Source organism: Streptomyces griseochromogenes (assembly GCF_001542625.1).
GTDB classification, from domain to species: Bacteria; Actinomycetota; Actinomycetes; order Streptomycetales; family Streptomycetaceae; genus Streptomyces; species Streptomyces griseochromogenes.
Map to the genome: position 1 here is coordinate 7,542,985 of NZ_CP016279.1, position 57,671 is coordinate 7,600,655.

The window sequence follows — 57,671 nt, forward strand, 5'->3', positions numbered from 1 at the left end:
GGCCGTAGCGGTGGGTAAGCCCCTGACACCGCGGGCAGTATCCGACAGGGCACCCCGGCCATGTGGCCAATGTACGTCCGCGCGCTCGTCCTGGCAGGAAGAACGCTTACGCCAAGTCCGTACCCAGTTGGGTGTCCGGCCGACAGAACTGGCACGGCTCGATGGTGGGGTCCGTCAGCGCGGCCCGGGCCTCGTCGGCTCTGATCCGATGTCGCGTGCCGTCGATCATCGTGCAGTCGGCCAGGTGGATAACGGCGGGCTCGGGCCCGTGCGGGGTGCGCTTCTGTTGGACGACGTATCCGGTACTCGTGGGCGGCGGGGCAAAGCCGGGCAGGAGGCCGCTGCCCTTCTTTCGGCGCCGCGGCGGTTGCTGCTGGACGGGACGTTCGGCGCGGGCGAGGGCGTTCTGTACGGCGTCCCGCTGCAGGCGTAGGTAGATGCCGATCGTGTCGTTCTCCGCGATCTGCCGTTCGAGGTGTGTGAGGATCGCCCGAAGCCGGGGCTGATCAGGCGGCAGCGGCGGGTCAGCTGGTGGTTCGGACATGGCTTGCACCGTGCAGCGCCGCCCAGGCCTCAGACCGCCGGCCCTGCCAGTAGGGGTGGAACAGCACCTCTGCCGACAGGCGGATCAGTCGCCGCCGGAGCACGTTGCGCGGGCGCACAGCGAGTTGCCAGTAGGTGGCGTGCCACTCCTCGTGGGCTCGGGCGAGGTCGTTGGGAATCGGGCTCACAGCCGCATTCAATCAGGTGTTCGATTTTTGCCGCCAGCCGCCTGGCTGGCGTCCAGGTACATGCTGTTCGTGACGGCGAGGCTCAGCTCTGTGTGACCTGGAGCTTCCGCGCCGCCAGGAGCCAGGAGCCAGGAGCCAGCCAAGCGTCGTGGCAGCTGCGCCTGGGAGCGACTGTGGTCTGAGCCGAACGGCCTACTTGAGCTGGGCTCCCGTGTCGTATTCGGTGACGATCATTCTGATAGGCACGCCCGTTTGCGATGGCGCGCCTGTACGCCAGGCTCTGCCTTCGGCCGACAGCCATGCCTTCACTCATCAATACGGCCGAGAGCCTGCCAGTGGAGGAAGGAGATGCCTTGAACCACTTGGCTCGGATTCCGCTGGAGGACGGAGGCTGCGTGCTGATCGAGGCGTCGTCTGCAATGGATGGGCCAGTGAAGGCCGGCCGCATCAGTGAGGCTATCCATGACCTTCCGCAGGACCTTCAAGGGGCGTTGGAGCCGGTCACCAAAGCGGCACGTGCCACGCTCGAACAGCTGCGCAAGGCCGGTCCCCACGAGATTGCAGTCGAGTTCGGCGTTGACCTCGCGGTTGAGGCAGGAGCTGTCATCACCAAAACGGGTGCAAATGCTCACCTGCGCGTGACCGTCTTGTGGAAAGGGGGCGAGTCCCCGTCGCCCGACGGCGAGCGGGGATTGGACTGATCCGATGGATGTCTTGGGAACGGGCTGGGAGAGCGGGCATGCACGGGGGCTTCCCAGTGCCGTGGCACAGGTCCTCGACCGACAAGGCCAGGTGGCTGGGGCTGGCTTCCTGGTGGCGGAGTGCCTTCTGGTTACCTGCGCGCATGTCGTATACGCCGCAGGGTCCGGCCCGGGCGGGACCATACAACTGGTCTTCCCCCACGTGGAGGGCGCCCCTCGCGTGCAGGGGGCGGTGTTGGAGGGGCCGTGGCGTGCCCCGGACGGGGAAGACGTGGCCATAGTGCGCCTCAACAGCACATCACCTGGCATGACTGTCTTGTCCCTGGGCTCTGCCGAAGGCCGCCGAGGTCATCAAGTGCGCTCGTTCGGATTCCCCGCTCAGGCCCCGACCGGTGGGCACTTCGGCTTCGGCGTGTGCGGTGACTTGCTGGGTGCCGTCGGGGGCAGGGGCGTCCATCTGCAGTTGACCGCTGCCAACGACCTGACGACTGGGTTCAGCGGCGCGCCTGTCCTCGATGAGGTGACGGGCTTGGTCATCGGCATGGTTACTGAGATCACCACCCCCGACGCCTACGCGAGGGGGCAAGGTATTGCTTACGTCACCCCGACACAGGTGCTCCGCGAGGTCTGGCCAGAGCTTACTGAACAGGACGTATCTCCTTATCTGGGGCTGGAGTCGTTCGGCGCCGATCAGGCGCGATGGTTCAAGGGGCGGGAGGACGCGATACGCCAGGTGCTGGCAGGCCTGGCCCGCCGCCAGCGATTGACGCTCTTGCTGGGTCCCTCTGGTTCGGGCAAGACCTCGCTGATACAGGCCGGCGTTCTGCCCTCGGTGGCTGCGGGCGATCTGGCCGGCAGCGACAGTTGGCTTCCTCTGGTCGTACGGCCGAGGCAGGATCTGCTGACCGAACTGGAACGCGCGGGACTGCCTGGCGCCGACGGTGACGGGCTCTCCGCAGCCGTCGCCCGCAAGCTCGCGGCGCATCCCGCATGTGAGCGCCTCCTTCTCGTCATCGACCAGTTCGAAGAGTTGCTCACCCAACGGAGCATCGGCACACCAACTCGCCGCCGAATCGTCGCGGACCAGATCATCGAAGCCCTGGACGACCACAGCCGCCTCAGTGTGCTCCTCGTGATGCGCGACGACTTCTACCCACAGCTCGCCGCCCTGGCCCCCAGGCTGTTGGAAACCGCGATGCCGGGACTCCTCAATGTGCCGGCGGTGCTCAGCCGACATGACCTGCACGACATCATCACGCTGCCCGCCCGCGACGTGGGAGCGCACTTTGAGCCCGGTCTACCGGAGCACATCATCAGGGACGTGCTGGCCAGCGTCCCCGAAGGGGCGACCGCCGGCCAGGTAACTGCTACCGTGCTCCCGCTGGTGGAGGTAGCGTTGAGCCAGCTGTGGCAGAGGCGCCATGAAGGGTACCTCACCCACGAGGCCTACCAGCGCATTGGCGGAGTGACGGGCAGCCTTGCCACGTGGGCGGACACCGCCCTGGACCAGCTCCCCAGTAACCAACGACCCACCGCTCAACGCATATTGGCCTCGCTGGTGCGACCCGCTGATCCAATCCACCGCATTCCCGCAGTTCGCGCGCAGGTTCCCTTAGGAGAACTGCGCGACCTGGCCACCGACCCCGGCAATGAACCGGAGAGCGACGGCCCCTTCGACGAGGTCCTCGCTGTACTCACCGGTCACCGCATCATCACCACCCACACACCCGGCACGGCCCAGAACGCCCACGTCGCTGCGGGCCAGCCGGTGGCCGAACTGATCCACGATGCGCTCATCCGCGACTGGGGCACCCTGCGCGAGTGGGTCCGCCAGGACCACCACTTCCAGGGATGGCTTGAACACGCGCGCGCGAGGCGTGCCCGCTGGGCCGAAACGTCCGACCCCGGTGACCTGCTCACCGGAACGGCGCTCGCCGAAGGCCTCGACTGGTCCCAGAAGCGCCGTCTGCCGGGCGAGATCACCGCGTACCTCACCGCGAGCAAGCAGAGGCAACAGGCGGTCATCCGCCGCAGCAAACGCCTCAACGTGATCCTGGCTTCCGTGCTGGCCCTCGCGCTCGCCGCCACAGGCGGCGCGTTGTGGCAGTGGCGGACGGCCAGGGCCGAGCAACAGGCGGACCTCTCCCGGCAACTCGCCGCGAAGTCCGACAGTCTGGTCGAGACCAATCCCGATCTGGCATCGCTGCTGGCCGTCCAGGCATACCGCACGAGCCGTACCCCCGAGGCGGTCGCGAGTCTGCAGGACGCCGCGGCTCTCCCGCTCCACCGGTCTCTCGTGGGACACAGGCGGGAGGTGTACTCGGTGGCGTTCAGCCCGGACGGGCACACACTCGCCACCGGCAGCACCGACGGCAGGGCTCGCCTGTGGGACGTAACCACCGGCAGGACCCGTACCGTCCTCGACGGCCACGGAGGTGAAGTGTGGTCCGTGGCGTTCAGCCCGGACGGGCACACACTCGCCACCGGCAGCACCGACGGCAGGGCTCGCCTGTGGGACGTAACCACCGGTAAGACCCGTGGCACCCTCATCGGCCACACAGACCAGGTGAACTGGGTGGTGTTCAGCCCGGACGGACGCACCCTCGCCACCGGCAGCGCCGACAGCACCGCCAGGCTGTGGGACGTGGCCACCGGTAAGTTGCGTGGCACTTTCACCGGGCACAGTGAATGGATCTACTCGGTGGCGTTCAGTCCGGACGGACGCACGCTCGCCACCGGCAGCTTCGACAACACCGCCAAACTGTGGGACGTGGCCACCCGCAAGCCCCGTGCCACGCTCAAGGGCCACACGAAGGCGGTCTGGGCCGTGAAGTTCAGTCCGGACGGACGCACCCTCGCCACCGGCAGCGCCGACAACACCGCCAGGCTGTGGGACGTGGCCACCGGCAGGCCCCGTATCACCTTGACCGGCCACAGGGCCCCGGCATGGGCGTTGGCGTTCAGCCCGGACGGGCGCACGCTCGCCACCGGCAGCGAGGACGAAACTGTACGGCTCTGGGACGTAGCCACAGGCACCACCCGTACCGTCCTGCACGGTCACAGAGGTGCGGTGGAAGCCGTGGCGTTCAGCCCGGACGGACACACCCTCGCCACCGGCAGCGACGACAAGACCACCCGGCTGTGGAACTTGCACACCGGTGCAGCCCGCGAAATCCTCACCGGCCACACGGCGCCGGTCAGGTCCGCCGCCTTCAGCCCGGACGGGCGCGTCCTCGCCACCGGCAGCGAAGACGGGACCGTACGGCTGTGGGACGCGGCCACAGGCAAGGCCCGCGCCACGTACACCTCGAGCATGGGTACGGTGTGGTCGGTTGCGTTCAGCCCGGACGGACGCACCCTCGCCGCGGGCCATGACTACCAGAAAGTGCAGTTGTGGCACGTGGCCACAGGCAAGCGCGGCCGGACCTTCTCCGCTGACAACGGATCGGTGTGGTCAGTGGCATTCAGCCCGGACGGCCGCACGCTCGCCGCCGTGAGCGAATGGAACACGGCCCAACTGTGGGACCTGGCCACCGGAAAGGCACGCCCCACGATCGCCGTCACCGAAGGAGCGGGGTTTGCGGTCAAATCGGTAGGGTTCAGTCCCGACGGACGCACCCTCGCCACAGCCATCGCCGACACCACCGTGAGGCTCTGGGATGTGACAACGGGCAGGCGCCGCGCCACGCTTGCAGGCCACACGAACAAGGTGCAATCCGTGGCGTTCAGCCCCGACGGTCAGACCCTCGCCACCGGAAGCGACGACCAAACCGCCCGACTGTGGAGCGTGGCCACCGCCAAGAGCCGCGCCACTCTCACAGGCCACACCGGTCCGGTGTACTCGGTGGCATTCAGCCCGGACGGACACACCCTCGCCACCGGAAGCGACGACAAGAAGATGCGATTGTGGGACGTGCGCACCGGCAAGGCCCGCGCCACCTTCGCCGGCCACACGGGTGCGGTGTACTCCGTGGCGTTCAGCCCAGACGGCCGCACCCTCGCCACAACCAGCGACGACAGAACCGTACGGCTATGGGACGCGGTCCTACCCGAAACCGATGCCGCAATCCAAACCGTCTGCCGAAACGTCAACGAGGACCCGACTCAGGACCAACAGGTTTCCCTTCTGCTGGGAAGATCCGTTGGCCGCGTCTGCCCTTCAACCTGACCCCGCCGCATACCAGCGCCGCCTGGACGTTGAACCCGGCGACGAATTGCCGGCGTCACGACGATCTCCTCAAAAGAGATCGTTGCGCGCCGACCCTAGGAGAGGTGGGCATGCCATCCTCCAGGCTAAGGAATTCGATGGTCAACTCAGCTCATATGGTTAGCCGTTGTTAGTGGGTGCTGCTCCCTCGGGATGCGTATGTGACGGCGGCCTGGATGGCTTCGCACATTGCGGATTGGATTCGGCTGAAACGAGGAATGTATTCAGGGGAGTTCTTGCGTGCCGTTGAGACGTTGACGATGTTCCTGCATGGGAAATCAACGTGCTAGTCACCATCCGGACAGGGAGGCGCTTAGTCATCGGAGCGAGCGTGAACGACGAGCCAGCCAAGGCGGAGGGTCCATCGACAGACGCCATGAGCATTCCCGAAAATGGAAGACCGCGACTGGTCGTTAAGCATGTCGTACTAGATGGTGAGGACGCTTTGGCGCTAGCGGAGCGTCAGTGGACCGCGATCCGCGCAGTGCTGGAGTACCTACTCGACAGTCACAGCGCCCCACCAGAGCGTGGACGGCCGTAAGTAATCGGGAAAGGGACACTTGTATGCCCCGGATCTCAACAGGCCCGCGGTCATCATGGACGCCTTCCGCGTCCACTCGCCCATGGGCTGACGATGGCACCCTGGAGGCCTCAACGCTTCGAATGACCGTCCCGGTGGCTTGGCTCGGCCGGACCTCCAAGGAAGACGTCCAGGACCCCACACTGTCTCTACCTCGGCAGTTGCGTAACGCCAGAGCCGCGCTACCGCCCGGCTGGTTGATTGTCGCCCACTTCTACGACATCGAGTCCGGCCGCACGGGACTGCACGCACGAGGCAAGTCCCTGGCCTACCAGAATTTCAAGATCCCCATCCCCCGAGACGGCGGCCTCACCGACCTCCTTGAAGAAGCGCATCGCCCTGATCGCCGATTCGTAGCCGTTATCTGCGAGTCGATCGAGCGCGTCGCCCGCCGAACCTATTTCGGCATGAAGATCGAGCACGAACTGGAACAGGCCGGAGTCGCGCTGTGCGCCGCGGATGAACCGATCGACATCGGCCCGCGGGCAAAGCGGGCCACCCCGACCCTCACCCGTCGAGTGAAGCAGGCCATCTCCGAGTGGTATGTACTGCAGATGCTCGAGTTGTCCTGGGACGGCTTCATCGAGCACATCTGCCAGGGCTGGAATGTGGGCAAGCCACCCTATGGCTACATGGCGCAAAGGGTGCCCCATCCTGTCCCGGCTCGCCGAGCGGAGGGCCGCACCAAGCACCGGCTCGTCCCTGATTCGACCCGGGCCTCGGCGGTCACCTACATCTTCCAACTCCGTGGACTCGACAAGCTGGGGTACGACGCTATCGCCGACCGTCTGAACCTGGACCTTGTTGCCTACCCGCCTCCGGAGCCGACCCGCCCGGATGCTGCCCTGGGCCGCTGGAGCGGATCTGCCGTGCGCGAGATCCTACGCAATCCCAAGTACACGGGCTACCAGGTCTGGAACCGCCGCGCGACCAAGAAGGGCGGCCGCAATAACGACCCCGAGGACTGGGTGTGGTCACCTCGACCCACTCATGAGCCTCTTGTCACCAAGGAGTTGTTCGACACCGCCTCGACCGTGGGCCGCTTACGTCGGGGCTCCCGTACCGGTGACGGAGCCAACACTCATCCGGCCACCCAACGCTCTTACGTCTTGCGGTCCTACGTGTTCTGCGACATCTGTAACCGCCGAATGTTCGGCAAAACTCGCCATCAGATCCCGTACTACGCCTGCCAGCCCGACCCGAACGAGCATCGTGACCTGCCATGGTTTCCTGACCACCCGAAGAGTATCTGGATCCGCGAAGAGGTCCTGATCGCATCCATTTCCCGCTTCTTCGCCAGTACCATTTTTACCCCTGAGTTGCGGCGCCGCCACGGAGGCCGCGCGCTGGAAGTCACTCAGCACGCAAAAGAAACCGCGAGAGATTTCACTCTTGATCGAAAAGAATTGGAGGAAGACACCGTAGGCCCTGTCCCGTGGCAGACCGTTCTCTCGTCCCAGGAGCAGGAGTTCGCTGATGTGAACTACCGGGTACCCGCCACACTTTCTGAATCTCGCGAACAACGCATCAAACAGCTTGCTCACCCGCAAGCGCCGAACCCTGTGGTTCCTCCCATCGACAACCCGGCCCTGCCGGACTCCCTCTCACACCTCGATGTGAACCTTTCCCTGGTTCCCGAAGGAATCCAACGGCAACTCTACGCCGCATTCGGGCTAACGATCCGCTACAGCCGGACACGCGAAGAGCTCACCCTGCGGGTGATGAAGCCAAGCTTCCTACTGGATGGGCCAATGCCCGTCACTCAGCAACCGAGGGCGTAGAACATTAGCGAGCGATGCAGCCAGCAATTCGGATAGAACTCGCTTCGGGATATGGCAGCGAAGATCAGCCACACGACGAGAAGTGTCGGTGAACTATTGCCATGATGACCTGCGGGTCAACAGGGCCTCCAGTCCGTGAAAACGGAACGACTGGTGGGCGCGCAGGGAAGCTTCGCGAGCACCAAGGCACCTCCACTCACGGCCTGCACACGGTCTACTCGGGCTGGGGCCCGTTCTTCGCGCACCTAGTGTCGTAGTTATGAGCAGCACCGACGACGAGCACCGCCGTGTACGTATCGCGGCAGCCCCGAACGATGGGGCGGTCATCGAGATTGATGGTCACGACGTTGCCTCCGCTGTCGAGGCGTACCGGATCACTCAGACCGTCGACGAGGGCCCCGAGGTCACGCTGTACGTACAGCAGGGCTGGCGCGGCCTGGAATTCAACGGGTTGGCCGAGGTCGTGGTGGAGCCCGCCGACGTCCGGCAAGTTGTGATCGGATTCCTGGATGCCGTCGACTGGCGGAGACTCAACGAGGCCGTGCTGGATCGAGACGACCTCGACGGCAAGCCAGGGGAACTGACCCGCGGCATGCTCGCGCAGCTGAGGGAGTGGGCTGCGAGTGCTTGACCAGTCGGCGATCGCCCGGTTCGCAGAGCGTCATCTGATGCCGGACCGAGTCCAGGTCAGGCGTGGCAATAGCGAGGACATGCTGGACCCGGAGACCGGCGATCTGGTGCCGGCCCAGCCGTTGATCGTCTACGACGACAAGGGCGGCTTGTACGCACATCAGGAGCGGATCCGCGGCACGGGCTCGGGTCGGGACGGTGCATGGGTGGAGGAGGTTCGTGCCGGCTACCGTCTGCTGCTGCCTCTCGATGCTCCAGAGATGTGCCAGGACGACACGGTGCTGGTCATGGAGGCCCGTGACGGGCAGGCCGTTGGCCGCACGTACCGGGTGACCGCGCAAGGTGAAGTGTCGTCGTTTCCGGTGCTGCGCACGGTGTGGCTGGAGGAGCACAACCGGAGGCCGGGAGCGCAGTGAGTGGCGGCAGCTTCCAGCACCCGTCCCAGTTGGCGGCGGCTTTGGAACGGGGCGGGAAGGCGGCGGTGGCCGCGGCCGAGACAGCGATGCGGCACGGCGCGAAGGCTTTGGTGGTTCAGGTGCAGCGCAATGCGTCTGGGCGTCCTGGGCCGCGGGTGATCACCGGCCGGTATCGTGCGTCGTGGGAGTCCGATGTACGCCGGGCCGGACCGATGATCGTTGCCGAGGTCGGTACGAATGCGCCGCAGGGCCGCCGGTTGGAGTTCGGGTTCGTAGGTGTTGATTCCTTGGGCCGTCACTTTGCCCAGCGGCCGTTCCCTCATCTGGGACCCGCAGTCGCCGCCTTCGGTCCGCTGCTGGTGCGGGAGCTCGGGCGAGCGGTCTCGGAGGAGCTGTGACCGACATGAACACTGCGCTCGAGGACGCGTTGGCCGGTGTGCTCGCTGAGCACGAGCGTGGACTGCTCGCCCGGGCTGTCGTCGTGGCCGAGGTACTGGACGAGGACGGTGAGCGCAGTCTGTCGATCCTGACCACGCCGAGGGTGATGGAGTGGGATGCGCTCGGCCTGTGCCGGTACGGGGTGCTCAGTATCGAAGGCCCGGCGGCCGCCTATTTCGCAGGCGGAGACCTGTGATCGAGCGGGCCCGGGTGACCGCCGCAGTTCAGGTGATGCTGGCCACGGCGACGGGTAAGCCGTGTGGCCTTGGCCGTCTGCCGCTGGTGGAGGGTCGGCCCGCACCGTTGCCGTACATGGTGCTCTACCCCCAGGGCGGGCCTGTTGGTGGAGCGCCGTTGGCGGACCAGTCGGAGGAGGGGCGTCTCGTCTACCAGGTAACGATCGTGGCTGCTCGTACGGATCAGGCCGAGTGGCTCGCGGATCGGGCGCGGCAGGCGCTCCTGGGACGGACAGCCGCCGGCCGGTGGCAGCACGCGATCCAGATTCCGGACGTGGATGTGTGGGGGCGGGAACTGTTGGTCGACGACGGTGTGGATCTGTCCGATGCGGACGCTGGCGTCGTGACGGCAGTGCAGAGGTACACGCTGTCCGTGACGGCCTACTGATCGTCGTAGCCGAGGGTGAGCTGGTACCGGTCCTGCAGGTGTGTGCTGATCAAGGCGTCGAGCCTGTCGGCGAAGCGCGTGAACCAGCGGGCCAATCGAAGCTGGCGGATCCTGGAGCCCATAGGCTCCCGGCGGCCACACGCGCTGATCGACTGGGTGGTCAATCACCGTGCTGCATGACCTTGCAGTCCGGGCAAGGCAGTTCGGCGGTCAGACGACGGCCGGCTGAACCGTCAGGGTTCCTTCGGCAGTGTCGATCGCGGCCCGAGTGCCGAGCGGGAGGGTCGGAGGGTGCAGGCCGTGCCCGGCGGGGAGTCCACCGAGAACAGGAACACCCAGGCGACTCAGCCTGTCGCGCAGGACGTCGGCAATGCCCCATCCCCCCAGGGTCGGATCACCGGCATCCTGGTCGAAGCCGAGGAACTGGCCAAGGGCGACACCGCGCAGCCCGTTCAGGGCCCCGGTACGGGTCAGCTGGGTCAGTGCACGGTCGACCTCCCCCAGCCCTGTGCCTTTTTGGTGTTCGAGGAAGAGGATCGCCCCCTTGAGGTTCGGCAGGCCGGCTCCGGCCTGGGTGCGGATCGCGTCGAGGTTGCCGCCGACCAGGACGCCGGTCGCGGTGCCTTCCACGGTGACGGCTGCAGTGGCCTGGCTGGTGTCCCGGTGGATGATGACGGGGTCGGTGGTCATCAGCGCGCGGCGGAGGGCGTCGGCTGATGCGCGTCCGGACCATTCGTCGCTCCAGTTGGCGAAGGGGCCGTGCAGGCAGGCCAGGCGGCATCGGGCCCATAGGGCGAGGTGGAGGTGGGTGATGTCGCTGAAGCCGACCACGGGCTTCGGGTCGCGGCGCAGCGAGTCGGTATCGAGGTCGTCGACGATGCGGTAGGCGCCTTTGCCGCCCCGGGTGGCAATCACGGCGCGCACCCCCGGGTCACCGAACGCGGAATTCAGGTCGGAGACGCGGTCCTCGTCCCGACCAGCCATATAGCCCCATTGGTCAAAGACGTGCTCACCCAACTCGACCCGGAGCCCCCATGACGTCAGTAGCTCGACGCCGCGGGCGACTCCCTCGCGGCTGGGGGGACTGGCCGGAGAGACGATCCGTACCCGATCCCCGGGCCGTAACCGCGGCGACCGCACGGGCTGGAGACTGTCGAAGGTATCCATGCCGCGATGTTCCTACACACGCCGAGCCGAAGCTGGGCCCTTGCCGCAGCGCCTCCCGTGATCTTTGTACGACCCTCGGCGTCCGGGACGGCGACGTCGACGGCAGTATGGTGATCTACGTGCAGACCTGCAGCTCACTGTTACTGGCTGAGCTGGGATCTGCGTCCTCACCGCGGAGGCCCGCGCGGACGCCCAACCACCCTGTGGTGTGGGCCGGTTCCCCGACACATCGTCGAGGGACGGGGCCTCCCGAGTTGTGTGGCTGCCGTCCCGGAATCGGACAGCAGACCTTGCAGGTAAAGAAGTTTTCCCGGCGCGGTGTGACCCGCGTCCTGTGGCTCAAGATCGTCGCGGACGCGGGCCACGTCCCCACCCGTGCCGAGCTGACCGCCGGCACAGATCTGACTGACGCGATCGCGGCGATCGACGGCTGGACGCTGCAGAACCAGGCCATCGAAACCCCGGACCTGGGGTCGACGTTCGAGTCGAAGATCCCCGGCACAGACCAGGCCGACGATTCGTCGCTCGGCTTCTACGAGGATCGGGTGTCGGATGAGATCGAGCAGTTGCTGACGAAGGACGCCACTGGTTGGGTCGTCTTCCTGCGCAAGGGAGATGTCCCCGGCAGCCGCAGCATGGATGTCTTCCCCGTGCGGATCGGCTCGCGCTCGCCGAACTTCTCGACGGACAACGAGGCCGCGAAGTTCACCGTGAACTTCTCGATCACCGAAAAGCCGACGCAGGACGCCGTAATCCCGCCGGCTGCGACGAAGTCCGACAAGTAGCCCTGGTTCGGCCTCTTTGACTGCCCGGCCAGGTGTCTACGCGCAACGGGCGTTCCCTCCCTTTCCTCTGTTCCGGCACTCGTGCCGTTGCCCTGGCCGGGCCCCTCCTCGTTCCCCCCTTTCCCTGTTCTTCTGTTCGTGCTGTTGGAGTTGTGAGTGCCCACCGATACCCGCCCCGTTTCCGAACCTCCGGCCAAGGCTGTTGCGCGTGACGCCCACTGGGCAGCCAAGCTGGCTCGGCTGCGTGCCCGCCAGCTGCCCGAGTACACGCTGGTGATCTGCGACGACCAGGAGGCGAAGCGGCGCCTGGACAAGGCCGTGCTGGAGTTCGCGCGCTGCCAGATGGCCGATGCGGAGAACGGCCGCGAGCACAGTGAGGAGACGCAGCGCGCCGAGGAGGACGTCGAAGATGCTCAGGCTGACTTCGACGCCGTTTCGCTGGAGCTCACGTTCAAGGCGCTGCCCCGCCCGATCCTGGACGGGCTGATCAAGCGGTTCCCCCCGACCGAGGCCCAGGCCGAGGACGGCGACGCGTGGAACCCCGAGACGTTCCCTGCCGCGCTGATCGCCGCCGCGCACATCGAGCGCGACGACGAGGGCAACATCGTGGAAGGCATGAGCGAGCAGGACGCGCAGGACTTGCTCGACTCGTGGCCCGTGGCCGAGTCCAATGCGCTGTTCGCTGCGGCGTGGCAGGCCCAGCAGATCGTGCGTACCTCCACGGTGGAGCTGGGAAAAGACTGATCAGGGACGGGCAGCTTCGCGCCGAGCTTGAGCTGTGCGACCGCTGGGGCATCCCGCACTCGCAGTTCATCGGCGCGGGTGACGGCCGCTGGAGCGAACTAGACCGAATGAAGGCTCTCGCCTTCGCAGCCCACCAGCGAACGGTCTGTGATCAGTGCGGCACCCGGGCCGCGGAGTGGGACGAAGCCGCCGGCGGGGACCGGTTCGCGTACGTCACCACGACGGTGCGCTGCCCGGGCTGTGAGTTGATCGCGCACGAGCAGGACCAGGTGCCCGACGGGATGGACGGCTACGGGGTACGGATCGGTCTCGTGCCACGCACGTAGCAGCGGGCCTGGGGCGGGTTGAGGGAGGGGATACGGGAGGGGCGTGGGGAGTAAGGGCACCGGCAGGTGTCGTCCTACACGCTCAGCGTCCAGGCGCGAGCGGACTTCGCCCACCTCCTGTCGGAGATACGGCAGGCCTCCCGCGCGATGCGCGGGCTCGGCCGCGACACCGCCGCCCTTAACCGGCAGCTCAACCAGGTCGGCTCCGGAGCCCGTGGCTCCTCGTCCGGGCTTCGCGGTCTTGGCCGTGATGCTGACCGTGCCCGCGCGGGCTTGCGCCGTGTCGGTGCCGACGGGCACGCCTCGATGCGGCAGCTCCGCCACGGGCTGCTCGGCGCCCGCCAGGAAGCGCACCATCTGCGCAGCCTCCTGGTCGGCGGAGGCATCGTCGCCTCGCTTGCGGAGATCGCGAAGGAGGGCAACGAGTACCAGCGCGCCATCAACAAGTGGGGCGCGGTCACCGGCGCATCCGGCGTCGAGATGGTGCAGGCCGCGGCGAAGGCCCGCGAGCTCGGCTCCGACCTCAAGATCCCGGGCACCTCGGCGGCGAAGGCCGCGGACGCGATGCTGGAGCTGGCTAAGGCGGGCCAGACCTCCACCTCGAGCATCGCGAACGCCCGCGCGGCGATGCAGTTGGCGGCGGCCGACAACCTTACGGCTGCCGACGCCGCCCGGTATCTGGGCGACGTGATGGACCAGTTCGGTCTGTCATCGAACAACGCCGGCCGGGCCGCCGATGTGCTCGCCGCGTCGGCGAACGCCGCCTCCGGTGGCCTGCAGGACATCTACTACGCGATGTCCTACACCGGGCCCGTCGCCACCCAGTTGGGTATCTCGATCGAGGACACCTCGGCGGCGGTGGCGATGCTGGCCCGCTCCGGCATCCTCGGCTCCAAAGCAGGAACGTCCCTGCGCGGGATGCTGACGAACCTGTCGCGTCCCACCGCGCGGATGAAGCAGGGCCTGGCCGAACTCGGTGTCGAAGCGTGGGACGCACAGGGCAACTTCAAGGGCCTGCGCACGGTGATCGAGGGCTTCGAGAAGGCCCAGCACCGCATGTCCCAGAAGGACTTCCTCGGCTCCCTCGCTGACGTCGTCGGCAAGCCTGCCCTTGCCGGCGCGTCTGCGTTGGCGCATCAGGGTGTCGAGGCGTTCGACCAGATGCACACGGCGATCGCGCGCACCGGCGCGGCCCAGGAGATCGCCGCCTCCCAGACCAAGGGCCTGGCAGGTGCGGTCACGCAGCTCAAGACGCAGGCGTCAAACACCGGGCAGGCTCTCTACACCGCGGCGGCGCCCGGGTTGGAGAAGGTCACCCGGCTGCTGACCGCCGGGATGGCGGCGGCCACCCCGGGAATGGCCGCAGCCCTGGACTATGTACAGGACCTGTACACCCTGGCGGGGCCGTCGGCGTCGAAGGCCGTCTCAGCCGGTCTGGACGAGGTGGGCGATGCGCTCGACGGGCTGGGCGGGCCACTGCAGGACATCGCTTTCGACACCGCCGCCGCAGGGATCAACGTCCTCGTCAACGGCGGCCGCGCCCTCATCGAGATCCTGCGCAACGTAGGCTCCGCCGCGTCGCCAGTCGCCGACGCCATCGCGGATATGGCGGACGAGGCCGATGCCGGTGGTACGGCGCTCGACATCGTCGTCACCGCCCTCAACCTGGCCTCCTCGGCGGCTGGGGCCGTCTCCACCACGCTGATCCCGGTCGGGCATGTGGTCGCCGGGCTGGTGCGCGGGTTCGCGGCGCTGCCGGGGCCGGTGCAGACGGCGATCGTGGCGATGCTGCTCGCGCGCCGCGCCACCCCCATCCTCATGAACCTGGGCCGAACGGTGTCGGGCCCGGTCACAGGCGCTTACCGCTCGCTCGGCGATCAGATGCGCGTGCAGGAACGGCTCGCTGCCGCGAACGGCCAGTCGATCGGCCGTATCGGCCAGGCCCTCGCCGTGCTGGAGACCCGCGTGCCGGTGGTGGGGCGGATGGCTGCCGCATTCAGGTCCGCCAACGGCCCGGTGTCCGGGCTGACCCGTGCGATCGGTACGGGTCTGGGTGGAGCGGCGCGTGGGCTGATGGGGGCGCTCGGCGGCCCGTGGGGTGTCGCGATCGCCGCCGCGGGTGTGGGGCTGTCGATGCTCGCCGACCATCAGCAGAAGGCGGCGCAGGCTGCGTCCGAGCACCAGTCGCGGATCAGCAACCTCACGCAGGCGCTTCGCGACTCCAACGGGGCGGTCAACGACAGTGTCCGGGCTGCGGCCGCGCAGTCGATCATGGACACGAAGGTATTCGACGGGAAGAACCGGCTCGTCGACGTCATGTCGAAGGCCGGCGTCTCCGTCCGGCAACTCACCGACGCCTACCTCGGGCAGGACGGCGGGCTGAACGCCCTGCAGAAGCGGCTGAACGACACGGCCGAGGCCAACGTCGAGTGGATCGCTACCCAGGGTGGGGCGGCGAAGACGTACAACGATCAGGGCCTGGCCGCCGCCCGGGCGGCGGATGCGCTCGGCGCGGTCAAGGGCGAGATGTCGCAGGCCGTCAAGGACGCCAAGGACCTCGCCGACGCCACCGGCTCTGGCGGACGTACGGCTGCGGATGCGGTCGGCCCGTTCGGGAAGTTCTCCGACGCGATGCGCCGTCTGTCCGACACCACGGCGGACGCCGACTCCCGTGCGCGGGCCCTGCACGACGCGCTGAACATCCTCGCGGGCGGCTCGGTGAACCTGTCCGCGGCCGAAGCCCGCCTGAACCGGTCGGTGTCGGATGCGGCCGAGTCGTTGAAGGGCGGCGTCGACCACGCGCAGGGGTACGGCAAAGCACTGCTGAACGTGGACGGCTCGCTGTCCACGGCCACCCGCAACGGACAGAAGCTCTACGACCTGCTTCAGGGCCTGTCGACGAACTCTGCGGACGCCGCGCTCGCCGCCTACCAGTACGCGGAGGCGAACGGGAAGAGCGTGCCGGAGGCGTTGAAGGCCGCCCAGGCGCAGATGGCCACCGCCCGCGAGTCCGCGATCGCCACCGCCCAGGGCTACGGCCTCACCGCCGAGCAGGCCGCTAAGCTCGCCGACGCCGCCGGGCTGGTGCCCGAGCAGGTGTCGATCCTGCTGCAGACGGCCGGCATGGACGAGGCGATGGCCGAACTCATCGCCGTCCAACAGGCGCTGAAGGCCACCCCGGACAACAAGACCGTCACCATCGCCACCCTCTCCAACGAGGCGCGCAAGGACCTGGAGAAGCTCGGCTTCAAGATCAAGGATCTGAAGGACCGGCGGGTGCAGGTCACCTCGCCGACCGACATGGCACGCACGGATCTGGATGCGCTGATCGCGAAGATCGCCCAGACCCCGGGTAGCAAGCATGTCCAGGTCACCTCTGCCACGCAGGCGACCATCAGCAGCCTGGAAGCGGTCAAGCAGAAGATCGCCGGGGTCCCGGCAGGTAAGACGATCACGGTGTCGGCGCCGACGGCTGGGGCGCGCGCCCAACTCGAGGCCCTGGGCTTCAAGATCACCGAGGTCCCTGGCAGCAAGAACGTTCACATCTCCGCGCCGACCGGCACGCAGCGAGCAGGCGTCGATGCCCTGGCCCAAGCCATCAACAACCTGCGTAGCAAATCGGTGACCATCACCACCCACCACGTGAGCGTGCTGTCGTCGCTCGTCCGGCCGCCCTCCGACATAGCCGACGCGCTGCGCAAGCAGGCAGACGCCCAGCAAAGGCAAGCCAACCGGCACGCCGACGGCGGTGTTGTCGACTACTTCGGCGACGGCGGCGTGCGCCGTGAACAGCACGTCGCGCAGATCGCACCCGCTGGGGGCTGGAGAGTCTGGGCTGAGCCGGAGACGGGCGGGGAGAGCTACATTCCGCTCGCGCCGAGCAAGCGGATGCGCTCGCGGCGGATCGCGGAAGAGACCGTACGGCGCCTGGGCGGCGGGCCCATCACCTGGTACGCGGACGGTGGCCTGTCGAGTTGGTCGTACGAGCCGCTCGGCAGCAGCACCTTCACGGTGTCGGATGTCGTCTCGAAGTCGCAGCGCAAGGGCAAGGGCGGCAAGGAGCACTTTGACCTGCGTCTGTTCGAGAAGAACCTCCGCAGGTCCGTGAAGGCTGCCCAGGGCTGGCGTGGTGATCTGGCCATCGTGGCGCAGCGCGCCGGAACCGACGTGGCCAAGGCGCTGCAGGAGATGGGCGAGTACGGTGTCGCCCTGACGCGGAAGATGGCGCACGGCTCCAGCAAGTACGTGAAGGCCATGGCCGCGCAGCTCGCCAAGCTCGCCGGCACCGCCCGCGCCTCCCTCGGTGACTACACGGCCCAGTTGCAGAACGCGGTGAAGGACAACACCGCCTTCCAGAACAACCTGGTCAAGCTCGCTTCCAGCGGCTTCGGCGATCTCGCCACACGCCTGGCCGAGCAGAACGACGCGGACGCCGAGGCGCTCGCGGTCCAGGCGGTGAAGGACAAGAAGAAGGCGAAGAAGGCCAACACGGCGGCGAAGAACGCGTCCAAGGCCTTGGACGGGGAGCAGCTCACCGACCTGGTGCAGATCATCGGGGCGCTCGCGAAGACCCGGGGCATCCACGACGTGGCCGACGCGACCGGTCTCGACGAGGACCGGATCATCGCGATAGCCAACCGGGCCAAGCAGCAGATCAAAAAGACCGGGCGCGCCGACCGGTTCCTGACCGACCTGGTGAAGGCGAACGCCGGGAAGGCGTACGCGAACGGCGGGATCTGGGAGCCCGGCGTCTATTCCTCCGAGGGCGGGCTGATCAAGTTCGCGGAGAAGGAGACACGGGGCGAGTCGTACATCCCGCACGCCACGGCGAAGCGCGGCCGCGCCACCGCCGTCCTCGCGCAGACGGCCGACCGCTTCGGCTACGCGCTCACGCCCAGGGGGCTCGTCGACGCGCACGCGGGCCGCGCGCAGGTGGTCGTGGTGCATCAGGCACCGGCGATCGGCCAGCAGACCATCCATGTCACCCGGGCCGGGGCGGGCGCGGACGACATCGCCTCCGCCGTCTCGTACCAGATGCGCCGCGCCCGCCGTGGGGGTGTCCTGCGGTGAGCAGTGAACTCAAGGACTTCCAGTTGGAGTTCGGCGGTGTGCAGTTCGGCCACGGCACGCAGGTTCCGATCGCTGAGATCGAGGGTCTGGCACGCCCTGGGGTGCGTGGGGAGATGGTCGAGCAGCCCGGCGCGGACGGAGCCTGGCCCGCACCCGACTGGTATGCCGGCCGTACCCTGCGCATCGACTGCGCCATCAAAACGCCGGGGGATCCTGCCGCCGCCCGCCAGCTCCTGGCCGCCCTGCAGGAGGCGGCCGACGATCGGCAGGTGCGCACCGTGGGCGGCGCGGTGATGCCACTGCGCATCAAATGGCCCGGCTCCCCAGTCCGCGTCTTGTTCGGCCGCCTCGTGAAGCTGGAGGCGTCCTGGGAAAAGGCCGCTTTCGGCTGGATCCCGCTCGACGTGGAGTTCGTAGCCCCGGATCCGCGCTACTACGCCGATGTCCAGCAGCACGAGGAGCTGCGGCTGGGCTGGCTGTCCGGCGGCGGTTTCACCGCGCCCGTCCAGGCGCCGATCCGGGTCACCAGCGGCACCCCGACGGGGCAGAACCGGCCTGGCTGGGTCACCAACAGCGGCACCGCCGACGCGCACCCCGTGCTCACGGTGTACGGGCCGTGCGCCAACCCTGTGATCACGCACGTCGACACCGGTCGCCAGATCGAACTGTCCGTGACCCTGGCCGTCGGACAGTGGGCTCGCGTCGACACGCGGCCCGGCCGCCTGACCGCCCTGCGGGACACCGGCGGTCCCGTGGCCACCACGTCCCGCCTGGACACCTTCGTTCTTCCGCCCGGCCGTAGCGAGATCCGCTGGACCGCGACTGATCCGACCGCCACCGCCCGCCTCACGGTGGCGTGGCGCGACGCCTACATAGCCCTCTAAGGAGACCCGACCCGTTATGACCCTCGCGCAAGCACCGCTGCTCGTGGATGGCGCCAGCCACTCGGCGCAGACCTTCCGCATGATGATCAAGGACCTCTCCCGGGGTGCTGAGGGAGTCACCGAGGCCGCGGACCTGAGGGTCACGCCGCTGCCTGTTCCCGGAGGCGGCGTGCAGGTCGCCGACGGGTCTGCGGTGATCCGCGGGAAGGCGAACGCCTGGCAGGGCTCCTACACCGCCTACAACATCGGCTCCGCCACCGTGCCGATCGCACCTACCGGTGCGACACCGCGGTCGGATCTGGTCGTGCTGCGTGTCGCCGACCCGGAGTTCGAGGGCGGCCTGGATCCGGCGAAGGACGCGATCAACTACTTCGACGTCATTCCCAACGTCTCCCCCACGACGACCGGCGTCCCCAAGGGCGTGACGGGCATAGCGATCGCTCGCGTGGATCTTCCGGCGAATACCGGCACCGTCACCTCCGGGATGATCCGTGACCTGCGTCGAGTCGCCAACCCTCGAAGGGAGCGCACCTTGTACACGGCGTATCCGTCGAAGCTGTCGAAGGCGTTCAAGGATGACGACCAGTGGCATGACTGGCCGCCCGAGGCTCGCTGGACGATCCCGGTGCCGGATTGGGCTACGAAGCTGATCGTCACCGTCACCATCGCCGGCCTGCGTATGGACTACGACAGCCTCTTGGGCAAGCTTCGGCTCATTTTCGGCACCGTTCAGGGCCAGCACACGATGGTCGACGACAACCAAGGCAAGGTCGTCCGCCGCTCTACAGCCGTCGTTGCCGACACCATCACCCTCCCTGCCGACTACCGGGGTACCAGCCAGGTCCTGTACCTGCAGGCGAACATGTCGAAGAACTGGAAGGGCGACCTCGGCGCCGACACGGGTACGTCGATCATCGCCGATGTGGAGTTCACGGAGGGACCGGTGTGACGTACCGGTACCTCACCCAGAACGCGCTGACCGGCGAGTGGCTCTCCCCGCACCTTCCATTGAAGGGGGTCGAGTTCGGGCCGGAACTCAATGGGCCTGGTGAGCTTCGCGGTTCGCTCTCGCCACGCCTGGCATGGTCGCACCCCGAACTCGCTGATCCCGGGACCACTCTGATCTACGCGGAGCGGGACGGGATGCTGCGGTGGGGCGGCATCATCTGGCAGATCGAACCCGACGGCAACACCATGACCGTGGAAGCCGCGGGCTGGTCCTCGTACTTCCACCGTCGGCACGACCTCGACGGCGAACTCGGCGGCCGCGCACCCTATGTGCGCGCCGACCCGTGCCGGATCTTCCGCGACGTCGTCGCATACGCTCAGTCGATCCCGGACGGTGACCTCGGCATCACCGTCGACGACACCACCTCCAAGGCGACCGTCGGCACGCCGGCCGAGCCGTGGCACTCCCGCTGGTGGGAGACCCCCGTGCTCGGCGAGATCCTCGATGACCTGGTGAAGCCCGCCGACTCCCCCGACTACACCTGCACCACCTGGTGGGACATCGGCCGGCGGCCCGTGCGGCGTATCCGGTTGGGCTACCCGCGGCTGGGCAGCCGCCGCTCGGACATCTCCTTCTCCACCGGCGTCAACATCATCCGCTCCACCCCGGTGACGTACAGCGCGGACGAATACGCCCAGGTCGTCATCGCCACTGGTACCGGTGAGGGCCGAGCACAGCGGCGTGCGATCGACGCCGTACGCAACAGGCGGCTGCGCCTGGAGCATGTCCTCGACCTGCCCGAGGTGCGGGGCAAGGACGTCCTGGCGCAGCGCGCGAAGAAGGAGCGTGCCTGGCGGCAGAGCCTCGGCCACGTCGAGGAGATCACCGTCCGCGATCACCCCTCCGCGCCGATCGGCTCCTGGCAGATCGGCGACGACGTCCGCGTCGCCATCCGCGATCAGTGGACGAACTGGACCGGGTGGTGCCGCATCAGCGGCTACACCGTCCGCCCCGACACCGACGAGGGCGAGACCGCCACCCTCCGTCTCGACTCGGCCGCCGCCCACCAGTACGCCACCGCCACCTGACCCCGCAAGGAACACTCTCACTCGTGCCCGCAGACATCGGCACCCGGCTTGCCCGCCTCGAACAACTCGTCCACCGCTCCCTGCGGGCACCTAAACTCGCCAACGCCAGCCTGGAGAACGGCACGCTCGGCGTGTACGACGAGAACGGCTCGTTGCGCGCCCTCATCGGCCAGCAAGCCGACGGCACCACCGGTGTGACCGCCGTCAACGGACCCCGGCCGCCCATCCCGTCCGCGCCAGACGTGCAGCCAGCCCTTGGCGGTGTCCGTGTTACTTGGGACGGCGCGTTCGTCGACGCTGACGCCGCGCCGCTGGACCTGTCCCGCGTGCAGGTGCACCTGCTCGGCTCCCAGGACGCAGAGCCTGATCCGCGGTGGCCCGCCGCGACGATCGAAGCCGCTTCTGGCGCCTCCGTGACCGTCGCCGTGAACGCCTACTGCGAGCTGTGGGTGAGGCTGGTCGCGGTGAACACGTCCGGCACGCCGAGCTTCGCCTCTCCCGCCGTGCTAGCCACACCGCGCCAGGCCGCGTCGGATGATCTGGGCAGTGCGATCGTGCAACAGGGGCACATCGCGCTCGGCGCCATTACCACGGGGCATCTCGCGGTCGGCTCCGTCACGCCCGACCACATCGCTGTCGGGCAGGGCACCAACATGATTCCCGACCCGGGGTTCGAAGGCGCGGCCACTGCCAACACCGTCGCAGCCGGCGGCCCAGCGTGGTCATTCGCGCCGGGCAACCGTACCGGCGTCGGCATCCGTGTCGACTGCACGGCGGACACACCCACCTATCGCACGCTACCGCTGGCGACCGTGCCCATGCTGGCGCACTCTCGTCTGTTTCTCGCCGTCGACATCCTCGTCTCCACCGACCTCGCCGCGCAGGGAGTAAAGCTCCTCGCCCGGTGGGAGACCAGCACCGGCGAGATCCTCGGCTACGGCGTCGCCGAGACCACCCGTCCCGAGCCCAGGGTGTGGCAGCGCATCACGGGGGAGGTCGCCGCACCGCAAGGCACGACGCGCGCAGTGCTGTGCCTGGAGGCTTCCGCAGCCACTGGCGGCTGGGTCGTCTTCGACAACGCCGAAGCCCATGTGGTCTTCGGCGATGCCACCGGCGGTGCCCGCGCGGAGATCGGGCCGCGCGGACTGCGCCTCTTCGACGAGGACGGAGACGAGGTCGTCTCCCTCGTCTCCGGGCAGGCCAACTACCTGACCCTGCGGGACGGCACGACCCGGGTCGCCGCGATCGGCTCCACGGGCGACGCGAGCTTTCAGAACCTGAACGTCGCCGGACAGATAACGATCGGCGGCGACGACCTCGCCATCCTCTACAACGGCCCTCGCGGCCTGGTCGCCGTCGACTGGATGGCCACCTCAGTCAAGACCACCACGGGCACGGAGATGGGCTACGTCGAGCTCGCCTTCGACGCCGAGGACGGCCGCATGTATCGGGTGTCATACGCGGGAACCGCAGAGTGCTCGGCAACCGGTGGCTCGCTGGTCTTGCGACTTCGTACCGGCTACAAGTCCGCGCCGCTGATCTCGTCCACCCAAGTACAAGAGGCCCGGCATCCTCTGACCGCAACCCGACGCTCAGCAGGCCTGGAGTTCGTGTCCTCATGTACACCCACCGGGCTGATCCGGCCCGGCCGCAACCGGCTACTGCTGACGTTCACCAGCGACAGCGGAGCGCCCGCCGGGCAGCAGGTGACCCTGACCGGGGCCAAGGGCCGTCTGGGACACATGACGGTGGAGGACATCGGGGAACAGGTGCCGGAGACCGGCGTGTTCAACACCGGCGGCGCTGTTGTCCCCGACCCGCCGGTGAAGGTCACCCGTACCTACAAGGCCACCTGGTCCGGCAGCTACGCCAACCGATCGGGCTACAACGCCTACTACAAAAACGAGATGGTTAGCGGCTACTTCTCCGCGAACAACGGCACGCAGGCCGCGCTCGTCGGCTTCGGCGGAAGCCTCGCCTCCGATCTGTCCGGGGCCAAGCTCCTCAAGGTCGAGGTGTACTTGTACGCCAACCACTGGTACTACGCCTCCGGCGGCACTGCCGTCCTCAAAGCCCACAGCCACGCCTCCCGGCCCGGCAAGTTCTCCGCCGACCAGAGCGCATCAAAGACGATCACCGGCTGGGCCCGGGCAAGCGGCCGTTGGGTCGACATCACGTCGATCTTCGACTCGACCACGTTCCGCGGCATCGCGGTCGACCCCAACAGCACCAACCAGACCTACTACGGCAAGTTCGACGGCGTCGGCAGCGCACATCCACCGCAGCTGCGGGTCACCTACATCAAGTAACCGGAAGGAACCAACACGCTAGTGCCCGCCCTGTACGGAGACCTCGTCACAAACGGCAGCTTCACCGCCGGCACCGCAGGCTGGTGGTCCGGCGACCCGGCCATGATCACCCTGAACGCACCCGGTACCGGTCTCGAAGCCACAGCGACGACCGACGCAGTCAACCTGTGGGACGCGCCCCTCGGGCAGGACAACATCACGCTGCGCCCCGGGTGCACCTACACGCTGAGCTTCACCGCACGCGCCAGTCAGCCCGGAACGTCACTGCGCGCCCAGGTCGGCCTCGGCGCGGACCCGTGGACCGCGGCCGTGGACCAGACGGTCACCCTGTCCGCGGTTGATCGGCACTTCGTCCTGCCGTTCACCTCGAATCTCGAAACGGCTCAGGCGCAGGTGAGTTTCCAGTTCGGGCAGGGCACCGCGGTCACCGTGCATCTCACCGAGGTCCGGCTCACCTGCTCCACCGCACGTGAGGGGTTCTTCATCGATCCGGACTCCAACGCGGCAAAGTGGGTCGCCGCGAACCCTGACGATCCTCGTGCCGCGAAGATCGGCCAATCAGTCTCCAGGCGGCCGGCGGCTCGGTGGTTCGGTGACTGGAGCAAGGACGTGCGCGCCGAGGTCGACGCCTATGTCACCGCTGCCGCCGCCATCGGAAGGCTGCCGATCCTGACCGCATACAACATGGTCAATCGGGACAATGGCGGCCAATCCAGCGGTGGTGCCGCCTCGCCCGACGAATACCGTGCATGGATTGACGCGTTCGCCGCTGGCATCGGGGATCGACCGGCGATCGTGATCGTGGAGCCGGACTCCCTTGCTCAGCTCGGCAACCTACCAGCCGAAACGGCACGCGCGGAGCGTACGAGCCTGGTCGCCCACGCTGCTGAGGCCCTCGCTGCATGCCCGCTCGTGAGTGCCTACCTCGACGGTGGCAACGCCACCTGGGTCACACCGGATGCGATGGCTGAGCGTCTGTCGGCCGCCCAGGTCTCGAAGGTCCGGGGGTTCGCTGTCGGCGTCGCCAATTTCCACGCGACCGACGTGTCGTGCACCTACGGCCACCAGGTCGCTCAGGCGCTGTCATCGCTCGGCATGCCCGGCGCGCGGTTCGTCATCGACACCTCGCGCAACGGCAACGGTTCCCTGGGGGCCAACGGGCAGCACGTTCACTGGTGCAACCCTGCTGGACGACGCCTCGGTGTGCCCTCGTCCATCGGAGTCGGCGGTGCCGAGTACCTGTTGTGGATCAAGAATGCGGGCGACTCCGACGGCGGGTGCGGCATCGCACCCGACACACCGGCCGGCACGTTCTCCCCCTATCTCGCAGAGCGGCTCATCAACGGCCAGTGACGAGGAGAAGCGCCTCACCTCGTCCTCCGCTCCGCACAGGCGTTTGCTGTCTTGGCCCCCGTACGATCACCAGTGGGGCGGGGCCGCCGGGAGTGATTGCGGTGAGTGTGCCGCCGAGCGCCGAACCCACGCTGTGGGAACTGCACCGTGCCGTGTCTCAGCTGCGTGAGGATCTACGCGGCGACCTCGCCCAACTTGCCGCCCGTCTGGACCAAGTGGTCACTGAGGATGTGTACCGGGCCGACCAGCGTGCGGTCGATCAGCGCATCAGCCAGATCGAGGCCGGCCTGGCTGGGCTGCGCGGCGAGCATGATCAGGCGACGCAGCGTGCCGAGCAACAGCGCCGTGAGGACCAGGCGCAGGCCGCCGCGACGCGGCGGCTCGTGCTCAGTTCATTCGTGTCGCCGCTGCTGTTGATGACCCTGCAGTTGTGGCTCGCGTCGCGCGGCGCGGCCCCGTAGCCGGGGCGACGGAAGCAGTTGAATTTCAGTTCGGGCGTGGGGAGAACAGTGAGCGACGAACGTGGCGATACCTATCAGTGCCGACCATCTCGTTGCCGCGCTGCACGCCGAGGGCGTGCGCGTGGTGGAGCGGTCGGGGTGGAGAACCCACAACAGGAACCACAAGGGGCCGTGGGGGCCGGTGAACGGGGTGATGATCCATCACACCGTGACGTCTGGCACGGCCAACACCGTAAGCATCTGTGAGCGCGGCTACGAAGGGCTCCCAGGCCCGCTGTGCCACGGTGTGATCGCCAAGGACGGCACCGTTCATCTGGTGGGTCACGGCCGCGTCAACCATGCCGGGCGCGGTGATGACGACGTGCTGCGCGCTGTGATCGCGGAACGATCGCTGCCCGCAGCGAACGAGGCGAACACGGACGGCAATACGCACTTCTACGGCTTCGAGTGCGAGAACCTCGGCGATGGCCACGACCCGTGGCCGCCTGCTCAGCTCGACGCGATCGAACGCGCGGCCACTGCACTGTGCCGCATCCACAGCTGGAGCGCGGCGAGCGTGATCGGACATCTTGAGTGGCAGCCCGGAAAGATCGACCCCAAGGGCTTCACCATGGACTGGCTGCGCGAGCGGATCGCGGCCCGGCTGAAGGCCAAGCCCACCGGCACAAGTTCGGACAACGGCTCCAAGGGCAGTAACGGCTCGATGTACGTCGTCAAGGTCGGGGACACGCTCTGCGCTGTCGGAAAGCGGCTGGGCGTGCACTGGGATCACATCGCCCGCGCCAACAAGATCAGCGCCCCGTACGTCATCAAGCCCGGGCAGAAGCTCACCATCCCTGGGAAGCCGTCGGAACGTGCGTACACGCCGCCTCCGTTTCCGGACGGTCTTGCTCCGGGCCGCTCGTCACCGTCTGCCAAGGGCCTTCAGCAGGCGTTGAAGGACACTGGCTGGCTCGACCGCTCAGTGCCGCTCGCCGACAATTACGGACCCCAGACCCAGAAGGCCGTGGCCGCTTTCAACCACAAGCACAGCCTGTTCACCGCCGGCCGCCCCAACGATCCGGTGATTGGCCGGCGCGGCTGGAATCTCCTGCACCGACTTGCCTACGGGACCTGACTACCTTGATCGACTTCATTCATGCTCACAGCACCCGCCTCTATGCCGTCGCCGCGGCAGCACTGTCCTTGATTGCCTATTACGTTCAAGATCTGCCGACCGGACTGATCCTCGCTCTGGTCGCCGCGATCCTGGGCACCGGCGAAGCCGTTCAGCGCGTCGAAGACCGCAAGACGGCCAAGGCTCTTCACCAAGACCCGCCCCTGGCGACACGGCTCTGAGCCGAGGCGCTTGGGCTGCGTGAGTAGCCCGGCCTCCTTCCGACGGTGACGTGATCGACGCCGTCGGAAGGAGGCTTTCCCGTACGCCTTCGCCAACGACACCCGCAAGCCGGGGATCGCTGCCGCAGTGTCCAGCGCCCTTGGATGGCGCCGCCTCAGATCGGACGTGTGGTCGATCTCCGTTCCGGAAGGTGCCCGGCGTCAATGAGCGGCTCAGTTCGGGGGTACCGAACTCGTGAGTTCTCCGGGGCTACCGACCGACTCGGCTGTGCCCTTCTGCTGAATCCCGTACAGCCCGCTCTTCGGGAAGTGGCTGGTTCGGCGGGGCGGCTGCTTCGGACGGGGAGAAGTGCATGAGGTGCCCGGTGTGGGCGGGCTGCTCCAGCCGTGTGCCCGGGTGGGCGGCCAGGTATTCGCGGAACGCTCGGGTCTCGCCGGGAAAGACCCCGTAGTTGTCCACGATCACAATGCCGCCCGGGGACACGAGGGGAACGAGTTCGGTGAGGCAGGTGACGGCTGGCTCGTAGAGGTCGGTGTCGATCATGAGCAGCGAGATGGCGAGTTCGGGATGGGTGGCGACGTACTGGGGGACCGTCTCGCAGACGTCGCCTGGGACCAGCGTCGTGTTCGCTTCGAGCCCGCGGTCCCGGCGGCCCAGGGTCTCAAGGAGCTGGTCTGCTCCGATGCAGTCGAGGCCGGCGACCTGCTGGATGTGGTCGACGATGCGTTGGTCGGATTCGGCCCGGGTACGGGGAAATTCCCCGAATGTGTCGAAGCCGATGAGGGATCGGGTGTGCTCGGTCTCCAGCAGGTGCCGCAGCATCGCCCACATGGTGAAGGATCCCCCGCGGAAGACGCCGCACTCGACTATCGCACCGGGGACCGGGCGGATCCGCTGGTAGATGTCGTAGAGCGCGAGCATCTTGCCGATGCGGCTGGGGCCGCATGTCAGGAGGAAGTCCTGTTCGTGCTGGAATGCTGCGGCCGGATCGGGAAGGTCGATCATGTTGTTCCCTCCTGGGTGAGTGGCTTGGCGGTGGTGCTGGCGCCGGCCCGGCGCGCTGCGGCCGTGAGCAGGTCGATCTGCTCGTCGTCGAACAGGCCGAAGGGCATGCCGAGGGCGCACACGACGTGGTCGACTCCGAGGCTCTTCCATGCGGTGAGCCGGTTGTTCACCTCGTCCGGGGTGCCGATCAGTCCCCGGCTGCGCCACTCCTCGAAGCTGAGACCGTCGAGGTGGCCGCCGGGCACCCAGCGGCGCAGCCTGGTCCATCGCTGGTGGAGATCGGCTTCGTCGGTTCCGATGACGGTGGTGAGGCCGATGGAACGGAGGATCGGGGTACTCGTCCGTGACGATGGCTGTGCCGCGTTCAGCCGGGCGAGGCACCGTCGGTAGTCGGCGGGGGTGGGGTTCCAGGCCAGGTTCCAGCCGTCCGCGATGCGTGCGGCGACGCCCAGAATGCCGCTGCGTTTGCCCCCTACCCAAACCGGCGGTGCCGTGGGACCCAACTGGGTGCGGATCAGGGCGGCGGTCCGTTCCACGCTGGCGAGCCGGTCGGCGGCTGCAGGGAACCGACGACCCGCCGCCGCGAATTCGGCGGGGTTCCAGCCAGCTCCGAGGCCGATGTCGAGGCGTTCTCCGGCGAGATCGGCGACTGTGGCGATCTGATGGACCAGTAGTTCCGGTTCGCGCAGCGGTGCGGGGGTGACCAGGGATCCGAGCCGGATACGGCGGGTGGTCGCGGCGATCGCGGCCATCAGAGTCCAGCAGTCCGGGGAGTGGCGGCGATCCTGAGGGGCGACATCGAGCCAGAGATGGTCCGATACCCAGACCTGGTGCAATCCGGCCTGCTCAGCTCTTTGTGCGTAGGCCAGTGCCTCGCGCGTCCGATGCGCTCCGGCGACCTCTGGAGTGGGGAAGAAGCCGTCGTAGTGGGGTAGTGCCAGGCCGATCGTGATCACGCCGGGCTCCCGTCGGTTTGCGGGTGGATGAAGGGCTTCAACAGCAGGTGCGGACGGTCGGAGTACGAGGAGTCGAGGATCCGGACCGCCTCGCCCAGGAGCGGAGCGAACAGGTGGTGCCTTCCGTCCACGATGACCTGGGGTATTTCCCGGAGCAGGAGCATCGCGGTGTGAACAGCGAGCGCGCCGAGGTCCTGTTCCAGTTCGCCGGGCCGACTCATCCGCCGGAAGACGCGCACCGCCGGAGCGGTCCACCTGGAGAGAACTGCCAGGGATGGAGTGCTGTAGCTGAGATCGAGTGCGGAGCGTGTAGGAGTGAGGCGGCCGTGCGTGCCGGCCAGGAGGTTCTCGACGTACCACCAGCCGACGAGGTGGCTTGTCATCATGCGCCAGTCCTGGTGGTGGCCGGACCACTCCCAGTCCACGAGGTGCCACTGGTTCGCGTGGTCGAGCAGGACGTTGCGAGGTTGGGGGTCTCCGTGGCACGCGACGTGAATAGTGGGTGGTCGGAGGGCTGCCAGCCGATGCAGCATCCGGTCCAGGGATCCGTGGTCCGTGCCGTTGACGATGATGTGGTGCCCGCCGTCGATCGGCAGTCGCAGGCGGTGCGCGGCGTCGTGTAGGCCGTGGCGGGCACGTTCCAGTCGCAGTGCGTGTTTTCTGGTGGCCAACGCGGGTTCGAAGCCTGACCGCGCGGACTGGAGCCACACCCGGCAGAGCGCCTCGGTCACCTCGGTCCACGCCGCGGCTGCCTGGGTGGAGGGCCCGCGGCGGAGGGCGGCATCCGCCAGGGTGGTTACCGAGGGACAGCGGGTGATCAGGGTGTCTGTGCCGTGGTGGTGACCGGCGAAGAGGACCTCAGGGAGCCTGGCGCCGAAGTAGGGGGCGATGGTGTCCCGGGCGCGGGCCTGCTGGGTGGCGGGCACTCGCGGGTTTCGAGCGGTCTTGACGGCCACGAGCGTGCCGTCGGGTCGTTGGACGATGCGGACGAGGGCTCCCGAGGAGCCAGTGCGGACGATGCGGACGGTGTGGGCGGTGCGGGAACTTAAGAGACGCTCCCGCACCGATATACCAGAAGGCATGGATATCCCGGTGGTCTTCAGGGGGCTGTGTTTTCCCTGCTCTTGCGGGCTCGCTCGGCCTTGCGACGCAGCTGGTTGTAGGCGGCGGTCAAGCCCATCGCCTTGCGGGCTTCAAAGACCACCTGCTGCACTTCGCGGCGGGTGCGCTCGGTGCCTTCGACGATGATCTCGTCGACGAGGCCACTCTGTTCCTCGTAGTGTGCGCGGCGCTCCCGCATCGGGTCGAGGAAGCGGTTGATGGCGGCAGCCAGCTTGTCCTTGACCTCCACGTCGCCGACCTTGCCCGCTCGGTAGCGTTCCTTGAGGTCTGCGACCTCCGCGGCGTTGTCGTTGAAGACGTCGTGGTAGATGAAGACGGGGTTGCCCTCCACCGTGCCGGGAATGTCGGCGCGGATCCGCTTGGGGTCGGTGTACATGCCGGCGACCCGCTTGCGGACATCCTCGGCGCTGTCGGAGAGGTAGATGACGTTGCCGATGGACTTGCTCATCTTCCCCTGGCCGTCGGTGCCCACCAGGGTGGGCACGTCGCTCTCGACGAGTTCGGGGACGGGGAAGGTCTCCCCGTAGAGGTAGTTGAACCGGCGGGCGATCTCCCGGGTGACTTCCACGTGGGCGTGGTTGTCTTTGCCGACGGGAACGACGTGCGCCTTGACGCAGAGGATGTCGGCCGCCTGGAGCACGGGGTAGCCGAGCAGGCCGTACGGCATCTCTTCCTTGCCCGCGTCCCGAGCCATGTCCTTCAGGCTGGGCACACGTTCCAGGCGCGGCACGGTCACGAGGTTCTGGAACAGGGCGTTGAGCTCGGTGACCTCGGGGATCGCCGATTGCAGGTAGAAGGTCGCCCGGGCCGGGTCGATGCCGGCCGCTAGGGAGTCCAGGACCATGTCCCGGGCGTTGGTGGAGACCTTGGCGATGTCCTCCCGGGTGTTCTTGGTGGTGAGCATGTGCAGGTCAGCGATGATCAGGAAGGTCTCGTACTTGTGCTGGAGCTGCACCCGGTTGGCGATGCTGCCCACGTAGTGGCCGAGGTGCAGCTTTCCGGTGGGTCGGTCTCCAGTGAGCATGCGCTGGTCAGTCATGGAACTGATGGCCCTTCAAAGGTCTTGTGGATCAACGACGGACGGTGAGATCAGATCCCATTCTCGCCGGTCCTGTCCTGCCGAAGCGCCTCGATTAGTGGTTCGACGAACGGCACGTCGATCAGATGGATCTGCATCCAGCCGGGCATCGCCCAGCGCCGGCCGTCTCGGAACGGCGTCCCACCGTCCCGCAGGCGGCGAGCGACCTGTGCGAAGCGGGTGCCGAGGTTCATCAGAAGGAAGTTCGCCTCGGTCTGGACGTACGCGATGCCGAGGTCCTCTAGGGTTGCCGTGAGCCGGGCCCGGGCTTCGTGGCTGGCCTGTACGGTCCGCTGATGGGACTCGTCGTCCCTCAGCGCGCTGTGGGCCGCGGCGAGCGCCAGCGAGTCCATCGTGTACGGCAGCCGCTGGGAGCGCAGCCGATCGGCCAAGGGCGTGGCTGCGAGTGCATACCCGACTCGCGCGCCGAGCAGGCAGTGAGCCTTGGACATCGATCCGAACAGCACGGTGCGCGGATACCGGCTGAGCAGTCGCGAGGCCGGTTCGATGGGCGTGCGCATGAAGTCGGCGTAGACGAGGTCGAGCAGCACGACGGCGTCATCAGGCAGAGCCTCGAAGAGGCGGTCGAGCAGCTCGGTGACCTGGCCGACGGCTCCCGAAACGGAGTGCGGGACGTCGATGACGCACACTGCCGTGTCCCGGTCGGCCAGACGGACCAAGGCCGCGGCGTCATGGCTGAGGGTGCGCGGGTCCCACGCAGCAGTCTCGTACCGCAGGTGGTGACGCTCGGCGAGCTCTTGGTACAGCTCGAAAGTCGGCTCTGTTGCGACCACCTTTCCACCGGAGCGGGCTTGGATGTGGAAAAGCCAGTCCATGACCTCCGTGGAACCGTGGCCCACCACGACCTGGTCGGGGTGTACTCCGGACCGTTCCGCGATGGCAGTCTCCAGGTCGGTGGCATCGCGGGGTGGCGGACGGTGCAGTCCGCCGGCGGCCCGGCTGACGGCGGGTCCCACCTGCAAGGAGGTGCCTGAGCGCAGGGGTGTCCTGGTGGCGGCGCGGAGCCCGCAGACCACCCCGGTCACGTGCTCCGCCTTGCAGTCCCCGCAGGTCCGACCCGACAGGCAGCCGTCCAGCGCCCGCTGGGCGGTCTCCGGTGGACACAGCAGCTCGATCATGGCGAACGCCGAGCAGCGCGTCGCGTCCCCACCCAGGGCACGCTGCTCCTCGACGCTCGCCCGGCCACCGGTCCGTGAGCGCAGAAACTTACGCTGGACCGTCGCCTCGTCGTCGTCCACGAAGACCACGGAGGACGGCTCGCGGACACTGCCCCGCTCGCCTTCCCGCCGAAGACTTGGGAAGAGCCGGCGGTAGAGCAGCTCCGGAACCTGGGCGTCGACAGCCCGTGCGGCTTGGGGAAGCAGGGCCGAGTGCGGCGCCTGCATGGCGTCGACCAGGGCGACACCTCCCTCCTCCATACCTTGAGGGGTATAGAGGAAGAAGCTGATCATGGCTTCCAGGTCGGTCAGTGCACGCGCTGGTGTACTGCTGTCCCAGCCGTAGAGGCGGCGCATCTTGTCCAGCCGCAGCCCGGACAGCGCCCGGTGCTGCCACCGCCGTAGGTCGGGGCCGTACTCGATGAGATGGTCGGGCACCGAGGCTCCTGCGTAGTGACAGAGTGCCGTGCGGAAGCCGTCGACGATGGACGTGGAATCGACCGAGGCGTCGAACAGCAGAAGGTGCGCACCGCCGTCGGCCATCTGAGCTGCCGTCCGTGCCAGCCCGAGGTGGCCCAGGTGCAGGCGCCGGCCGGCGAACCCTACGCGGATCGGAGAGGTGACCCCGTGGGGAGACGGTTGCGAGCCACCGAACGCCTGGGTCGCCCAGACCTCGCCGGGCAGCACCGACCCTCCTGTCTCCTGCGCCCCGACATCGGGACCGACGACCGGCCGGAGACCGAACTGGCGTGAGCGGTCCTCTTCGAGCGCGGCGGTCTGCCGGTTGCATGCCGCGTGCCATGCTGCGAGGGCCATGGTCATGGCGCACCTCCCCCTTCGGCGATGCCGTGGAGGAACGCCAAGGCCGAGTGCTGTTCGTGGGGCGTTGCGTGAGCGTCCGTTTTGCCGAAGTACACGTCCGGGAAGCCGGGGTCCGCTTCGTGACACACGGCTCCGAAGGCCCAGAACCGGGCCGTGCAACGGGCGCGTTCCCGGTCGGCGTCATCGACTGGTGTGAGCCCGGTGTATACCCAGCAGCCCCCGTGGGTGGCCGCAGGTGCGATGTACCGAGCGGCCCGGAGTGCTTCGAGGTACGTGCGGCGCTGGTGCCCCCACACTCTGGCCATCAGCGGGGGGTTACGAAGGAGCCTGGCCAGGTAGCCCGCAGCATCGGGGTAGAGGTCGAGGAATGCCAGATGGGCGTGGGCGAGCAGCTGGTCCGCGCTCCAGGCCGTGTCCGGCTGTCCCAGGGCGAGCAATTCAGCAAGGGGCGCCAGGAATCGGGCGGTGTGCTGCGAAAGCGACAGATCACGCTCGGGCTGGTCGGTGACGAAGGGACCGAAGAGCTTCAGCGTGAAGTATCCGCCGAACTGGCGCCTCAGTCCGTCGTCTGCCAGATCTTCATGCGACAACACGTAGATCGTCACGGGCGTCGCGTCCCACCAGGCACTTCGCCGGTGCGGCACACTACCGGGGCTGCCGTCGTAGAGGAGAAACGCGTCGAGGTCGCTGCCCTCGCGCCCCTGGCCGAGCGGCAGGCTGCCGTAGAAGACCCACTGCCGGCCCTCGCGAGGTATGTCGGCCACGGCAGGTTCCAGCAGGGTGATGAGATCGGGGATCCGGTCGACGAAGTCCTGGCTGATCGCCGCTTCCACCGGACCGGTCAGCATCCCAGCCACGCCTCCACCTCCTTCAACCATCGGCCGTCAGCGTCGGCCAGCAGACTCCTGACACCAAGCGACCTGGCGGCAGCGACGTTCGCCAGCTTGTCGTCCACATAGAGGGTTTGAGCCAGGTCAGTGCCGCCGAGCAACCGGTCGTACGCCGCCTGGTCCGGCTTGACCGCTCCCGTGATGCTGGAGATCGACACTTCCGAGAAGTGGCCGGTCAGGGCGAGGGCCTCCAACCGAGGTACGAGCCACTCGTGCCGGTGGTTCGAGATCAGGACCAGCCGAGCGTGCCGACTCCAGGACGGGAGCCGGCGGACCGCGGGCAGAGCCCGCATGGACTGGTCGACGACAGTACGCCACTCCGCTGAAGCACTCGCCAGCCCGCAGGCCATGGCCAGGGAGGTCCAGAAAGACGTCTCGTCCATCCGGCCGGCCCACAGGTCGTCGCGGAATCGCTGCCGGAACAGCTGGGCGACCACAGCGGGGTGCAGACCGCTGGAAGCGGCGACGGCGCGGAACAACGGCTCCATGGGCTCGCCCAGCACGACTCCGCAGGCGTCCAAGAGCAGCGTCCGTTCCGGCGAATCGCGCTGCAACTGCGGTTGACTCCTCACGGCATCCTCCCGACCAACTCGTCACCGCCGCCATCGCCGCAGTAGAAGGTCTGCCATCGCGCGACACCGACTTCTCGGGGGACCGCCGGGAAGAGCGGGCGACCGGGCTTCGCCGCCCCCGCCCGGCAGCCGAACACGACGGCGACGAAATGGGTGCGGCCCTGCGCCTCGGCGACGTGAGGGGACGCATCACTGAGAACGACCGGCTTGGATGCAATCGGTACGTCACCCAGTTGGTGTGTAGTGATCGCGGGCGGCCCCATCGGCAAAAGGGGGCCCGACGGCGGATAGCGCATGGTGAGGCTCCATCAGTAGATCGGTGATCCGGTGCAGGACCGAACTCTCCGGCTGGCCGGGCTTCCACGACCCGGAGGCGCCTCGTGGAGGCGTCCGATGGACGAAGGAGAGCGGCTTGGCTGCCACCAGGTCGCAGTGACCGTGCTGATCTTGCGGTGGTGGTTCAACTCTCGCCTTGCGGAAGCGACTTCGGGAGCGTGCACTGAGGGGTGCACTCGTGCACTCCCACGTGCAAACCTCCTGCACCGTGGTTCCGACCTGCGTAGAGTGACCGTGCGTCAAGCTGGCACTACGGCCGTTTTCTGAGGGGCCTGATGACACAACGGAACGCCCGGCTGGCCGCGCTCATGCAGGAAGCCGACTTCTCGCACAAGTCGCTTGCCCGCGCTGTAGTCGCCGCAGCCGCTCTAGCAGGCGAAGACACCACTTGCGATCACACGTACGTCACCCGTTGGCTCAAGGGCTCGATACCGCGCGGGAACATGCCGCAGTTCATCGCCGATGCCATCGGGCGCAAGCTGGGACGCCGCCTCACCATCGACGACATCGGAATGGGCGACGCGGCAGTGTCCGCCATAAAGCCCGACCTAGGGCTCGACTTCGCAGACCGTCCCGAGGCCGCGGTCAAGACCGTGGCCGATCTGTGGCGCGCCGACCTTGCCGAGGCCGAAGCGTTGGTCCGGACACAGCCAGACTCTGCCGCCTGGAACACTGCTGCCCTGCGCTGGCTCGTCGCCCCACCGGACGGAGCCCTGACACAGGCGGGCGACCGGGCCATCGGCGCCATGGACGTTGAAATGGTGCGCGCAACTGCCGACGCATTCAGCATGCTCGATGGGAAGTTCGGCGGTGGCCACGCCCGGCGCGCACTGATTCAGTACCTGCACACGGATGTCCGGCCGATGCTCGACGGGAGGTACTCCGACGCCGTGGGCAAGCAACTGTACTCGGCTGTGGCCGAAGCACTCTTGCTCGCCGGATGGATGTCGTACGACAGCTGCCTGCACGGCATCGCCCAGCGGTACTTCCTCCAGGCTCTTCGCATGACGCAGGCGGCCGGCGACAGGCGCCTGGGCGGAAGCATCCTGTCCGCGATGAGCCACCAGGCCACGTTCATGGGACGGTATGAGGACGCTGCGACTCTCGCCCGAGCCGCGTACACGGGCCCCGGCGCAAGCCTGGGGCCGACGATGGCCGCGCAGTTCCGCGCCATGGAGGCGCGAGCCCTGGCTCGTCTCGGCGACGAGCGAGGCTGTGACCTGGCCCTGGTGGAGGCGGAACGCCAGCTCAGCCAGAGGACAGCCGACAGCGACCCGCCGTACATCGCGTACTTCGACGAGATAGAGCTGGCTGCCGAGATCGGCCACTGCTTCCGAGACCTGGGACGCTCTGCCGAAGCCACGGAGCGGGGCGCAGGCTCCATCTTCGGCAACGGTATGAACACCCGCAGCGACTTCTTCGCGACGATGGTGCAAGCCGAGGCATACATCAACCAAGGTGAGATCGGCCGCGGCTTCGAAATCGCCCTGAGCGCGCTCAGCCTCGGTGAGAGCCTGAAATCGGCGCGCGGTCTGCAGTACGTGCGGGAGTTTCAGGGCCGCGTCACGGACGGCATGCGGCGGGCCGCGGAGTTCCGCGACTTCACGGAACGAGCCCGCCGCTTCCGCCTCTGGCAGGAAGCCGGAATCGCCTAGAACGGCGCCCAAGCCCGCCGCGAACCACCCGACCGCAGCGTCTCAACGCGCTTCTCGACTTCCTCGGCGGCGCGCGGATCCGCGCCGGCGTTCTGCGAAAGCCACGTGACCATCAGGAGTTCGCGGACGCTCCGGAGCACGGTGTACCCGGACCACTGCCGGACGTCGAAGCCGTAACCGTCCGCGAAGTCGGCGTACTCGGCCTCCGTATGCCAGCCGAAGCTGTCGTAATACATGGCCGTCTGTATGAGGTCCCACTCGCGGGGACCGGTTACGAAACCGTCCAGGTCGATGACCTTCGGATGCCCATCGGCGTCTCGCAGGACGTTGCCGACGTTGAAGTCACCGTGCAGATGTCCCGGCGGAAGGACGAAATCCAGCTCCTGGTACTCGGCCGCCAACTCCTCGGCCAGACCTGTTAGATACGCGCGAGTCTCAGCACGGATCGCCGCACGTCCTAGGCGCTGCTTGACCTTGTCGAAGGGACGCAGTTCGGGCAGGGAAAAGCGCGGTGGTTCCAGTCCGTGGAGTCGCCGCAGCAGCTCTCCCATCTCGCGCGTACTGGCGTACTTCTCGCCGTCGGCCAGCCCTTCCCAAAAGGTCACCGGATGCCCCTCGACGACGACGGGCTGTTCAGCTTCCGTGGCGAGCCGCGCCGACGGATAGTCCTCAGCTGCGAGCCATCGTGCTACAGCTACCTCCCGACGCACGGAGGGCAGGCGGTCAGCATGGCGGCCGACGCGGGAGACGACTCGCCCGCCGTCCATGCGGAACACCGCGTGGTCACCGAGTCGCAGCATTTCGATCCCGTCGGGGACCAACCCGGCCAGCCCGCAGGCTCTGCGCAAGATGTTCTCTGCCGTCGCGGAGTCGAACGCGGTTCGTTCGTTCGTCGTCACGCCGTCTGACCTCCTTGTGCCACAGGCAGAACGAGTATCACCCGTCCCTATGCATGGACCGTATCCGCGAAGCTGGCTTATGCGCGCCCCTTACAGAACGAGCGATGCGCCCGGACCATCATTGATGGTCTCGATGTCTGAAGCTCGATGCCAGCGCCACCCACGCTCCGGACGGGTAGCAGACGGAGGTGCCTGGCCAGAGTAGTCCGGTCGTGGAAGCTGCCCTGCTCTTGGCTCTCTGGCGCCATGTTGTTCATGCTCACCGGATCAAGCGGCTCGGGTAAGGCGAACCTCGCTTATGCGCCGGCCGGTCGGCTCGGGAAGATCGCTGTGCGCGACTCCAATGAGCTTGGTGTGTCGGAGGACGCACCGTCACTGGCGCCAGCACATGACCGAGATGTGGGTGCGCCGCGCGTTGGACTACCACGACCTCGGCATCGACCGCTGGACCAGTCTGAGTGACATCTCGGCCGTGATATCACCGCGGAGATAGGGGCTAGGGTGGCGCATGGTCCATGGTGGTCATCCGCCGCTGCCGGGGCTGACAGGTTGTACTGGTTCCTCCGCGGGGCTGCCCGGTGAAGTCGGCGAGCGATCCGTTCACCTACCGGAGATCGCGTTTACGCCATAGCCCTTGCCCGTCGAGAGGTCCAGCCATGTCGCGCCGGCTCGAAGAATCGCCCTACGCGTTCACCGTCCCGCCGCTGGAGGAAGCGGTACCCGTCGCACGAAGCCGCGTTGCGCACCGCGCTGGAGAACTCGGGTTCTCCTTGGATTCCCCCTTGTGCGATGACCTGAGATTGCTGACGACGGAAGTGGTGACGAACTCGATCACGCACACGCAGGCCTCGTGTGTCGTGTGCGTGCGCTGGACCGGCAAGCGGCTACGCGTGGAAGTCACCGACGCTGATCCCGCGCTGGCGAGCTTGTCCCACGCCGAGCCCATGGTAGAGAGCGGACGCGGTCTGCTCCTCGTGGAGGCGTTGGCGGCAACGTGGGGTAGCCAGCCCTGCCCCGCGGGGAAGACGACATGGTTCGAGTTGGCGGTGCCGACTGTTGAGGAATCGTCCATGAATGCGACGATCTCGCATACTTTGGAGGGGGTCCACCAAGCGATCGGCAGCTCTGCCGAAGCCGCTCCCGCCGCGGCTGAGCCAGAGGTCATCGTGCACGCGCCAGCGAAGCTGGAACCTCAGGCTGCTTGAGTCCGACCGACCTGGTTGCTCGTCTCCGCACCGATGAGTCCCTGTGGTCGAAACGGGCACAGGATGCAACATTCAAGAGGGTGGTCGGTAGATCGAGCCCTCAGCGCGGCAGCCCCGATGTGGGCGGCCGTCCTCCTGATCGAGGCGCTTCGGCCGGACCCGACCGGCGAGAATGGCACCTCATCTCACCGTCCGTCGTTGCTCGACAAGGCATGGGATTTACGTTGAGCCATCGACGGCGCTGCGGTGACGGGTGGGGATCTTGCATTCGCTGGAAGTATTCTGCTATCGCTCAGCCGGCACAGCAGAAGGGAAGGCCGTCGTGGCGAAGCCACTGATCGTGGGCCGCAAGGAGTTCGCGAAGATCTACAACGTGGCGCAGACGGCCGTCAGCGATTTGTGGGTGCCTCGGGGCCTGGTCTCCTACGAGGACGCCGCGATCGTTTCCGGCAAGCCGTTCTGGCCCGGTGGCCTGGCGGTGGACTTCGCGCTGCCCCCCGGCAGTCGCGGCCGGCAGTTGGACGAGACCTTGCTCACCGAGTTGGAGAAGGAACAGGGGGCTACGTCCCGTCCGAAGTCGAAGGGCGAGTTGCCGCCTCTCGTGGGCCTTCAGGAGTACGGTGCGCTCTTCGGGGTGACTCAGCAGGTCGTGGCGTCGGCTCGTCGGCGGGGCGGCGAGATGCTGCCGGCCGAGGACTACCTGCTCTCGGGGTCTCCCCTGTGGATGCTCTCGACGGTCCTCGACGCGGCGTCGGAGACCATGAAGCACAGCCGTAAGGGCACGTGGCAGTTGCAGGAGAAGGTCGTTGAGGCTCTCCGTGAAGGCCGGTACGACGGCCCGGGGTCGTCGATAGCGGCACGCGGCAATTACGGCGCGAAGAAGGGCTGACGCTAGGCCTCGCCAACTCACTCGCAGAAGCGTGGCGCTGAGCTGCTGCCTCTAGAGCCTGTCCGGTAGGTCGTGCCGTCTGCGCACCGTCCAGTCCGAGACACCTGCGGAGTTGGTGGACTATCCCCCCTTCGCCGCTCCGCGAAGTACCACTGCCCAGGCCGCAGCTGGTAGGGCTGGGCAGTGGTCCAGTAGGGCTGATCCGGTAAGTCAGCCGTCGAAGCCGTCGTTGGCGAAGGTCGGGTTCAGGGCACCAATCACATTGCCGCTGTTTCCTGTGGCGTTGACTGGCACATGGACTGGCGCCTGAACAAGGTTGCCGGCGCCGACGCCGGGAGAGTTCTCGGCCTTGCCGTCGGCGTCGGCTCCAGAGGCCATTGCAGATCCAGTACTGGTCAGCAGAGCAGCTGCGACCAGGCCGATCGTGACGATGACAGCGCGTGCACGCATGGTTCCTCCTGTGCTGTATGGGTCGCCCGGGTTCTGCACCGTCGGAGGATCCGAGAATCGCCCTTCACCCGAACGGGAGCGCAATCCCATTCCTCCGGGGCAGGTGGCCAGTGCTGTTGACGCGCTCACGTGCAGGTCAGCCGCCCGACCCATCGGACAGGCCCGAGCCCGGTGCAGTGGCGCGTCAGGCTGGAGCGGTTGGGCGCCGCGCCTGCGTGACGGTCGCTTCACTCGATCTCGCTGCTTAGACGGCAGGGAGTAGCCCGCACCCTGGCCGCTCACCGTTCGGTGCTGCGCGCTCCAGGAGTTGCCCCCCCGCATAAAGATAGTAGAATAATTACAACCGGGAGGGGGTGTTCGGTGCAGGCAGACTCGTGGCGCAAAATAGGCTGCGATACATCGAAAGAGGAGGGGGCATGGCCTCAGTGCAGCTCGAACTGCCCATCGCAGCCATCCGCCAGCCGGATCACCCGGCGGGCAAGCTGAGCATCCAGGAGCGATTCGAGGCGTTCCATCAGCTCAACCCTTGGATCCTCCGACACCTGGAGGCTCTTACCGCCGACTGCGTCGAGCGCGGTCTCACGCGGATCGGCATCGGGATGCTGTTCGAGGTTCTGCGCTGGCAGTACGGGATCGCCACACAGGGCGAACCCTGGAAGCTCAACAACGACTTCCGGTCCCGCTACGTGCGACTCCTGCTTGAACTGCACCCCGAGTGGTCTTCCCTGTTCGAGACGCGGAAGATCCACACGGTCTAGTAATAGGTCAGTGCCCATCAATCATCTCTGGAGATGTCTGTGTCCACCATGACTGCGCCACGCCTGCGCACCCGGAAGCCGACTGGCATCGTGCCGTGGCCGAAGATCCTCATCGAAGGCGAGGAGAAGGCCGGCAAGTCCTGGCTCGCCGCCCAGTTCACCGGCTCCAAGCCGACCGGGCAGGCGTACTGGCTGGAACTCGGCGAGGACACAGCGGACGAGTACGCGAGCGTGCCTGGCGCGGACTACCTGTTGATCGAGCACAACGGTACCTACCGCGACATCCTCGGCCAGATCGAAGCAGTACATGCGGAGGCGAAGCGGGCTGCGGCCGCGAAGGAGCCGCCTGTCGTCCTGGTGGTCGACTCGATCTCGCTGTTGTGGCGCATGTTGGTGAACTGGACGCACGAGCGTGCCCGGCGCTCCCCGCAGGGGCAGCGCAAACTGCGGCAGGACCCGGACGCCGAGATCAAGCCGACGATGAACCTGTGGAATGACGCCTACGAGCGGTGGGCGAACGTGATGTACCTGGTGCGTACGATGCCGGGCATCGTGGTCTTGCTCGCCCGGGGCAAAGAGGTCGCCGCCGTGGACGGCAACGGTGACCCAATCCCGAACACGAAGGACTGGCGGGTGGAGGGGCACAAGTCCCTCGCCTACGACGCCACAGTGTGGGTACGTCTGCGGCGCGGCCAGGATCCGCAGGTCATCGGGGCGCGGTCGCTGAAGTTCGAAGTACCGCGGGACGGCAAGCCGATGGCGCTGCCGGACTTCAACATCGAGCAGTTGGTGTTCGGCCTGATGGGATGCTCGGTGCACACCCAGCCGAGGGTTACTCCTGAGCTCACCGGCGACCTGGCGCAGCGATGGCTGCCGAAGGTCCAGAACGCGGCCAAGGGCGGTCTGGATGAGCTGAAGAAGCTGTGGACGGAGGCCAGCGCGGACGAGGAGCTGTCCCGTGAGGAGATCCGCGTGGTGCGGGCAGCAATCGAACGGCAGGCTGCAGAGCTGAAGAACCCTGAGCAGCTCAGCGACCCGACCGGGGATGCGGCACGGTTGCGCGCCGCGGCCGCTGAGCAGGATGCCGCGGCCGAAGACGTGCTCGAAGAGCCACGCCTCGACGACGAGTTCGCTGCCGCCTGACCGTCCTCTCGCCTTCTGATGCCGGGGCCTGCCTCACGCACGCCCGCGGGCCCCGGCATGCCCTTTTGGAGTTCACTGTGACCACGCAATCCTTTGCCCCGCCGGCTCCGGTGTCGATCTGGGGCGCAGCTCAAGCCGCTGACGCCCGCCGCCCCCGCTCCCGTCAGACGCAACTCGGCGCATCGGACACCATCTGCTCGCGCAGAGCCGGATACATCCTGCACGGTGCCGAGCGCACCCACAGCCCGGACATGCGGGCGGCCATCCTCGGCACCTACATCCATCAGGGCCTGCTGGAAGATGCGCGTCGCGAGTACGGGTGGCTGGTGGAGCGCACCGTCACCGACGAGGTGCTGCGCGGCCATGTCGATGTCGTTCAGCTCGACGCGGTGACAGCGGCACGGCTGCCGAAGCGGCACCGCCCAGTCGAGCCCGCCGACGTGGTGACGGTTGAGGACGTGAAGACGAAGTCGGGCAGGGTCTGGGATCGTGTGGTGCGGTATGGGCCGACACCGGCTGAGATGCGGCAGGTCATGCTGTACGCGGACCTGCTGCGGAGGGTCGGGTTCGCCGACATACCGGGGCAGCGGTACCTGCACCGGCTGGGTCGGTTGGACGTTAAGCGGGTGCGGTTCCGGTTCGTGTGCCGCGACACCGGCGACGAGCATCTCCAGGAGTTCGATTTCGACCCCTGGCTGGCGGCTGAGGCTCGCTGGTGGGTGGATCGCGTGCTGGATGCGGCCACGCCGGAGGAACTGCCACGCGATCACGACGGGCCTGGGCTGTCGGTGATCTGCGACAACTGCCCCTTCCGGGATGCGTGCTGGCCGGATGTGCCTCCGGGGAGGCCTGCGCAGACGATCCTCATCCAAGATGACGCCGACCGCGCCCAGGCTCTTGCCGACTATGTGCGTGGTCACGAGCTGTACCGGGAGGGCAAGCGGTTGAAGGAGCTGGCCCGGGCGAAGCTCGATGACTCACCCGAGGGCGACTACGGGGCGAATCACCTTGGTTGGAGCGGCGGCAATCCCAAGGAGGAGCCGGACGTCGTCGCCATGGTCGAGCGGTTCGAGGACGCCGACCTGGTCGTGCCGATGGTGCCGGACATGAAGGCGATGGTGGAGATTCTGCGCCGAGCCGGCATGACCGTGCCCATGCGAAAGGCCGCTGGGCAGAAGACGCCCCGCTCCATCAAGGTCAGCCCCGCCCGCACGCCCGTCTGACCGGCCAGTGGCCGCACCGCACACAGTGCGGGGCCCTCTCCCGCGCTGCCGCTATTCATCTCTTCGTTCTGCCTTGGAGGCCTTCTCCGTGACCATCCTGCGTCGCCACCTCAGCACCGGCTTCACGGTGCTGCCGACGACCACCCTCGAGGACTCGAGGCTGTCGTTCCGCGCGCGGGGCATCCTCGCGTTCCTCGTCGCAAAGCCGGACTCGTGGAGGGTACGCGCGGAGTCGATCGCGGCAGCCGGGAAGGAGGGCGTTGAGGCGGTCAAGACGGCGCTTCGGGAGCTGAAGGATCACGGCTACTACCGGGTGGTGACCGAGCGGCTCAAGGACGGGACGCTGAGGCGGATCACAGAGGTGTACGACACAGCACAGGAGTGGGCGGCCAAGGAGTACCGCGCACTGGAGCGTCGGCGGGTGGCGCGCAAGCGGAAGCAGCAGGCTGCTGCGGACGCCGACGTCCAGGCCGGGCCTGGGGCGGCCGTCTCGGGGCCAGAGGGGCCTGAAGCCGAGGGGGCAGTCGGCGGGACCGACAGCGGGTTTTCGGGCGTCGGTTTTCCGGATGGCGGTTCACCGGACGGCGGATCCTCGGGCGATCTAGTTAGTACCCAGAGCCAATATCCAGAGGAGAACCCCCCTACCCCCACAGCTGGCGCTGCGGGGGCGTGCGAAGCTGCGCCGTCATCAACTGCGGAGCCGGGTTCGTGTCCAGCGCATCCGGATGGGCAGGGTCCTTCGTGCCGTGGGTGCGGTACGAGTCCTCGGCAGCTGCGAGAGCAGCAGGAACGGGCACAGAGGGAGGAGTTCAAGGCCCGGGAGCGGGCGGCGAACGAGCGGGTGCTGGAGCAGGTGCGGCGCAAGCCCGGTAGGGAGGGTCTGTCGGAGGTGGCGCGAGCGCAGTTGGAAGCGATGCGCAGTACGGGCCGGGCGGCCGTCGAGCGGAGGCGGGAGGTACAGTCATCTCGACAAATAGGTTGCGATCCATCGCCGCGAGGGTAAGCAGGACGCCCAACTTGCCACCCTCACCTGTGATAGTAGAATAATGCAAAGCTGGGAAGGCTTGCAGACTACACCTTGGAGATCACCGTGATTGCCGGCTCCATCTACTGCGGACCCACCTTCCTGGTCTAGTCGATGGCTTGCCGGGTTCTCAACTCCATCGTGCGTCAGCTTGAGGATCAGGTGGACGAGGTGTCCGACAGGCGCCTGACGCTTGCGCAGAAGTAGCTTTACATCGGTGCACACTCTTCAAAATAGGTCAGTGTGCATCGTCCGAGTCAGATGGGATTCGTCATGTTCGATGCGACCGCTGAAGTGGCCGCAGTCCGCTCCACCTACGGACCGGAGGAAGAGCGGGCGCTCGCCGTGTACGGCGACGTGGTCGCCGCGTTCGACGCGGCCGGCCTGCCCGCGTATGTGGAGACGCGCGGCGGCCTGGCGATCTGCGCCTACGCCCCGGACGGCGCGATGCTGGTGGTGGCGTGCCAGGACTTCCTGCCTCTGAACCGCGTCATGGTCACCGGCTGGCACCTCGCGCACGTCCCGGAGGACGGGCCGAGCCCGAAGTGGCGGTGCATCGTCCACGACACAGTGCCCGACGATCTGTGCTGCGACGAGCCCGGCGCCCTTCGCCTCAGGCCGCTCGTCGACGCCGCGAAGGCACACCTCGCCGCCTGCGACCACACCCGGGAGGCGGCTACGGCGGCAGGCGGTGCCTCGTGAACCTCACCGATGACGACGTCACGATGGCCGTGCGCGACTTCTTCACCCCGGCCACGCTGAAGGAGTTCGTCGATCTGCCGGATCACCTGGCGCGCCTGCGGTGGGGCACACGGCAGTTCGAAGAGGATGACCGACCGCGCACTGTGCGCCGGCTGGAGGGTGAGCCGGACGCCGGAAGTCTGACCCGGTGGTCGCCGTCGCCGAGCGGGTTCGTCTACGAGGTCGAGGCACCAGCCGGTATCCGGTCCGGGCTGGTGATGTGGCACGACGTGCACACCGCCATCGAGAGGCGTCTGACGCCGGTGCGCTACGGCACGCTGTGCGAGGCAGTCGAGGCGATCGCCGCTCACGATGCCGCCTACATCCCGTGTCCCGTCCCGTTCCGGACTCCGGAGATTTGGGAGGCCGCCTTTCACCGCGCGTGGGCGCGGCAGTCCTCCGAGTTGGCGCTGCGCGCCTCCGCCGCCCTGGACGCAATCTGCCCGGCCGCGGTCGCGCAGCCCGCGCTGTTCTGATTCTGCTCAATCCGCAAGAAGGTCTCGCCTGTTGATTACCTCCACGACTTCCACCTCCTGGACCGAGTCCGCCCCGTGCGCGGGAGCCGACGGCTACGTGCCGACGGAAGCCTTGGTGCGTCGCCCGCGCGACCTGGTGGAGGTGTGCACGCCGTTGATTGAGGTGTGTGCGGCGTCCTGCCCGTTCGTGCTGCGCTGTCATGAGCGGGTGCGACCGGAGGCCAATCAGTTCGATGGGGTGTGCGCCGCACGGGTCTGGGTGAACGGACACGTCATCGCGACCGCGGAGGGCGCGCTCGCATTGCCGAAGCTCGCATCGCGGGCGGGGACGTGCGGGACGAGTAGTGGGGTGAAGGGGCACCGGAGGCTGGGCGAGCCTCTGTGCGGAGAGTGCCGGGTGACGGCTCAGCGGGCTGATACACGTCGGGCCGGGGCGGCGAGTATCCGTAAGCGGTCCAGCCGCAGCAACAGCCGGGGACGGTCGGCGAACCGGGATACGGTCGCCGCCTAATACAGCCACCCACCCCACCTGAGCTGGGGAAACGTGTTTGACACCCCCTCCCGAGATAGTAGAATAATTCTTAGTTGAGGGAGGGAAACCCTCGACCAACCACCTCACCGAGGCGAAAGGACTCCCCCGCATGCACACGATGGCGCCGAACCCGCTGACCGTCTGGCAGATCGCCACTGAGCACGGGATCACTGAGGACCAGGCAGCAACTGCGGTCACCTGGGCCTCCCACATGACCGTGCATGCCTGGGAGGCCTACGCAGACAGGTTCGGCCTGGTCATCGAGGACGGTGACGCGATGGAGGCATGGTTCCGCTCGCTCGGTCCGGAAGCCAGCCGTGCCGTCATCGATGAGGCCGTGACCGCAGTGATCGGCGCCGAGAACGTACTGGCGGAAATCTACCGGCAGCGGGACGCCAAGCAGGCCCGCGGCCGCTCACGTCGGCCGATGCGTACGAACCGCCCTCGCATGCACATCCGCTGACCTTGGCCTCGCTCTCTGTAGGATCTCTGGCCCGCATGCTGACGGCCACCCGCCCCGGCCACCGCCGGGCTTGCCGATACGCCAGGCGCGGCTGCCGCTGCTACACCACCGAGCACGGCGCGAAGGCGAAGGTGCTGCGGCGGCGCGCCAACCGTGCCGCCGAACGACGCGTATGCCTGGCCGAAGCCGCCGCACTCAGACCTCCTGCTCACAACTGCTGAACCAGATCACCACCGACGGCCCGCCCAACCCTGGGGCGGGCCGACGCATGCCGCAACCCCACTTCACGGAAGGACAAGCCTCTGATGGGCGCCGTCGAATTCTTCACCACGGCCACCGGCCCGAACCTCAAGGCCGCCTTCAACACCGCGCGAGAGGAGGCGCAGTGGGAGCACGGGCACGGCGGCTACACAGGCACGATCGCCGAGAAATACGAGGTATCTCTCTTCGACGAGCCTCGGCGCAGCGAGAGTGACGCCCTGGCTCGCGCTGAGGAACTGATCCGGGCCGGAGACCCGCGCATCGATGACAAGTGGGGACCGGCCGGGGCACTTGCGATCACCACCACCTCGGGCGACGAGGGGTGGCTGTTCTTCGGTTTCGCCACCCATTGATTTCCCTCGGGCCAGGACCTCCCCGGTCTGACCCGACCTGCACCTCTTGGAATCCGAAAGCGTTCTCACCCGTGCTCGACAAGCACCTTCCCCTGGACGCGGCTGCCCACGTCATCGCCAAACTCACGCTTACCAGCGGGCAGATCTCTCGCGCCAACCGCAGCATGCAGCGCATCGTCCGCCACGCATGGACCAGACAGCGCGCCCTCAAAGGGCGCATCGACTATGACGAGTTCGCCGACACCGTGGCCGTGCGCGACTGGGCCCTCCTGTTCGAGGCGTGCGCGCTGCTCGAACTGGGCCGCAGCCACGAAGCCGTCGCGTTCATCGTCTCCGCCCGGGCCCATCGCACAACTGACCAAAACCGGACGCACGACGACTCGCGCTGACCTGCGGCCGGCACCAGAAAGACGACCGTGGCCCTCAGCCCCCGCGAGATCGCCCCCATCGGGCTCCGCGACCACTACCCCGAAGACGACTTTCCCACCCGGCAGTTGGCACCGACATCCCAGCGCGCCTTCAAGCACCGTGACCGGCAGCGCACCCGCGCCGAGATCGCCACCGCCCTCGCCTACGACACCCACGCCGACGACACGAAGGACTCATGAGCACCGAACCCCCAAGCAGCGCCCAGTACTTAACCCAGGAAGCTCGCTCCCTGTTCCAACTACTCGCCGCTCACCTGAAGGACGCCGACAGCCCACCCCGCATGGACCGCTGGTCCGTCGAACTGTGGGCAGTGACAGAGCCGGAGGTACGGCGCCACCTGCTCCTACTGGCTGCCTGGGAAGCCCGCACAGCAGCGTGGAACGAGCCCTGCACTGACGGCATAGAGGGCCAGTACGCGCAGGAGTTCACCCAGTGCGCATCCTCCTGGGTCAGGCTGCACCCTGGCGAGGACGTGGACGCCTTCTGCACGGGCCAGCATCCAGCCGCCTTCGCGGCATCCTCCCTCGCCTTCGACCGGGACGACCTCCTCGTGTCACTGGCGACGGCACTCCGGCTCATCGCCCACGCAACCTCTTAAGGCACACCTGTGTTCACTGAGACCGTTACTGCCACCGACGGCACTACCACGACGGGCACCGCAACCGAAGCGCACGCTCTGATCTTGCTCCGGCGCACCCTGAAGTACGGGCGCTGCACCGCGGAGGCCACCCGAACAGGCGGCGCCATCATTGAACGGGAAGTGCGGGACGGCGGCCTCGTCGCCAAGAAGCGGAGCATCACGCTGGAGCCGGTCAAGCCGGTCGGCTCCATCACAGCGAACACGCGCGGCCACCTGGCCGCCATCGATGCTGAGAGCGCCCCGTACCTGGTCACCGAGGCCATGCCGCCGTTCCAGTCGCGTGTCGGCCGGATCTCGGCAGGCGTCGACAGCATCCCTCCGGCCGCGACGGCACGGCTCGTCGACCGCGGACTCGTCACCGTCGGCCCGCCATGGCGGTCCACGTCGAACGGGTACCTGCCCGAGACCCGCGCCACCGTCGCCGTGTCCCTCGCCGCGCGGCTGGCGATGCTCGCGCAGGACCACCGCACCTACACCATCGCTCCGGCCGGATACGTGAAGCCCCTGGACATCGGCCATGACTTCATCGGCCGCAACTCCCCGCGCGGCGGCGTGACGTACGACCGGCGCAGCCCGGCCGGCTGCTCGTGCCGCACGTGGTCGGCGACGTCCGTGGACGGCCGCGACGACGCCCGCCGCCTGGCCCGGGAGCACCGGCAACAGATGACCGCCGAGTTCATCGCCTCCCTGGGCTGACGACCTAGGCCTCCCACCCACCAGTTGCCCGCCCCTCTCCTCGACCGGGCCGGGGCTGGCCAGCGCATCACCCACCACTACGAGAAAAGGCACCCACGTGACCGACCCCACCAACACCGCCCCCGAGTGCCCGCAGCATGGCCCCATGTCGCTGCGCACCACCGAGCAGTTGTTCAGCGGCCCGGTGTACGCCTGCCCTGACGAGGCGTGCTGGAACGCCGTCCTGCACCCCTCGGACAAGCTCGTCGCCGAGCTGAAGGAGCAGGGCAAGCGGCGGGGCACCATCACCATCACCCACACCCGCGCCGACGGCACCCTGTTGGAGGGCTCCCGCAAGGGCGACGGGGTGTTCGAGCTGGTCAGACCGCACCGGTTCTGGTTCTCCCGGTCCATGCCCGGCACGCTGTTCATCCGGCAGTCCCGCGACAAGCGGGCAGACCACTGGAGCATCCGCCGCGCCGCGGAGGCCTTGCGCAAGGCGGGGTGGACCGTCGAGATCACCATCGACGAGGACACCCGCCGGTCGTTCGCGGAGGCCGAGGCCGACCGGGTCACGCGCGCCGAGGAGCGCACGGAGCGGTTCACCGAGTACGCGGGCAACGCTGCGGCCCGTTCGAACACCGCGTACGCGGGTGTCCGCCAGATTGCCGACGGCATCCCCATGGGCCAGCCCCTCATGCCCGACCACCACTCCTACCGCCGCGCCCTGCGCGACCGGGAGCGCATGGATGCCGGCATGCGCAGGAGCATCGACGAGGGGAAGAAGGCCGAGTACTACACCCAGCGCGCGAAGGCGTCCGGCTCGTACGAGGTGTTCCGGAAGAACCCCCCTCGGGCGCTGCGGCGCATCGAGAAGTTGGAGGCCGAGCTCCGGGGTGTGGAGCGGTGGCTGCGCGGCGAGTCGAACAACGGCTACACCCGCGCGCTGACTCCCGACACCGTGGCCGAGTTGGGCCGCCGAAAGGAGGAGCTGGAGGAGGAGATCGGGTACTGGCGGCATGTCATAGCCGAGGCCGAGGCGAACGGTTTCAAGGTGTGGCGGCCGGACGACTTCGTGAAGGGGGACTTCGCCAAGGTCTATGGTCGCTGGTTCCAGGTGCTGCGCGTGAACAAGAAGACGCTCACGGTGCCGAGCATCCTCAACGTGCATCAGGCAGTCGTCACCCCGCAGAACAGCACGTACGGGGAGATGACTCACACGGTGCCGTACGACAAGGTCTTCGGGCGCCGCAGCGCCGAGGAGATGGAGCGCACCCTGGCTGAGGCCAGCAGTTCATAGTCCCGGTACGCCTCAGGCCTGGAATCAACGGGTTAACCCACTCATTTCGATAGTAAAATAACTACACGAGAGACGGAGGCACGGTGCGGGGCCTATGGAAGGTGCGGTACGCGCATCCGGAGAGCAATGACGGGCACTGGGAGTACTTGATCCCCCACCGGCAGGCGCGCACGGAGACGGTCGCGCGCGCCGAGGCCACGGCGCGGCACAACGTCAACGTGGCCCGGCTCGCCCGGCCGCAGTGGGCTCGCGGCATGGAAGTTCAGGAGGTGACGTTCCGGCCGGGCGTCCTCTTACGTGAGCGGGCACTGACCTGGATCGCACTACAACGGCACGGCGCCATCACCGAGCGCGGATGGCCACTGCCAGCCGAGCGCGGCGCGATACGCCAGGATGACTGGTGGCGCAGCATGGTCGCAGAGGAACGTGAAGAGTTGCGCGGGCGGGTACAGGGTTTCGGTGTGACCGTCGCGGATGCCGTCGGGTGGCCGGCGAGCCGGTCGGCCAAGTGGGCGGTCGAACCGTACACGGACCGGTTCGGCCGGGTGTGGTGGGACAAGGTGCGGGCGGAGCTCCACAAGTCGGGCATGTCCTGGCTATGGCAGACGCCGTACGGCGTGGTCTGGGTCGACCGGGGCTGATACCCAGTTGAGCTGGGGTTCCGCAGTTGCCCCCACCCCGATGGATAGTAGAATAATAATTGAAAGGAATTAAGGGACACCCCAACCCGCCCCAGCAACTCGGGGCGGGTCTTCCTATACCCACGCCCCCATACGGAAGGTGATCACCCCGTGACGCAACTCGACTTGTTCGCGGACATCGTCGACGAGCCGGAACCGATACCCGCCACGTTCACCGCAGCACCTGGCCGCAAAAGGACAGCACCCTCCCCATCGCACCCGAAGCCCGCACATCCAACTCCCTCGCAGCCTGCACGGCCTGGTCGCGGTCTGCGAAGGTGGCCGCACACGCTCGCCATGGAGATCGGCGAGGCGGTCGCGGCCACATGGCACAAGCAGCACGGCGGCACGGCCATCGAGGCACCGATCGGTGTTGTGGCTGCACTCTCGCTCGTGCGGCAGAAGGACCCCAGCGGCCCGGACCTCAAGACGCAGATCCTGAGTCTGGATGGCCCTCAACTGATCGGAATGCTCCGGGAGATCTGGTCCCTGCACTGGATGCACCGTCCCGATCTCATCGACCGCGCTCGGATCCTGCATGAGTGGCTCAACAGCGATGTCGACGACCACCGGATGTACGCGGTGCGCGCAGTGGCGAAGATGGCGCTGGAGCGCGGGCTGCTCGATCTCACGGCGCACGAGGACCCTTTCGACCGCTCCACCACCGATGTGCTGTCGCCGGTGATGATGTGCCTGCGTTCCCGCGGCGCCCAGCAGGGGCTCGGCGAGTTCCACACTCCGGCCTCCGTCGCCGACGCCATGGCCTACAGCGTCTTTGTCGAGGCTGTGAACAGCTACGACACCTTGAAGGGTGCCAAGGGCGGGGAGCATATTTACGATCCAGCCTGCGGCAGTGGCGGACTGTTGCGTTCGGCCGCACAGAACCTGCGGGAACAGGGCCTGGACCCTGCCGACTTCCAGTGGTCGATGTGCGACGTGGATGAGATCGCCGCTGCGTGCGCGGCGGTGAATGCGATCATCTGGGTTGTTTCTGCTTAGTTGCAGTGTCTCTTTGAGGACGAAGCCCATGGTCAGCGACTGTTTGTGGGTACACAAGTGGTGCGTCCCACGAGGTAGCGTCCGTCGGTATGCAACAAATGATCTATTCATCCTCTGGGTGGGAGACCTGGGGGCTGGAGCACAAGCCGGTCATACCCGAGGGCATGTCGTTGATCTTCGACGAGGACCTGCTCTTCGAGGACGAGCACGGGCTGCGGCCCTCGGCTGTCGTGAACCGCTGGGCTTGTGAGCTGCCGACCAGCAAGGTCCCGTCGGACAACTCGTGGCCTTCGTACGTCCGCGCCGTACGGGAGTGGATGGAGTTCGGGGCCGGGCACGGAGTGGGGCTGCTGGAGGGCAGGGACCGGCTCAAGGCCCTGCTGAGCGCCTACTCGGTCCACCGGGCCCGTGGGCCCCTCGCGGCCCGTTTCAAGGCGTCTACGTGGAACCAGCACATGGCCATGCTCGGCAAGTTCTACGCGTGGGCGATCGACAACGGCTACACCACCGCCCTGCCGTTCACCTACGACCACGCCACCGGCGTCTTCGAGAACCAGATGCGCGAGGTGAAGGTCAACCAGGCCCGCCGCCGCCGGGCGAAGGGGCACGTGACGATCAAGTACCTGGAGGACGACTTCGCCGACCTGTTCCTCAAGGGCCTGGCCCGGCTGGAGCCGGACGGTTCAGAGGAGCGCGGATACCGGGGCCGGGAGATGGCCCGGAACGCCGCGGTGGGCCGGTTCGTGATCGCTTCGGGACCGCGCAAGCAGGAGTTCACCTACCTGCTGGCCTGCGAAGTCCCGGCTCTGCCGAAGCGACGGACGGAGATTCCGACGCCTGTCCCGCTGCCGTGGGGGATCACCAAGGGCGGCAAGTTCCGCAGCACCTGGGTCGACTACGACACGCTGGCCGAGCTGCACAACTATCTGGCGTTCGAGCGGGCGACCGCTGTGGCGGGCTCGTCGTGGACGCCGCCGGCCCGCTGGGGCGAGCCGCTGATCGTGACCGAGGCCGATGCCCGGGGCGGGCGGGTCAACGGCGCCAGGGTGCTGTGGGAGGACCTGGGGCCCGGTGAACGCCGCCGGCTGGTCGCGCCGGGAGGCGGGTCGATGCTGCTGTCGGTCTGCGGGCCGGGGCGGCCGTTCACCGCGTGGAACACGGTCTTCGAGCGGGCCTCGGACCGAATCCGGGACCGCTACGAGCCGCGGTTTCCCCATGTTCATCCGCACCGGGGCCGGCACACCTTCGCGATGCAGACGATGGCGAGGCTCGCGTCGGGCTACTACGCGCGCTTGGCCCAGAAGGTCCGGCCCGGTGACACCGATGCCGCGCTGGCGCTCTACCTCACCAGCCATGAACCGCTGATGATCCTGCGTGATCTTTTGGGTCACTCCAGTGCTCTGACCACGGAAAAGTACCTGAACCGCCTGGATACGACGCGGATCTTCGCCGACCTGCACACGGCACAGGAGCAGGGCACAGCACGGGCCCGGGCTGCGGAACGTGAAGCGGCGGCGGAGTTCGACGACGAGGGAGACGGCATCTGATGCCCGCCACAGTGATCGACGAGCCGCCGGGCATCACTGCGGTCTTCAGCGACGGGACCGGATGCACCCGCTGGGTGAACAGCCAGGCCCACGGCGAGAGGTTCTCCACCAGGAATCCGGCGCTGGCCCGTGAGCTGCTGCACGGCCTGGCCGATCTCGTGCATCCGCACGGGGACGTCGACCAGGAGAGCACGCTGGCCGGCTACCTGGGAGGGATCAGGGCCTTCACGAACGGGCTGGCCGAGCTGGGATTCACCGGCGGCGCCGCCGAGCTGACCCGGGGGCGGCTGGCCGCGCACTGGATGAGCGGGAAGTACCGCCCGGTGGAAGAGGGCCGCGCGCGGATGATGCTGCGGCGCCTTGACGACCTGCACGGCGTGTTGCGTCCGGATGTCCGTGAGCTGGTCGACGGCCGCCGGTTCGTTTCCAAGAGGCGCCGCGACCAGAACTTCATACAGCCCTACAGCGAGACCGAGTGGTCAAGCCTGACCCAGGTCTGCCGCACCGCGGTCAAGGAGTCGTACGCGGCCCACCGGCTCGCGGTGAAGACGGCGGAGTCGGGCCAGGATCCGCGCGTTGGCGGGTGGACGGACGCAAACCTGCTCTGGCTCTATGCCCAGGTGGGACCGGTGGAAGCGGCCCCGTTCGCGACCTGGTCCGCGGACCACCCCTCAGGGCTGTCGCAGTCGAGATTTCCGTGGCGCCGCAGCTGGCAGGCCGCCAAGTTGTTCCCCACGGTCAACGTCATGCTCGGCTACCGGCTGCTGTTCGGCGTCTACACCGGCATCGTCCCGGACGGGCTGGACGACCTCGGACTGGGCGATGTCGACTGGGCCGGGGACAGGACCATCCTGCTGGACTATGTGAAGGGCCGCACGGCCGAGGAGAGCCGGACGCTGACCACACGGGCGACCCGGCTGCTGCAGCAGTGGACTGACCATACAGAACTCTCCCGCCGGTTCGCCCCGCCCGGGGCACGGGACGCACTCTGGGTCCGCTACGACACACACAATGCGGGTCCTTGGATCACCCGGCCCGCCACGGTCACCACGATCCGTGCGTGGGTGGTGGACAGAGGGCTGGTGGGTGACGACGGCCAGCCGCTGGCCTTGAACATGCACCGGATCCGCACCACCTACGACTCGATGCGGGACCGCCGCGCGTGGGCGGGCAGCCGCCGCGCGACCCTGGACCCCAACCGGAGTCCTCAGGCCGAAGGCGACCACTACCTGGGAGCCGGGACCCCCAAGCAGCGCGAGCTCGTGGACGAGATCATCGCCGAGGCCCAGAACGACATGCTGAAACGGGCCGAACCACCGGTCGTCCTGGCGGACGACGACGTCGCCGAGCTGGTCCGCGACTACCCGCAGAAAGTCGCTGCCCTGGGCCTGGACGACGAGGCTCTGGCCGCGCTGGTCGGCGGGGAACGGGACGTGTTCACCGCTGCCTGCGGCGACCAGCTGTCGGGCCTGCACGGCCCGAAGGGGAAACCGTGCCCGGCCCGCCCATGGGTGTGCTTGCTCTGTCCGCTCGCCCTGTTCACCCCTCGGCACCTGCCCAATCTGATGCGGCTACGGGCGTTCTTCGCCCGCCAGTGGGACCAGATGCCCCAGGCCGAGTTCATGGGCGTCTTCGGCCGCTACGACCAGCGCCTGGCCGAGATCCTCACCCCCGATGCCCACTTCACCTCCCAGGCTCTGCTCGCCGCAGCCGCACAGGTCGCCGATGACGATGACGAACTGCCGCTGCGGCCGGAAGAAGGAACACGATGACGACCGTGACCACTAAGGCGCCCGCGGGCTCCGGACCGGTCCGGAGCCCGCTCTTCGGGCTCGATGTCTGTGAAGAGGCCGGGCTGCGGGTGAAGCCGGGCGGGATGCGGCCCCGGGTCGGTGAGCCGGTCTGGTCCTTCACCGGTGTCGAGGGTCTGCCCGTCAGCCTCAAGCCGAGTGAACGCCGGCTGGACTTCTCCAGGATCCGGGATCCGCGCTGGCGCGTCGTGGCCGAGGAGTTCATCTTCGCGCGCCTGGCTCCGGGACACGAGGCCGTACGTGAACTGCCGCAGGCCTTCCGATATCCCATCGCGATCAGGACCTGCCTGGCCCGGCTCCAGAACCTGGCCGAGTGGTTCAACTGGCTCACCGAACACGGGGTCACGTCGCTGGGGGAGGTCACACAGCTGCACTGTCAGGCGTACTACCTGCACCGCAGTGACGTGCGCGATCGCAAGGGCAGGATCCTTCGGCCCGCGGCTCCGGAGACACGGCTGGCCGCCGTCCAGGCCATGCAGGAGCCCGCCTTCTACGGCGAACTGTTCAGCACCGACCGGTTCGCCGACGGGTTCGTTCCGTGGCCCGGCCGTTCCCCCTTCGAGGTGGCCGGCTGCAAGCCGCGCGAGGCGAACGTGACCCAGCCGATGCGGCAGGACGCCCTGCAGCCGTGGCTGGCCGCGGCTCTCTACGTCGTCGAAACACTCGGCCCGCACGTCCTGGAACTGGTCGAGGCGGTCCGGCAGGAGGAAGCCCCGACCCTCTGGACCAGCAGTGAGAGGTGGCAGGCCCGTCTCAGCACAGCGATCCGTGCCCACATTGCCGAAGGTGTCCCACTGGAGGCACTCGAAGACATGGAAGTGACCAGGCGACTGCTCGACGGATGGTCCCAGGACGACCCCCTGCTGAACGTGAGCCTGAACGCCCTTGCCCGCAAGGCGGGCAAGAAGACCTTCCCCCACCGCTGGATTCCCACCCTGCGTCCGCTGATGGAACAAGCGGTGGCCGCAGTCGGCGTGAGACCCCGATGGGGACGCGACGCGCGGGCGGTGTCACGCGCGGACGGTGGCGGCGAGGTTCCGTGGACCGAAGGGGTCGAGGGAATCCTGGACTTGAAATTCCTGGTGGACAGGGTCCGGACGGCCTGCATCGTCGTCGTCGCCCTGCTCACTGGAATGCGGGCGAGTGAGTTGATGGAGATGCCGGTCGATGCCTGCGCGCCCCCGAAGGATCTGGGATCTGGCCGGATGCGATACCGGCTGAAAACCAAACTGATCAAGGGGCAGGGACCGGGCGGCGTCTGGGAAGAATGGGTCACTGTCCGCCAAGCGTATTCTGCAGTCCAACTCGCGGTCGGACTCCGGGACCCGCAGGACACGTCCTCACGCGCGTTTGGCCGGTTCACCTTCAATGGGCGGTGCGCGAGCCTGCGAACCTGGGTCAACGGCCCGGAAGGGCAACGACTGGGACTTGCGCCGATACCGAACGACCCGATTAGCCTGCAGATCACCCGCCGCACCCTGGCCATGGAACTCGCACACCGTCCCGGCGGATTGCTGGCCGCGAAGATTCACCTCAAGCACGTGAGCGTGGTCACTACCGAGGGATATGCAGCAAGGCCCGGCGGTGCACAAGCAGAGTTCCTTTCCGACGTTGCCGCAGAAGAGCAGGTTCGAAACAAAGACTTGACCTTGGAAGCCTTCCGTGATTCCCAGAAGGGGATCCTTCCCACCGGCTCCGGAGCGCGCGATCTCATCGAGTTCTTTGCCTCTGTCGACGAGAAGCTGAAGGAGATGGAGGCATCCGCACCAGGGGTCAAGCCAGGGGACCAGGAGGTCATCAACCTGCTGTCCAGACGGGCGAAGACACTACACCTGGGAATCGCCAACTACTGCTGGTTCATCGATCCGTCCAAGGCGCTGTGCCTGATCCTCGCGGGGACGCCCGGGGCCGACAAACCGCTGGCCGGCATGTGTGACTCCGTCCGCTGCCCGCAAGCCACCCACCATCAGAGCCACCGCCCGGTCTGGGCCGCCAGCGCGGAGAACAAAAAGGTCTTCATGGGCGGCATCGGGCGAGGCCAGCCCACAGAGAAATCCCGCCTGCAAGCCGACCTGAACCGCGATTTGCGTGTCCTGGCCGAGATCGATGCCGCGAACGGAACTGGAGTCTGACATGGGACGCATCAGCGAAGAGGCTCGGAGTCGGAAAGAAGAAGCGATCCGGGCCGCAACGGACCGGATCCTGCGGGGTGAACTTCCACCCGGGGGAAAATGCGATCTCAGCACCCTGGCCACAGAGGCCGGAGTGACCCGCACGGCGTTCTACCCGAAGAAGAACCGTGACGGCACCACTCGGCCCGGCCCATACCAGCACTTGGCCGAGGAATTCGAGAGGCGCTTGAAACTCCTCCAGGAAGCCGGAGCCGTCGTCGACCCCAGAATCGCCCAGATCCAACGACTCAAGGACACCAACACTCAACTCGAAGAACGCATCAAGAAACAGAACATCGAAATCGACGAACTCAAGGAATTCCAGCAACTGGCCCTGTCCCGGATAGCGGCCCAGCACCTGGAGATTGAGCGCCTACGCACTGAGGCGGCAGCCGGCGGCAAGGTCACCGTCCTCACGCCACGACGATCGGTCTCCGGGACGATCGGCACCTGCAACTGACCCTCCGGCCGGGGCCCCGGGCCCCGGCCGGCCGTCTGACGGCAAATCTCGCCTGGCCTCGTGGCACAGGGCACTGGTGAGGCTTACTCGCACCATGCAATCCTTCAGAGCCACTTCCGCAGCCACTATGACTCAAATCACTAGGTATGCTTCCGGCTGCCATCCAGAGCGACACCACGCTCCTGCGCTAAGCGACACGGGCTGAGGACTCGCCCACCGCCAAAGCGACGTGACCTGCGAGGGACACGAACTTTGCGGAAAGAAGCTGGGATCTCGGCCCGCGCGTCACGGTCGCCTGCGACGACTCTCTGGCGAACCCGAACGCGATCGAGGACGCCTGGAAGC

56 protein-coding genes and 1 pseudogene are annotated in these 57,671 nt (G+C 67.4%); 43 read left to right on the forward strand and 14 right to left on the reverse strand.

Annotation, left to right across the window (positions count from 1 at the left end):
- Positions 1-106: 106 nt before the first annotated feature.
- Positions 107-544: a DUF6233 domain-containing protein gene (locus AVL59_RS32465; protein ID WP_067311752.1), complete on the reverse strand. Its 438-nt coding sequence runs from the start codon at positions 542-544 to the stop codon at positions 107-109.
- Positions 525-731, reverse strand: a complete 207-nt coding sequence (locus tag AVL59_RS32470) for a hypothetical protein (protein WP_067311753.1) — start codon at positions 729-731, stop codon at positions 525-527. The genes AVL59_RS32465 and AVL59_RS32470 overlap by 20 nt, the downstream gene beginning before the upstream one ends.
- Before the next feature lie 299 nt (positions 732-1,030).
- On the opposite strand from AVL59_RS32470, the gene AVL59_RS32475 reads away from it, so the two are divergent.
- The 9 genes and pseudogenes from AVL59_RS32475 (at position 1,031) to AVL59_RS32510 (ending at position 10,108) form a co-directional block, all read left to right on the forward strand.
- Complete coding sequence (locus tag AVL59_RS32475; protein WP_237281755.1) at positions 1,031-1,432, forward strand: CU044_2847 family protein; 402 nt, start codon at positions 1,031-1,033, stop codon at positions 1,430-1,432.
- A 4-nt stretch (positions 1,433-1,436) separates the two neighbouring features.
- Positions 1,437-1,964 (forward strand): annotated as a pseudogene (locus AVL59_RS56745) (S1 family peptidase); the annotation flags it as partial.
- Positions 1,965-1,973: 9 nt separating this feature from the next.
- Positions 1,974-5,600 (forward strand): nSTAND1 domain-containing NTPase, encoded by a 3,627-nt coding sequence (locus tag AVL59_RS32480; protein ID WP_237281756.1) that lies wholly within the window; start codon positions 1,974-1,976, stop codon positions 5,598-5,600.
- Positions 5,601-6,302: 702 nt separating this feature from the next.
- A complete protein-coding gene (locus tag AVL59_RS51810) occupies positions 6,303-8,000 on the forward strand; it encodes a recombinase family protein (protein WP_067311760.1) in 1,698 nt (565 codons plus the stop codon).
- 259 nt (positions 8,001-8,259) lie between these two features.
- The gene (locus AVL59_RS32490) at positions 8,260-8,631 is read left to right on the forward strand and encodes a hypothetical protein (RefSeq protein ID WP_067311762.1); all 372 of its coding nucleotides are present in this window, start codon (positions 8,260-8,262) and stop codon (positions 8,629-8,631) included.
- A complete protein-coding gene (locus AVL59_RS32495) occupies positions 8,624-9,046 on the forward strand; it encodes a DUF6093 family protein (protein ID WP_067311765.1) in 423 nt (140 codons plus the stop codon). Before AVL59_RS32490 ends, AVL59_RS32495 begins: the two co-directional genes overlap by 8 nt.
- Complete coding sequence (locus tag AVL59_RS32500) at positions 9,043-9,444, forward strand: HK97 gp10 family phage protein (protein ID WP_067311768.1); 402 nt, start codon at positions 9,043-9,045, stop codon at positions 9,442-9,444. Before AVL59_RS32495 ends, AVL59_RS32500 begins: the two co-directional genes overlap by 4 nt.
- A 5-nt stretch (positions 9,445-9,449) precedes the next feature.
- Positions 9,450-9,680 carry a hypothetical protein gene (locus tag AVL59_RS32505; RefSeq protein WP_159400166.1) on the forward strand — a complete coding sequence of 77 codons (231 nt, stop codon included), beginning with the start codon at positions 9,450-9,452 and terminating at the stop codon, positions 9,678-9,680.
- The gene (locus tag AVL59_RS32510) at positions 9,677-10,108 is read left to right on the forward strand and encodes a hypothetical protein (RefSeq protein WP_067311770.1); all 432 of its coding nucleotides are present in this window, start codon (positions 9,677-9,679) and stop codon (positions 10,106-10,108) included. Before AVL59_RS32505 ends, AVL59_RS32510 begins: the two co-directional genes overlap by 4 nt.
- On the opposite strand, the gene AVL59_RS55755 is transcribed toward AVL59_RS32510, so the two are convergent.
- Both AVL59_RS55755 and AVL59_RS32515 read right to left on the reverse strand, forming a co-directional pair.
- Positions 10,102-10,230 carry a hypothetical protein gene (locus AVL59_RS55755; RefSeq protein ID WP_257785112.1) on the reverse strand — a complete coding sequence of 43 codons (129 nt, stop codon included), beginning with the start codon at positions 10,228-10,230 and terminating at the stop codon, positions 10,102-10,104. The genes AVL59_RS32510 and AVL59_RS55755 overlap by 7 nt on opposite strands.
- An 88-nt stretch (positions 10,231-10,318) precedes the next feature.
- Complete coding sequence (locus AVL59_RS32515) at positions 10,319-11,275, reverse strand: S66 peptidase family protein (protein WP_067311772.1); 957 nt, start codon at positions 11,273-11,275, stop codon at positions 10,319-10,321.
- 107 nt (positions 11,276-11,382) lie between these two features.
- On the opposite strand from AVL59_RS32515, the gene AVL59_RS32520 reads away from it, so the two are divergent.
- The 12 genes from AVL59_RS32520 (at position 11,383) to AVL59_RS32575 (ending at position 26,582) form a co-directional block, all read left to right on the forward strand.
- Positions 11,383-12,060 (forward strand): phage tail tube protein, encoded by a 678-nt coding sequence (locus AVL59_RS32520; protein ID WP_443732254.1) that lies wholly within the window; start codon positions 11,383-11,385, stop codon positions 12,058-12,060.
- A gap of 156 nt (positions 12,061-12,216) precedes the next feature.
- Positions 12,217-12,804 carry a hypothetical protein gene (locus AVL59_RS32525; RefSeq protein ID WP_067311777.1) on the forward strand — a complete coding sequence of 196 codons (588 nt, stop codon included), beginning with the start codon at positions 12,217-12,219 and terminating at the stop codon, positions 12,802-12,804.
- Positions 12,805-12,911: 107 nt separating this feature from the next.
- On the forward strand, positions 12,912-13,130 hold the full coding sequence (locus AVL59_RS55215) for a hypothetical protein (RefSeq protein WP_067311780.1): 219 nt from the start codon (positions 12,912-12,914) through the stop codon (positions 13,128-13,130).
- A 66-nt stretch (positions 13,131-13,196) separates the two neighbouring features.
- Positions 13,197-18,200, forward strand: coding sequence for a phage tail tape measure protein (locus AVL59_RS32535; RefSeq protein ID WP_067311782.1), 5,004 nt, complete (start codon positions 13,197-13,199; stop codon positions 18,198-18,200).
- Positions 18,197-19,084, forward strand: coding sequence for a phage tail domain-containing protein (locus AVL59_RS32540; protein ID WP_067311785.1), 888 nt, complete (start codon positions 18,197-18,199; stop codon positions 19,082-19,084). Before AVL59_RS32535 ends, AVL59_RS32540 begins: the two co-directional genes overlap by 4 nt.
- Positions 19,085-19,100: 16 nt before the next feature.
- A complete protein-coding gene (locus AVL59_RS32545) occupies positions 19,101-20,033 on the forward strand; it encodes a hypothetical protein (protein WP_067311788.1) in 933 nt (310 codons plus the stop codon).
- Positions 20,030-21,121, forward strand: coding sequence for a hypothetical protein (locus tag AVL59_RS32550; protein WP_067311791.1), 1,092 nt, complete (start codon positions 20,030-20,032; stop codon positions 21,119-21,121). The genes AVL59_RS32545 and AVL59_RS32550 overlap by 4 nt, the downstream gene beginning before the upstream one ends.
- A gap of 23 nt (positions 21,122-21,144) precedes the next feature.
- Entirely contained in the window at positions 21,145-23,430 is a 2,286-nt protein-coding gene (locus AVL59_RS32555; RefSeq protein ID WP_067311793.1) for a hypothetical protein, read from the forward strand.
- A gap of 21 nt (positions 23,431-23,451) precedes the next feature.
- Positions 23,452-24,783 carry a glycoside hydrolase family 6 protein gene (locus AVL59_RS32560; protein WP_079147130.1) on the forward strand — a complete coding sequence of 444 codons (1,332 nt, stop codon included), beginning with the start codon at positions 23,452-23,454 and terminating at the stop codon, positions 24,781-24,783.
- A 101-nt stretch (positions 24,784-24,884) separates the two neighbouring features.
- The gene (locus tag AVL59_RS32565; RefSeq protein ID WP_067311796.1) at positions 24,885-25,244 is read left to right on the forward strand and encodes a hypothetical protein; all 360 of its coding nucleotides are present in this window, start codon (positions 24,885-24,887) and stop codon (positions 25,242-25,244) included.
- Between the two features lie 61 nt (positions 25,245-25,305).
- Positions 25,306-26,361 carry an N-acetylmuramoyl-L-alanine amidase gene (locus AVL59_RS49700; protein ID WP_167549308.1) on the forward strand — a complete coding sequence of 352 codons (1,056 nt, stop codon included), beginning with the start codon at positions 25,306-25,308 and terminating at the stop codon, positions 26,359-26,361.
- Positions 26,362-26,366: 5 nt separating this feature from the next.
- Entirely contained in the window at positions 26,367-26,582 is a 216-nt protein-coding gene (locus tag AVL59_RS32575) for a hypothetical protein (RefSeq protein ID WP_067311799.1), read from the forward strand.
- Between the two features lie 250 nt (positions 26,583-26,832).
- Here the strand turns inward: AVL59_RS32575 and AVL59_RS32580 are convergent, their stop codons facing one another.
- From AVL59_RS32580 to AVL59_RS32615, 8 genes are read right to left on the reverse strand one after another with little or no spacing between them, the layout of a single operon-like run.
- On the reverse strand, positions 26,833-27,588 hold the full coding sequence (locus tag AVL59_RS32580) for a TylF/MycF/NovP-related O-methyltransferase (RefSeq protein ID WP_067311801.1): 756 nt from the start codon (positions 27,586-27,588) through the stop codon (positions 26,833-26,835).
- Positions 27,585-28,544, reverse strand: a complete 960-nt coding sequence (locus AVL59_RS52770; protein ID WP_067311804.1) for an LLM class flavin-dependent oxidoreductase — start codon at positions 28,542-28,544, stop codon at positions 27,585-27,587. The genes AVL59_RS32580 and AVL59_RS52770 overlap by 4 nt, the downstream gene beginning before the upstream one ends.
- The gene (locus AVL59_RS52775; protein ID WP_159400167.1) at positions 28,541-29,626 is read right to left on the reverse strand and encodes a protein kinase family protein; all 1,086 of its coding nucleotides are present in this window, start codon (positions 29,624-29,626) and stop codon (positions 28,541-28,543) included. The genes AVL59_RS52770 and AVL59_RS52775 overlap by 4 nt, the downstream gene beginning before the upstream one ends.
- A gap of 17 nt (positions 29,627-29,643) precedes the next feature.
- Positions 29,644-30,705: a tryptophan--tRNA ligase gene (gene trpS / locus AVL59_RS32595; RefSeq protein ID WP_067311810.1), complete on the reverse strand. Its 1,062-nt coding sequence runs from the start codon at positions 30,703-30,705 to the stop codon at positions 29,644-29,646.
- A 50-nt stretch (positions 30,706-30,755) separates the two neighbouring features.
- Positions 30,756-32,744 (reverse strand): aminotransferase class I/II-fold pyridoxal phosphate-dependent enzyme, encoded by a 1,989-nt coding sequence (locus AVL59_RS32600; RefSeq protein WP_067311813.1) that lies wholly within the window; start codon positions 32,742-32,744, stop codon positions 30,756-30,758.
- Positions 32,741-33,601 (reverse strand): hypothetical protein, encoded by an 861-nt coding sequence (locus AVL59_RS32605; RefSeq protein WP_067311817.1) that lies wholly within the window; start codon positions 33,599-33,601, stop codon positions 32,741-32,743. The genes AVL59_RS32600 and AVL59_RS32605 overlap by 4 nt, the downstream gene beginning before the upstream one ends.
- Complete coding sequence (locus AVL59_RS32610) at positions 33,586-34,188, reverse strand: HAD hydrolase-like protein (protein ID WP_159400169.1); 603 nt, start codon at positions 34,186-34,188, stop codon at positions 33,586-33,588. The genes AVL59_RS32605 and AVL59_RS32610 overlap by 16 nt, the downstream gene beginning before the upstream one ends.
- Positions 34,189-34,202: 14 nt before the next feature.
- On the reverse strand, positions 34,203-34,502 hold the full coding sequence (locus tag AVL59_RS32615; protein WP_067311824.1) for a hypothetical protein: 300 nt from the start codon (positions 34,500-34,502) through the stop codon (positions 34,203-34,205).
- Positions 34,503-34,817: 315 nt separating this feature from the next.
- On the opposite strand from AVL59_RS32615, the gene AVL59_RS32620 reads away from it, so the two are divergent.
- Positions 34,818-36,197 (forward strand): hypothetical protein, encoded by a 1,380-nt coding sequence (locus AVL59_RS32620; protein ID WP_067311827.1) that lies wholly within the window; start codon positions 34,818-34,820, stop codon positions 36,195-36,197.
- Here AVL59_RS32620 and AVL59_RS32625 read toward each other — a convergent pair.
- Positions 36,194-37,096 carry a phosphotransferase enzyme family protein gene (locus AVL59_RS32625; protein WP_067311830.1) on the reverse strand — a complete coding sequence of 301 codons (903 nt, stop codon included), beginning with the start codon at positions 37,094-37,096 and terminating at the stop codon, positions 36,194-36,196. The two genes, AVL59_RS32620 and AVL59_RS32625, sit on opposite strands and share 4 nt — an antisense overlap.
- A 656-nt stretch (positions 37,097-37,752) precedes the next feature.
- Between AVL59_RS32625 and AVL59_RS32630 the strand changes: the two genes are divergently transcribed.
- Both AVL59_RS32630 and AVL59_RS32635 read left to right on the forward strand, forming a co-directional pair.
- Positions 37,753-38,301: an ATP-binding protein gene (locus tag AVL59_RS32630; RefSeq protein WP_067311832.1), complete on the forward strand. Its 549-nt coding sequence runs from the start codon at positions 37,753-37,755 to the stop codon at positions 38,299-38,301.
- Between the two features lie 322 nt (positions 38,302-38,623).
- Positions 38,624-39,190, forward strand: a complete 567-nt coding sequence (locus AVL59_RS32635) for a hypothetical protein (RefSeq protein WP_067311835.1) — start codon at positions 38,624-38,626, stop codon at positions 39,188-39,190.
- Positions 39,191-39,400: 210 nt separating this feature from the next.
- Here AVL59_RS32635 and AVL59_RS32640 read toward each other — a convergent pair whose 3' ends face one another.
- Positions 39,401-39,640, reverse strand: coding sequence for a chaplin (locus tag AVL59_RS32640; protein WP_067311838.1), 240 nt, complete (start codon positions 39,638-39,640; stop codon positions 39,401-39,403).
- Positions 39,641-40,056: 416 nt separating this feature from the next.
- On the opposite strand from AVL59_RS32640, the gene AVL59_RS32645 reads away from it, so the two are divergent.
- The 19 genes from AVL59_RS32645 to AVL59_RS32735 all read left to right on the forward strand — a co-directional run bounded on the left by AVL59_RS32645 (position 40,057) and on the right by AVL59_RS32735 (position 57,326).
- The gene (locus tag AVL59_RS32645; protein ID WP_067311841.1) at positions 40,057-40,398 is read left to right on the forward strand and encodes a hypothetical protein; all 342 of its coding nucleotides are present in this window, start codon (positions 40,057-40,059) and stop codon (positions 40,396-40,398) included.
- Positions 40,399-40,446: 48 nt separating this feature from the next.
- Positions 40,447-41,541 carry an AAA family ATPase gene (locus AVL59_RS32650; protein WP_237281940.1) on the forward strand — a complete coding sequence of 365 codons (1,095 nt, stop codon included), beginning with the start codon at positions 40,447-40,449 and terminating at the stop codon, positions 41,539-41,541.
- Positions 41,542-41,618: 77 nt separating this feature from the next.
- Positions 41,619-42,764, forward strand: coding sequence for a PD-(D/E)XK nuclease family protein (locus AVL59_RS32655; protein WP_099053160.1), 1,146 nt, complete (start codon positions 41,619-41,621; stop codon positions 42,762-42,764).
- 88 nt (positions 42,765-42,852) lie between these two features.
- Positions 42,853-43,767, forward strand: coding sequence for a hypothetical protein (locus AVL59_RS32660; protein WP_067311850.1), 915 nt, complete (start codon positions 42,853-42,855; stop codon positions 43,765-43,767).
- 294 nt (positions 43,768-44,061) lie between these two features.
- The gene (locus AVL59_RS32665) at positions 44,062-44,490 is read left to right on the forward strand and encodes a hypothetical protein (protein WP_159400170.1); all 429 of its coding nucleotides are present in this window, start codon (positions 44,062-44,064) and stop codon (positions 44,488-44,490) included.
- 23 nt (positions 44,491-44,513) lie between these two features.
- Positions 44,514-45,005, forward strand: a complete 492-nt coding sequence (locus AVL59_RS32670; RefSeq protein ID WP_159400171.1) for a hypothetical protein — start codon at positions 44,514-44,516, stop codon at positions 45,003-45,005.
- Positions 45,006-45,646: 641 nt separating this feature from the next.
- Positions 45,647-46,000, forward strand: coding sequence for a hypothetical protein (locus tag AVL59_RS32675; RefSeq protein ID WP_067311858.1), 354 nt, complete (start codon positions 45,647-45,649; stop codon positions 45,998-46,000).
- Between the two features lie 305 nt (positions 46,001-46,305).
- Positions 46,306-46,614, forward strand: coding sequence for a hypothetical protein (locus AVL59_RS32680; protein ID WP_067311861.1), 309 nt, complete (start codon positions 46,306-46,308; stop codon positions 46,612-46,614).
- 71 nt (positions 46,615-46,685) lie between these two features.
- Positions 46,686-47,003: a hypothetical protein gene (locus tag AVL59_RS32685; RefSeq protein ID WP_067311863.1), complete on the forward strand. Its 318-nt coding sequence runs from the start codon at positions 46,686-46,688 to the stop codon at positions 47,001-47,003.
- A gap of 27 nt (positions 47,004-47,030) precedes the next feature.
- Positions 47,031-47,222: a hypothetical protein gene (locus AVL59_RS32690; protein ID WP_067311866.1), complete on the forward strand. Its 192-nt coding sequence runs from the start codon at positions 47,031-47,033 to the stop codon at positions 47,220-47,222.
- Positions 47,219-47,641, forward strand: a complete 423-nt coding sequence (locus tag AVL59_RS32695; protein ID WP_067311870.1) for a hypothetical protein — start codon at positions 47,219-47,221, stop codon at positions 47,639-47,641. The genes AVL59_RS32690 and AVL59_RS32695 overlap by 4 nt, the downstream gene beginning before the upstream one ends.
- 84 nt (positions 47,642-47,725) lie before the next feature.
- Positions 47,726-48,379, forward strand: coding sequence for a hypothetical protein (locus AVL59_RS32700; protein WP_159400172.1), 654 nt, complete (start codon positions 47,726-47,728; stop codon positions 48,377-48,379).
- A 97-nt stretch (positions 48,380-48,476) separates the two neighbouring features.
- On the forward strand, positions 48,477-49,658 hold the full coding sequence (locus AVL59_RS32705; protein ID WP_237281757.1) for a DUF3560 domain-containing protein: 1,182 nt from the start codon (positions 48,477-48,479) through the stop codon (positions 49,656-49,658).
- A gap of 83 nt (positions 49,659-49,741) precedes the next feature.
- Positions 49,742-50,299, forward strand: a complete 558-nt coding sequence (locus AVL59_RS32710; RefSeq protein ID WP_159400173.1) for a hypothetical protein — start codon at positions 49,742-49,744, stop codon at positions 50,297-50,299.
- Positions 50,300-50,635: 336 nt separating this feature from the next.
- On the forward strand, positions 50,636-51,337 hold the full coding sequence (locus AVL59_RS32715) for an N-6 DNA methylase (RefSeq protein WP_067311879.1): 702 nt from the start codon (positions 50,636-50,638) through the stop codon (positions 51,335-51,337).
- A 98-nt stretch (positions 51,338-51,435) separates the two neighbouring features.
- Positions 51,436-52,884, forward strand: coding sequence for a site-specific integrase (locus AVL59_RS32720; protein WP_308281998.1), 1,449 nt, complete (start codon positions 51,436-51,438; stop codon positions 52,882-52,884).
- Complete coding sequence (locus AVL59_RS32725) at positions 52,884-54,656, forward strand: hypothetical protein (protein WP_067299553.1); 1,773 nt, start codon at positions 52,884-52,886, stop codon at positions 54,654-54,656. The genes AVL59_RS32720 and AVL59_RS32725 overlap by 1 nt, the downstream gene beginning before the upstream one ends.
- Positions 54,653-56,827, forward strand: a complete 2,175-nt coding sequence (locus AVL59_RS32730; protein WP_067299554.1) for a site-specific integrase — start codon at positions 54,653-54,655, stop codon at positions 56,825-56,827. Before AVL59_RS32725 ends, AVL59_RS32730 begins: the two co-directional genes overlap by 4 nt.
- 1 nt (position 56,828) lies before the next feature.
- On the forward strand, positions 56,829-57,326 hold the full coding sequence (locus AVL59_RS32735; RefSeq protein WP_067299555.1) for a hypothetical protein: 498 nt from the start codon (positions 56,829-56,831) through the stop codon (positions 57,324-57,326).
- Positions 57,327-57,671 lie beyond the last annotated feature (345 nt).

Excerpts from the sequence above, each read along its gene's own strand:
- AVL59_RS32465 (WP_067311752.1), bottom strand. The coding sequence starts at position 544 with ATGTCCGAACCACCAGCTGACCCGCCGCTGCCGCCTGATCAGCCCCGG.
- AVL59_RS32475 (WP_237281755.1), top strand. The coding sequence starts at position 1,031 with ATGCCTTCACTCATCAATACGGCCGAGAGCCTGCCAGTGGAGGAAGGA.
- AVL59_RS32480 (WP_237281756.1), top strand. The coding sequence starts at position 1,974 with ATGGTTACTGAGATCACCACCCCCGACGCCTACGCGAGGGGGCAAGGT.
- AVL59_RS51810 (WP_067311760.1), top strand. The coding sequence starts at position 6,303 with ATGACCGTCCCGGTGGCTTGGCTCGGCCGGACCTCCAAGGAAGACGTC.
- AVL59_RS32490 (WP_067311762.1), top strand. The coding sequence starts at position 8,260 with ATGAGCAGCACCGACGACGAGCACCGCCGTGTACGTATCGCGGCAGCC.
- AVL59_RS32505 (WP_159400166.1), top strand. The coding sequence starts at position 9,450 with ATGAACACTGCGCTCGAGGACGCGTTGGCCGGTGTGCTCGCTGAGCAC.
- AVL59_RS55755 (WP_257785112.1), bottom strand. The coding sequence starts at position 10,230 with ATGGGCTCCAGGATCCGCCAGCTTCGATTGGCCCGCTGGTTCACGCGC.
- AVL59_RS32515 (WP_067311772.1), bottom strand. The coding sequence starts at position 11,275 with ATGGATACCTTCGACAGTCTCCAGCCCGTGCGGTCGCCGCGGTTACGG.
- AVL59_RS32520 (WP_443732254.1), top strand. The coding sequence starts at position 11,383 with ATGGTGATCTACGTGCAGACCTGCAGCTCACTGTTACTGGCTGAGCTG.
- AVL59_RS55215 (WP_067311780.1), top strand. The coding sequence starts at position 12,912 with ATGAAGGCTCTCGCCTTCGCAGCCCACCAGCGAACGGTCTGTGATCAG.
- AVL59_RS32545 (WP_067311788.1), top strand. The coding sequence starts at position 19,101 with ATGACCCTCGCGCAAGCACCGCTGCTCGTGGATGGCGCCAGCCACTCG.
- AVL59_RS32580 (WP_067311801.1), bottom strand. The coding sequence starts at position 27,588 with ATGATCGACCTTCCCGATCCGGCCGCAGCATTCCAGCACGAACAGGAC.
- AVL59_RS52775 (WP_159400167.1), bottom strand. The coding sequence starts at position 29,626 with ATGCCTTCTGGTATATCGGTGCGGGAGCGTCTCTTAAGTTCCCGCACC.
- trpS (WP_067311810.1), bottom strand. The coding sequence starts at position 30,705 with ATGACTGACCAGCGCATGCTCACTGGAGACCGACCCACCGGAAAGCTG.
- AVL59_RS32600 (WP_067311813.1), bottom strand. The coding sequence starts at position 32,744 with ATGACCATGGCCCTCGCAGCATGGCACGCGGCATGCAACCGGCAGACC.
- AVL59_RS32615 (WP_067311824.1), bottom strand. The coding sequence starts at position 34,502 with ATGCGCTATCCGCCGTCGGGCCCCCTTTTGCCGATGGGGCCGCCCGCG.
- AVL59_RS32620 (WP_067311827.1), top strand. The coding sequence starts at position 34,818 with ATGACACAACGGAACGCCCGGCTGGCCGCGCTCATGCAGGAAGCCGAC.
- AVL59_RS32630 (WP_067311832.1), top strand. The coding sequence starts at position 37,753 with ATGTCGCGCCGGCTCGAAGAATCGCCCTACGCGTTCACCGTCCCGCCG.
- AVL59_RS32640 (WP_067311838.1), bottom strand. The coding sequence starts at position 39,640 with ATGCGTGCACGCGCTGTCATCGTCACGATCGGCCTGGTCGCAGCTGCT.
- AVL59_RS32645 (WP_067311841.1), top strand. The coding sequence starts at position 40,057 with ATGGCCTCAGTGCAGCTCGAACTGCCCATCGCAGCCATCCGCCAGCCG.
- AVL59_RS32650 (WP_237281940.1), top strand. The coding sequence starts at position 40,447 with ATGACTGCGCCACGCCTGCGCACCCGGAAGCCGACTGGCATCGTGCCG.
- AVL59_RS32665 (WP_159400170.1), top strand. The coding sequence starts at position 44,062 with ATGTTCGATGCGACCGCTGAAGTGGCCGCAGTCCGCTCCACCTACGGA.
- AVL59_RS32670 (WP_159400171.1), top strand. The coding sequence starts at position 44,514 with ATGGCCGTGCGCGACTTCTTCACCCCGGCCACGCTGAAGGAGTTCGTC.
- AVL59_RS32675 (WP_067311858.1), top strand. The coding sequence starts at position 45,647 with ATGCACACGATGGCGCCGAACCCGCTGACCGTCTGGCAGATCGCCACT.
- AVL59_RS32680 (WP_067311861.1), top strand. The coding sequence starts at position 46,306 with ATGGGCGCCGTCGAATTCTTCACCACGGCCACCGGCCCGAACCTCAAG.
- AVL59_RS32695 (WP_067311870.1), top strand. The coding sequence starts at position 47,219 with ATGAGCACCGAACCCCCAAGCAGCGCCCAGTACTTAACCCAGGAAGCT.
- AVL59_RS32715 (WP_067311879.1), top strand. The coding sequence starts at position 50,636 with ATGGAGATCGGCGAGGCGGTCGCGGCCACATGGCACAAGCAGCACGGC.
- AVL59_RS32720 (WP_308281998.1), top strand. The coding sequence starts at position 51,436 with ATGATCTATTCATCCTCTGGGTGGGAGACCTGGGGGCTGGAGCACAAG.
- AVL59_RS32725 (WP_067299553.1), top strand. The coding sequence starts at position 52,884 with ATGCCCGCCACAGTGATCGACGAGCCGCCGGGCATCACTGCGGTCTTC.
- AVL59_RS32730 (WP_067299554.1), top strand. The coding sequence starts at position 54,653 with ATGACGACCGTGACCACTAAGGCGCCCGCGGGCTCCGGACCGGTCCGG.
- AVL59_RS32735 (WP_067299555.1), top strand. The coding sequence starts at position 56,829 with ATGGGACGCATCAGCGAAGAGGCTCGGAGTCGGAAAGAAGAAGCGATC.